Genomic DNA, 56,421 nt, shown 5'->3' with positions numbered 1-56,421 from the left:
TACGCGACCTCGCCGACCGGCTCCGCGCCGTCCACACCAACGCCTACGACTACGTGCGCGTGGCCGCCGCAGGCGACCCCGAGCGCAGCCGCCGCTACGCCGAGGTCTTCTCCTCGACGATCTTCGAGACCGAGCACCCCGTCGTACGCGTCCACCCTGAGACCGGCGAGCGCGCGATCCTGCTCGGCGACTTCGCCAAGCACCTGGTGGGGCTGCCCGGCAACACCTCGACCGCGGTCATCAAGCTGATCCAGGAACACGTCACGCAGGTGGAGAACACCGTGCGCTGGCGCTGGCACGCCGGTGACGTGGCGGTCTGGGACAACCGCGCGACCCAGCACCGGGTGGTGCACGACTTCGGCGACCGGCCCCGCCGGCTGCACCGGGTCACCGTCGCGGGCGACGTGCCGGTGGGCGTGGACGGACGGCGGAGCCGTGCGATCACCGGCGACGCCAGCCGCTACACCACCGCGGCGGCCTGAACGCGCCGGGCGGGCCCGGCCGGCGAAGTCCGTCCCCGCCGCCCGTTCACTCCACGTCATCGACGTGCATCGCGGCCTCCTCGGCGGTGAAACCGCCGCCGTCCGGGCCGACCTCCCTGGCGATCTCGTCCTTCTCGGTGTCGGCGCGCACCCCCTCGTCGGGCTCCACGAGCCGCCCCGCCGGACGCGGGGTGTCCCATACCGCGCCCGAGGGCTCCTCGGGCTGGGCGGGCCACTCGGGGTCGGGGCCTGCGTCCGGCTCGAAGGAGGTGTCCAGATCGGACCCGACCCCGAGGCCGCCGGTCTCGCTCAGCCCGTCGTCGGTCACCCCCGCGGGACGCTCGACGGGTTCGTCCCAGTCCGGGTCCGGCGGCGGCCCGGCCTCCCGGGCCTCCTCGGGAGGGGCGCCGGGCGGGACATCGCCGGGCGGGGCGACATCGTCGCCCTCCAGCTCCCGCTCCCCCGTGGTGCCGCCCTCCGGCGCGCCGCCCTGGAGCGGGCCGCCGAAGACCACCTGCTGCTCGGGGTCCTCCCGGTCCAGGCGGCCGTCGAGCGACTCGCCCGCACGCTGTTCCTCGCGCGTCGTACCGAAGTCGTCGACGGCCTCGGGGCGGTCGCCGGGCAGCGGGGCCTCCTGCGGGTCCACCGCCCACCGCGCCGCAGGCGTGCCGTCCTGGAGGTCGGGAATGCCCTCGTCCTCGGCGCGGGACCGAGGGTCCGGTTCGGGAATGTTCTTACTCACGGCGACCTCCCTGATGTGCTTCCCCGTCACCCGCCTGCTGCCCCGCCGCCCCGGGGCGTAACGGGGCGGCGGGAGGAGATCGCCCGGAGAGGCGGGAAGGTCAGTGCAGCGCCGCCTTGGCCGGCTCGGCGTCGGCCGCGGGCGCTCCGCGCAGCGGGACCTCCCTGACGAAGATCGCCAGGATCGGGACCAGGGCCGCGAACAGGATGGCCCACCAGAACACGCTGGAGATCGCCGAGGCCAGCGACTCCAGGAAGCCGGTGCGCACCCGCGGCGGCAGTTGCGCGAGCGCGTCCGGGGTCACCTGGCCGCCCTGCGCGGCCAGCCGTTCCGCCGAGGGCCCGAGGCGTTCGGTCAGACCGGCGACCAACTGGCCGTTGAACACCGCGCCGAACAGCGAGACGCCGAACGACCCGCCGATGGAACGGAAGAAGGTCGCCCCGCTGCTGGCCACCCCGAGGTCCTTCGGCTCGACGCTGTTCTGGGAGATCAGCATCGTGGTCTGCATCAGAAAGCCCATGCCGAGGCCGAGCACGGCGATGTAGACGCCGGTCAGCCAGGCCGGCGTGGCCACGCCCTGAGTGGACAGCAACGCCATGCCCACCACCATCACCACGCCGCCGGCCACCGGATAGATCTTGTACTTGCCCGTCCGGGTGATCGCCCGGCCCACGACCAGTGAGACGATCATGGCCGCGGCCATCATCGGCAGCAGGAGCAGCCCGGAGTTGGTCGCCGAGGCCCCCTGGACGGTCTGCTGGTAGAGCGGCAGGAACGTGATCGCCCCGAACATCGCGAAGCCGAGCAGGAAGCCGACCAGCGAGATCAGCGAGAAGTTGCGGATCTTGAACAGGCCCAGCGGCATGATCGGCTCGGCCGCCCGCAACTCGACGGGGACGAACGCGGCCAGCGCCGCGAGCGCGACCACGGCCAGTCCGATGATCTGCGGAGACGCCCATGCGTACTGGTGGCCGCCCCAGGTGGTGACCAGGACCAGTGCGGTGATGCCGATGGACAGCAGGATCGCGCCGATCCAGTCGATGCGGTGCTCGGTGCGGTACTTGGGCAGCTTGAGCCGCAGCGCGAGGAGCACCAGCGCCGCGCCGCCGAGGGGCAGGTTCACATAGAACGCCCAGCGCCAGTCCAGGTGGTCGGTGATGAACCCGCCGACCAGCGGCCCGGCGATCATCGCCAGGGACATGACACCGGCCATGATGCCCTGGTAGTGCCCGCGCTCGCGGGGTGGGACGAGGTCACCGATGATCGCCATCACGCTGACCATCAGCCCGCCCGCGCCGAGGCCCTGCAGCGCGCGGAAGGCGATCAGCTCCGCCATCCCGCCGCCCGGCCCGCCGAACAGCGTCGATCCGGCCATGCCGCAAAGGGCCGAGGCCACCATGAACACCGCGATCGAGATCAGGAAGATGTTCTTCCTGCCGTACAGGTCGCCGATCTTGCCCCAGATCGGGGTGGAGACCGTGGTGCCGAGAATGTAGGCGGTGAGCACCCAGGACAACTGGTCGAGCCCGCCGAGCTCCCCGACGATGCGCGGCATCGCGGTGCCCACGACCATGTTGTCCAGCATCGCCAGGACCATCGCCAGCATCAGCCCGGGCAGCACGATCATCACTTCCCGGCGCCGCCCGGGCGCGGCCTCGGGTTCTCGTGTGGCATCCTTCACCGGTTCACCCCCTGAAAGATCTTGCTTACTTGCCGACCGGCTAGCTTGAGGTACGCTGGACCCTAGAACGCTTACTTGCCGGCCGTCAAGTTAATAAGGTGGCAAAAACCCGATATGAGGGAAAGTTCCGACACTCGGCGCCGCATCCAGCAGGTCGCCCTCACGCTCTTCAACGAGAAGGGCTACGAGGCGACCTCACTGCGCGAGATCGCCGAGAAGCTGGGCGTGACCAAGGCCGCCCTGTACTACCACTTCAAGTCCAAGGGCGAGATCGTGGCCGGCATGGCGGAGACCCGCCTGGAGCGCCTGCGCGAGCTACTGGCTTGGGCGCGCTCGCAACCCGCCACCCGGGAGACCCGGTGCGAGATCGTCCGCCGCTACGCCGCCGACCTGCACGACCTGCGGCACTCCGACGTGATGCGCTTCTTCGAGCGCAACCAGACGGCCCTTCGCGACCACCCCATCATCCACAAGAACCGCGACACCATGATCGAACTCAGCAAGGCGCTGCACTCTCCGGGCGAGCCGCCCGCCAGACGGCTGAAGCGGACGATGGCGCTGTTCACCCTGCACGCCGGCCAGGTCTTCCAGATAGAGGAGGCGGGCGACCCGGAAGAGTACCGGAAGGCCGCCCTCGAGGTGGCCCTGGAACTGGTCTCCGACTGACCCGCCGGCCCCGCCGGGGCAGGTTTACCGAGGTTCCTACGGGCAGTTGCGATGACATGGAAGCGAGGATCGCGCTCCGGCTGCCGAGGGACGCTTCGAGCGTCCCCTTCATCAGGCAACTGGTGGACGCGGCCCTGCGGACGCTGGGCGTGGTGCCCCCCATCCGCGACGACATCCGGATCATCCTCTCCGAAGCCTGCTCCAACGTCATCAAGCACGCCGCCCCGAGCAAGGAGTACACCGTCAGCGCCGCGCTCGACGAGGAGCACTGCACCATCAAGATCTTGGACTACGGCCACGGCTTCGAACCCGGCACGATGAAGCACCGCGCCGTCCCTGCCATCTCCGAGCACGGACGGGGCCTGCAGATCATGCGCGCCCTCGCCGACGACATGCACATCTCCAGCCGTGGAGACGGCTCAGAGGTCAGCGTGGAGAAATCCCTGCGCTACGCCGAGGACGCCCCCGCCCGGACCCTGCACTACCCGCTGAACCACCATTGACCCGCTTGCCCGGACGCGCGGCCCGCGCACCGGGGGCCGGCCCCCGCCCGTTCCCGCCCGGGCGGGGCTCCCCTTCCGCCCGGCCGCCGGCCTTGGCGTCGTCACCGGGCTCTTCCGGGTCCGGCCCCTCGGGCCGCCGCGCCTCCGGGACGGACAGCGTGATCGGGAACGCGTCGCGCCTGATCCTGACCTCCCGGGTCGCCCCGGGATCATCGGCCGCCCGCGGCGCCCACGCCGCGGCGCGCGCGGCCCGGTCGCCGGAGCGGAACGGCCGGCGCAGGCCATGGAAGACCGAACGGAACATCAGCACGATGAGCGCGGGCTCGGGCGCCTGCGGGCGTTCGAGACCTCCGGTCCGTTTGGCCAGCACCGCCAGCACCGCCAGCGTGATCAACGAGATGACCCCCATCGCCAGCGGGACCATCAGGATGACCAGGGCAAGCGAGATGGCCACCCCCACAAATTGCCACATCATCGCCGGCATCCTCCCTCGCGCGCTCGAACGACGATGCTGCCCCTTTCAGACACCATTATTCGGCGAATGAACCCTATCAGCAGGTTGATATCGCCTACCGGATCGCGTGTCCCGATCCCCCGGCCATGGCGGCGAATCGGGCCGCGTCGCGCACCGCGGCACCGCCCGGGTCGTTGTTGAAGTAGACGTACACGGTGGCCTCCTGATCGGCCTCGTCGTTCCATGTCTCTCCAAGTCGCGATATCCACCGGGCGAGCGACGCGTCGCCGTACGACGGCCACGGGTCCGCCGACCCCTCGTGCAGACGCAGGTATCCCCACGACGCGGTGCGCCACAGCGGCGTCAGCGCGCGTTCCCGCCGGTCGGCCCAGCACAGCGTGGCCCCGTGGGCCGCCAGCGCGGCGCGGACCCGCTCCCCGGCCGCGCCCTCCCACCACGACGGGTGCCGCGGCTCGACGGCGACGCGCACGCCGGGCGGAAAGCAGGCCAGGCAGCCGGTGAGCAGCCCGAGATCGCAGCGCAGGGTCGGCGGGAGCTGGAGCAGGATCGGCCCGAGCCGGTCGCCGAGGCCCTCGGCCGCGCCGAGCAGCCGCTCCACCGGCTCGCGCGGCTCCTTCAGCCGCCTGGTGTGAGTGAGGTAGCGGCTGGCCTTCACGGCCATCACGAAACCCTCAGGGGTGCGCTCGCGCCAGCTCGTGAAGGTCTCCCTGGAGGGCAGCCGGTAGAAGGAGTTGTTGTTCTCCACCGTGCCGAAGGTCTGCGCGTACCGCTCCAGCCACAGCCGCGCGGGCATCCCTTCCGGGTAGAGGACCCCACGCCAGTCGGCGTACTGCCAGCCGGAGGTCCCCAGGAAGACGCGCACGAACGTGCTCCTACCCCGCTCCCGGTGTCCGTGACCGTCAGGTTGGCGTGACTTGACGGGAGCCGCCGAGGCCGACGCCTTTACAATGTAGATCACGATCTCATGGAGAACCCTGAATCGACCCTGACTTCCCCGGCGACCGCCCGCAGATCCCCGACAAGCCGCCTACGGTGGGACTCATGGGACGAATTCTGCTTGCCATCGCCGCCGTCATCGTCGGGTTCATCGTGCTGGGCTGGGTCATCGGGCTCTTCGGCACCCTGCTGAAGTGGGCCCTCATCATCGGCCTCGTCGCCGTCGTCGCCGGCGTCGTGATGCGGCTGGCGCGGAGCAGCCGCAGCGAGAACGCCTGAGGGCACCCGGTCAGGGCATGACGTCCAGGCGGCGCAATATCACGCCCTCGCGCAGCGCCCACGGGCACACGTCCAGCTCGGTGAGCTCGAACAGGTCCATCACGGCGTCGGCCACGATCGCCCCGGCCGCGAGCTGGGGCGCGCGGCCCTCCGAGACCCCGGGCAGCCGGGCGCGTTCGGCGGCGGGCATCCGCGCCAGCCGGTCGGCCAGCTCCGGCAGCGCCGATCGCTCCAGGGAGCGCCGGGCGTAGGGCCCGGCCCCGGAGTCGGCGGCCCCGGCGATCCGGGCGAGCTGCCGGAACGTCTTGGAGGTGGCCACCGCCCGATCCGGAGCGCCGTACCTGATCACGTCGCCGACCGCCCGCGCCACCTCGGTGCGGACGTGCCTGCGCAGCTCACGGACCTCCTCCGCGGACGGAGGGTCGCCGGACAGCCGGTCGCGGGTCAACCGGCCCGCCCCGAGCGGCAGCGAGACGGCCACGTCGGGCTCCTCGTCGATGCCGCCGGCGATCTCCAGTGAGCCGCCGCCGATGTCGAAGACCAGCAGCCGGCCCGATGACCAGCCGAACCATCTGCGCACCGCGAGGAAGGTCAGCCGCGCCTCGTCCTCACCGGTGAGGACCTGGACCGAGACGCCGGTCCGCTCCTTGATCGTGGCCAGCACGTCCTCGCCGTTGGGCGCCTCCCGGACCGCCGAGGTCGCGAAGGCCATGAAGTCCTCGACGCCCTTGTCCTCGGCCACCTGCCGGGACTCCTCGACGAACCCGCCCAGCCGCTCGGCCCCCCGCTCCGACAGCCGTCCGCCGTCCTCCAGGTGCTCGGCCAGGCGGAGTTCGAGCTTGTGGGAGAAGGCCGGCAGCGGCTTGGCCCCCCGGTGGGCGTCCACGACGAGCAGGTGCACCGTGTTGGAACCGATGTCGAGGACTCCGAGTCGCATGATCCGACGCTACCAATCCTTTGCCGCCGGTTTCCCGCGGCTTAGGATGCCTCCTCTTCACACCCGGAACCGCACCCCGCCCCGCACACCTCTGCCCGCGCACGCGCGGCCAGCAGCCGGCGCGGGCCCGGCCCCTCCTCGCCGAGCCGGTCGTGCGGATTGGCCAGCAGGCACCGGTCCAGTGACAGGCAGCCGCAGCCGATGCAGTCGGTGAGGTCGTCGCGAAGCTGGAGCAGCCGCTCGATCCGCAGGTCCAGCTCCGAACGCCAGGCGGCGGACAGGCTCGCCCAGTCCTCCCTGGTCGGCGTGCGGCCCGACGGCAGCCGGTCGAGCGCCGCCTTGATGTCGGTGAGCGGGATGCCCACCCGCTGCGACAGCCGGATGAACGACACCCTGCGCAGCGTGTCGCGCGTGTAGCGGCGCTGGTTGCCCGCGGTGCGACGGCTGGTGATCAGCCCCTTGGCCTCGTAGAAGTGCAGCGTGGACACGGCCACGCCGGTGCGCTCGGCAAGCTGGCCGACGGCGAGTTCACGGACATTGAGCGGTACCTGTGCCACGCTTTCACCCTATCCGTCACCGGCGGCGGACAGGCTGACCTCATCCGCCGAGTGTGGCGGTGACCAGGGCGCGCGCCTCCTCCTGCACCTGTGCCAGATGCGCGGTGCCCTTGAAGGACTCGGCATAGATCTTGTAGACGTCCTCGGTGCCGGAGGGGCGGGCGGCGAACCACGCGTTGCCGGTGCAGACCTTCACCCCGCCGAGCGCGGCGCCGTTGCCCGGCGCGGAGGTCAGCACGGCGGTGACCGGCTCGCCGGCGAGCCTTCCTGTCGTGACGTCGGCGGCGGACAGGGCGCCGAGCCTGGCCTTCTCCTCGCGGGTGGCGGGGGCGTCGATCCTGGCGTAGGCGGGGTCGCCGAACCTTCTGGTCAGCTCGCCGTACAGCTCGCTCGGGGTGCGCCCGGCCACGGCGGTGATCTCGGCCGCCAGCAGGGCCAGGATCAGGCCGTCCTTGTCGGTCGTCCACACCGAGCCGTCCCGGCGCAGGAACGACGCACCGGCGCTCTCCTCCCCGCCGAACCCCAGCGACCCGTCCAGCAGCCCCGGCACGAACCACTTGAACCCCACCGGGACCTCCACCAGCCGCCGCCCCAGGTCGCCGGCCACCCGGTCGATCATGCCGCTGCTCACCAGCGTCTTGCCCACCCCCGCGCCGCCCGGCCAGCCGGGCCTGTTGCGGTACAGGTAGGAGATCGCCACGGCCAGGTAGTGGTTGGGGTTCATCAGGCCGCCGTCGGGCGTGACGATCCCGTGCCGGTCGGCGTCGGCGTCGTTGCCGGTCGCGACCTGGTAGGCGTCGCGGGAGGCGATCAGCGAGGCCATCGCGTACGGCGAGCTGCAGTCCATCCTGATCTTGCCGTCCCAGTCCAGGGTCATGAAGCGCCAGGTGGGATCGACGTCCGGGTTGACCACCGTGAGGTCGAGCCGGTGCCGCTCGGCGATCTCCCCCCAGTACTCCACGCTCGCCCCGCCCAGCGGATCGGCCCCGACGCGCACCCCCGCCTCGCGGACGGCGTCCAGGTCGAGCACGGAGGGCAGGTCGTCGACGTAGGCGGCGAGGAAGTCGTGCCTGCCGGTGGTCTCGGCGGCCAGCGCCCGCTCGTAGGGGATCCGCCGGACCTCTTTCAGGCCGCCCGCGATCAGCGCGTTGGCGCGGTCCTGGATCCAGGAGGTGGCCTCGGAGCCCGCGGGGCCGCCGCTCGGCGGGTTGTACTTGAAGCCGCCGTCCGCGGGCGGGTTGTGCGAGGGGGTGACCACGACCCCGTCGGCCTGGTCCGCCCCGCGCCGGTTGTGGGTCAAGATGGCGTGGGACACGGCCGGGGTCGGGGTGTAGCCGTCCCTGGCGTCCATCAGCACCCGCACGCCGTTGGCGGCGAACACCTCGACGGCCGACACCCGCGCGGGCTCCGACAGCGCGTGGGTGTCGATGCCCAGGAACAGCGGCCCGGTCACCCCCTGGCCCGCCCGGTATTCGCAGATCGCCTGGCTGGTGGCCAGGATGTGGTCCTCGTTGAAGGCGGTGTCCAGCGAGGAGCCGCGGTGCCCCGAGGTGCCGAACGCCACCCGCTCCCCCGGCCGCACCGGGTCGGGGTGGCGCGCGTAGTAGGCCGTCACCAGCTTGGCCACGTCGACCAGGTCGGACGACGTGGCGGGCTCACCGGCGCGCTCGTGGACCATGACGACAACTCCCTGGGTCGCGATCGGGGATGCGTGGCTCCTCGTACCCACCGCCGGGGCGTCTCATCCGGCCCGCCCGGCGGCCTCGTGCAGCAACAGCAACGCGTAGCCGGCCAGCGAGCAGGCGTCGGCGACCTCGCCGCCGCGGACCATCGCCTCGAACTCGGCGCGCGGCACATGCCGCTGGATCATGTCCTGTTCGCCCGCCTCACGGTCCGGCGGGCCCGGGGTGAGGCCGGTGGCCAGGAAGACGTGGAAGCGCTGGGCCAAGGTGCCCTGGGCGTTGTCCAGCGTGCCGAGCCGGACCAGTTCGCGGGCCCGCAGCCCGGTCTCCTCCGCCAGTTCGGTGGCGGCCATGCCCTCGGGGCCGGCCGCCCCGGCGACCGTGCCCTGCGGGAAGCCCCAGGTACGCCGCCCGACCGGGTAGCGGTACTCCTGCACCAGGTGGAAGCCGTCCCGCTCGGCCGGGATGACCAGCGCGAAGTCGGGTTTGTCGACCACACCGTAGATGCCGCGCGACCCGTCGGGGCGCTCGATGGCGTCTTCTCTGACGCTCAGCCACGGGTTGGCGTAGACGACCTTGGTCGACACCTGCCTGACGATGCCGCCCGCTGAGTCCCCGGCCATGACCGAGGATCCTACCCGTCCCCTTCGCGCAGGGCCGCCCACGGGTCGTAGTCGGACTCCAGGGGCTCCTGGGCGGGCCGCTCGGGTTCGGGGACGTGCTGGAGGTTGACGCGGATACGATACCAGACGGAACTGCGCCCGCGCATGCCGTCCACCAGCACGTCGGCGGGGCGCAGCCGGGCCGCGACATTGGGGTGGCGGGCCTTCCAGCGGTCCAGGCCCGCCATCGCCTCGTCCTTGGTGCGGGCCCTGGCGATCTCGATGACCGGGATCTCGCCCTTCTGCGAGGGGTGCGGCGGGAGCGAGGCGGCGAAGTCCAGCAGTTCGGTGAGCGAGCCCGGCTCGCGGCCGATGTCCGCCCACGGGTCGCCGATCTCGGCGTACCGGGCCGGGACGGTGTCGATGGTGAACTCCCCGGGGTGCCGCTCGTGCACCTCCTCCCAGGCGAGCGGGGTGGACACCCGCGCGTCTGGGGTGGGCCGCACGGAGTAGGCCGAGGCGACCGTGCGGTCGCGGGCGTTCTGGTTGTAGTCGACGAACACCCCGTGGCGCTCCTCTTTCCACCAGCGGCTGGTGGCGAGGTCCGGGGCGCGGTTCTCGACCTCCCTGGCCACGGCCTCGGCCGCCTGGCGCACCTGCGGGAAGGTCCAGTGGGGCGCGATGCGGGCGTACACGTGAAAGCCGCGCGAGCCGGAGGTCTTGGGCCAGGCCGGCAGGCCGAAGTCGGTGAGCACCCGCCGCACCACCAGGGCCACCCGCACGATCTGCGGCCACTCCACGCCGGGCACCGGGTCGAGGTCGATGCGCAGTTCGTCGGGATGGTCGAGGTCTTCGGCCGGCACCGGGTGCGGGTTGAGGTCCACGCAGCCCAGGTTGACCACCCAGGCGAGCTGGGCGGCGTCGCGCACCACGACCTCCTCGGCCGAACGCCCCGACGGGTAGCGCAGCTCGGCGACCTCGATCCAGTCGGGCCGCTTGTCCGGCGCGCGCTTCTGGAAGAACGCCTCGGCGGTCACGCCGCGCACGAACCGCTTGAGGATCATCGGCCGCCCGGCCACGCCGCGCAGCGCGCCATCGGCCACGTCGAGGTAGTAGCGCACCAGGTCGAGCTTGGTGTGCCCGGTCGCGGGGAACACCACCTTATCGGGGTTGGTGATCCGTACCTGCCGGCCGGCCGCCGCCACCACCTGCGCATTCGCCATAGAGTCACGATACGTCGGGCGCTTTTCCCGCCATCGGCAGCAGCGCGCCCACCGGCCCGCCGCCGGCGATCGCCTCCGCCAGCGACACCACGTCGGCCCGCCCGCCGTCCCAGCCCACGAGCACCCGCTGGCGCAGCGGATCGGCGTAGCCGTAGCCGGCCTCGCGCAGCGTCCGGTGGATCGCCGGGATCAGCGCGCACACCGCCGGCACGGCGTGCGGGCACGCCCAGTCGCACGGCGGGTCCCCCGCCGTCCAGCCGGTCGTCCACCCGGTCGCCACGGCCTCGGCCACGCGGCGCGCCGGGGTGTCGCCGGGCATGCCGAGCAGCCGCCGCACACCGTCCAGGCGTTCCTCCAGGTGAGCGTCCCACACCTGCTCGGGAACCCCGTGCAGCGAACCGGCGTTGGGCAGCCGGTACCGGTCCGACAGCCACCACCGCAGGTGGTGGCGGGCCAGCCGGGCCTCGGCCCGCTCGGGCAGCCCGTCCCGCAGGCCGGGCAGGCCGGGCGCGCGGGGCGGTGGCCGCTCGGTCAGTGCGGCGGGGTCGCCGTCCAGCGCACGCAGCCGCCGGAGCGTGAGCGGCGAGCGGGCGAGCCGGTCGCGGGTGCGGTGCCAGCCGCGTTCCACCAGCAGGTCCTCGCGGATCTTCCAGCGCCAGGCGGCGTACAGGTCGAGCGGGAAGCCGTCCAGGGCGATGGCGGCGGGCGTGCCGTACCGGTCGGTGAACCACAGGAAGCTCTGCTTGAGCGCCTGCGCGCGGATGAGGGCCATGGCCGCGGTCTGCGGGCCGGCCACCCGCGCGGCGGCGGCGTCGGCCGCACCCAGCAGCGCCGCGGCCACCGTCTCGGCCTCCGGCGGCGGCTCGCGTTCCTCGATCCACAGCGCGTACATCGCGTCGGCGGTCCGCGAGCGCCGCCCGCGCAGCAGCGCCAGTTCGTGGGCCACCAGGCAGCGCAGTTCGGCGCGGCTCAGCTCGGTCAGGTACGGCAGGCCGATCCACAGCTCGCGCCGCCCCGGCGCCGGGCGGACGGCCATGGCGTCGGCGCAGGCCCAGGCGTAGAGCCTGCGCGGCGGGCGTACGCCGAGTTCGGCCGCCACCTCGGCGACCAGCGCGTGCAGGCCGGCGTGCTCGCGCCCGAGGCGGTGCAGCGCCCCTGGCGGCCTGCGGACGATCTCGAAGCCCAGCGCGGCCAGCGCGATCAGGGCCATGGCGAGGGCCACCAGGCCGGTCGCGAGCAGCCAGGCGGGCGAGCCGGGCGGCGGTAGCGCGCCGGGCCACAGGCACGCGAGCAGGAGCATGCCGGCCAGGGCGGCGACCCCGCCCACGGCGACCTCGCGCACCGGCGAGGCCCAGGCGGGCAGCAGCCGCAGCGGCGCGCGACGCAGGATCACCGAAAGCGCCCGCCGCCTCGATAAGCCGCCGGGCAGAGCGCCCATCCGACCCCTTTCCCGCCGCCTTCCAGGCGACCGTGCCAAAGGGCCGCCTCTCAAGGCGGCCCTTTTCTAGGCGGCCGTGCCCCACAGGTAGAGGCCGAGCCCGGCCAGGAGCAGGCAGGCCACGCCGGCCACCGTCCTGATCGTGTTCCATCGCGTCCAGCGCGGGGAGTAGCCGGCCCACAGGGCGGCGGCCCCGCCGGCGTCGTCCGGCACGCTCGCGCGGGCCAGCGCCTCGTTCATGGGAACGTTGATCACGACGGTCGGCAGGAACGTTCCGAACGCGTAGACCGCCGCCGCGGCGAAGAAGGCGATCGCCGCGTCGGTGCGGTCCAGTGTGAGCAGCAGGCCGCCGGTCGCCGCCGCCAGCACCGGCGCGCCCATGAAGGGCCCCAGGAAGAGCGGGTTGAGGATCTTGCGGTTGATGCTCCGCATCGCCCTGGCCGCCTCCCGCGGGTCGATCGCGTCGAGCCCGCGCATGACGGACACGGAGAAAGCGTAGAAGACCCCTGCCACCGCGCCGGCCACCGCCAGGGTGAGGTATGCCAGCAATGTTGTGAGTATCGCCATTTCGGCCTCCTAGCGGTATTTCGCCTCCCGGCGAAGGTACCGGGAAAACCGGGGGCCGCCGCACAGTCGGCCCCCGGTTCGGGATATGTCCCTCCGGGACGGACCCGGCATCCCCCCGTCAGCCGGGGCCGTACACGTCCCAGAGGTTGCCCGCGAAGAATCGTGCGAAGCGATCCAGCGCGGCCATCCCGTCAGGGCCCTCGGTACGGAACGAGGTGAGCTGGCGGATGAAGTCCCCCAGCTCGATGTGGAGCGTCCCCGCGCCGGCGACCGGCGCGGTGTCGTCGTGCCCGTCGGGCACATGGCCTTCGAGCAGCCGGAAGTACATCGTCGTGGTGGCCGGCCAGATGTCGGTCGGCGGTCCGTGGAAGACGTTCTTCCAGCCGGAGAGGGTGCGGGGCCGGTCCATGCCGTCGGTGAAGTGCAGCCGATAGCGCATCAGCCGCCGGTCGGGCGCACCACCGGGCGCGAACAGATTGAACCAACCCCGCTCGACCAGACGCCGGCCCCCGCAAGCGGCAGCGTCTATCCATCCCTCGGCCCTGGCCAGATGATCCTGGTCGGACAGGAAGCGATCCACGTCGTCCACGGTGATCGTGAGCCGGAAGGCGAAGCGGTCGCCGGGCACGCCCGGGTTGCGCACGCCCTCGCGGTAGAAGCCCTTCATCTCCTCGGTGAACGACAGCGACGTGCGACCGTCCAGGCTCGCGCGGCCCGCACTGCCGCCCGAGCCCGACAGGTCGCACGTCGCGCCGTCCCCTCCCCCGCCCGCCGGGCCGGCGCTCGTCGGCGCCCGCCCGCTCCCCCGCGGCACGCCCGCATCCCCCGTTTCGAGCAGGCGTGTGCACATGCGGTCCGACATGGCCGCGATGGTCAGCGAAGGGTTGGGGCCCACCGGCCCCGGCATCGCCGAACCGTCGGCGATGTAGAGGCCGGGAAACCCGAATACCTCACCGTAGGAGTCACAGACGCCCTCCCCCGCGTGCCGTCCCATGGGGGCGCCGCCCACCGGATGCACGGTGATGACCCGCTTGCGGAACCACGTCGGGTTGTCGGCGTACTCCGCGCCCAGCACGTCGGCGATCCGCTGCATGGTCTTGCGCACCCGCTCGAAGTACGCCTCGCTGGTGCGGGTGGTCCAGGCGGTCTCCAGGCGCTCGCCGTTCAGCCGCAGCGTGCCGTCGGGCACGTCGCGGCCCATGCCGAGCAGCGGCAGCGAGCTGACCGACAGCGCGCCCGAGCCGACCAGCTCCGAGAGTTCCGCCGACAGGTTGGTGTCGGGGGCCTTGTCGAAGAAGGTCAGGAACCGCTCGTACAGGAACCGGACCGCGCGCGCGATGGCGGCGGACGTGTCGGCCCCCTCCACCATCCAGTCCACGAAACCGGGGTAGCCGCCGTCCTCGATGTAGGCGCCGCGGCCGGAGCCGGGCACCCCGTCGAGGTCGTCGGGCAGCCGGATGGCGCTGGTGATGACCGGGCCCTTGCTGGCGTCCAGCGGCCGGACCCGGCCCCTGTCGGTGGCCCGCAGCAGGAACGTGAGCAGGTCGCCGTTGCCGCAGAAGCGGGTGCCGAGCGCGTCGCTCAGCCCGGGGAACGCCTCCCGGGCGCGCAGCAGCAGGAACGCGGTGCCGTAGGTGCCCGCGGCCAGGACGAGCCGGTCGCAGCTCATGGTGATGACCGGGCGGGCCCGGCGGGGCCGCCGCTCCCCCTCCGGCTCGTCGGGGTCGTGGACGAGGTAGTCCACCTCGTAGCCGCCGCCCGCCCTGGGCCGGATCGCCCTGACCTCGTGGAGGACCCGCAGGTCGGCCCCGTGGTGGGCGGCGGCGGCCAGGTAGGTGTGGTCGAGGGTGTTCTTGGCGCCGTCGTTGCACCCGATGTTGCACTCCCCGCACAGCCGGCACGTACGGCGCGGGGCGTCGTGCAGGCTCGGGTAGGGGCCCGGCTCGATCGGCAGACCGATGCCCGGCTCCGCGCCCGGCGCGGGCGCGAAGCTGACCGCCAGCGGGGTGAGCCGCCAGGACAGCCCCAGCTCGGCCGCGGCGTCCTGCATGGCGTGGGTCTTCTCGGTGCCCGCGTAGGCGGGCCGGTCCAGCGGGTACGGCGTGGCGCCCAGCATGCGCTCCACCACGTCGTAGTGCGGGTCGAGGTCGGCGCGGGTGAGCGGCCAGTGCTCGTGCCCGCCGCCGGGCAGCGGCTCATCGCGTACGAACCACGCCTCGTCCTTGCGCAGCAGCACGTTGGCGTAGATCAGCGAGCCGCCGCCGAGGCCGCTGGCCACCACCGAGTCGAAGCCGCGAAAGCCCCACACGTCGAACATGCCGTAGAGGTTCTCGCCCGGGTCCCAGAAGGCGCGGCTCATCTCCGAGGGGCTGCGGGCGAAGGTGCCCGGAGGGTAGCTGCGCCCGCGCTCCAGCACGACGACCGACCGGCCGGCGGCGGCCAGCCGGTAGGCGGCCACCGCCCCGCCGAAGCCGGAGCCGACCACGATCACGTCCGCATGCTCGCCCGCTGCCATGGCTCGCTCACCCCCGCCTGGCGCTTGATGAAGTCGACCATGCGGGGGAACACGTCGATGTGGGCGTTCTTGCCGATGATCGGGTCGATGTGCCCGTAGCCGGGGAGGAGCTGCAGCTCGTGGCGGCCGGGGGCGGCCCGGTCGAGGATGCGGTGGCAGACGATGTTGGAGTCGGTGAACACGTTGTTGCGGTCACCGGTGAGGAACAGGATCGGCGTGCTGACCTCGGCCGCCCGCTCCAGGTAGTCGTCGGGCAGCGCGGCGTGCCGGAGGTCTTCGGGGTCGCACTTCACCGCCCGGCCGGCCCGCACCATCTTGTTGACGTGCCGGTAGTACTGCACGCCGGTCGCGCCGTTGAGGTCGGCCAGGCGTTCGTGCGTGTGCGTCTCGCGCGCGAGGTTGCGGTGCACGTACATGGCCGGCCGGCCGCTGCCCCACATGAAGCTCTGCATGTGGCAGGCGGGCTCGCGGCACTCGGGGTGGAAGGCCGAGACCGCCTTGGCCAGCAGCCACCTGCGGCTGAACGGCGGGGCGTCGGAGAAGCGCGGGTCGATGTACGGCAGGCCGAACACGTACTCGAACGCGGTCGCCGCGAACGCCAGCTTGGCCTTGGACCAGGCCGGCACCCGCGGGGTGAGCGCCACGCTGTTGCACACCAGGCTCGTGATCCCGTCCACGGCCCCGCCGAACAGGCTCATGCAGAACGACACCGAGCCCAGGCAGTGCGCGATCACGTGGATCCGCCGCTCCCCCACGTGGCGGCGGATCTCCGCGAGCGCGGGCGGGTAGTCGTAGTGCGCGATGTCATCGAGGGTCGACCCGCGTGTCTCGATGTCGTACGGAAAGTGGCTGCTCATCCTGAAATCGAGCGTCCAGACATCGTCGAACCCGTTGCGGTGCAGGAACGTCACCAGGTTGGTGATCTCCGGCATCACGAAGATGTCGCTGGATGAGGTCAGCCCGTGCAGCAGCAGCACGACGTCGCCGTCGCCCCGCTCGTCCCCCTCGTCGCTTCCCCCGGCGCCGTGACCCCCGTCACCGCCGTGGTCGTGCTGGAACCTGGTGAGCTTCAGCCCCAGGTCGTCCTCGGTGGCGAAGGGGTACACGGTGATCTCCGCATCAGGTACCCCGTCGAGTGTGAAGCGTGGGATTCGGTGCTCCATTTCCCCGTCCCTCCCGAAACTTCCCGTCCCACGATGTCAAGCCGCACAGGGCGCGCGGCATCGTGGAAAACTCGTACATTGGAGGGCCGGGAACCCGGAAAAGTTCGGCCACGACGCGGAATCGCATCGGCGGAACGGTCAAATGACCGCCTATGGGCGGTCTGGGGATGTCATAGGGCCGCCATGCACAGCATGAGCCCCACCACGCCGCCCGTCCAGAGCCACCCGCCACAAAACCCCACCCTCGGCCCCCACGAACACAAAGCCGCCGTGCCGCCGTAACGCGGTGATCATGGCTGGTGGTCACGAACTGACGGAGGTACGGGGCGAAGCCCGGCGGGGGTTGGAGGCGGTCAGAAGGTGTAGCTACGGGTGACCGCGGTCAGGTCGCCGCCCTCACGGGTCGCCGCCCCCAAGCCAGAAGGACACAGCCGAAACCCGACAAGCCCCGGTGCCCTCAAAAGGCGTACATGCCGCCGACCACGACCAAATCACCGCCCTCACGGGTCGCCGCCCCCAACCCGGAACGACACAGCCGAAACCCGACGAGGGCGGGGGCGGTCAGAAGGTGTAGGTGCGGGTGACCGCGGTGAGGTCGCCGTCCTCACGGGTGGCCGTTACGAGGCCGGGAGGGCGGGGCTGGAAGCCCGGGACGGTGGTGAGGCCGTCGGTCTCGGCGATGGCGGTGAGGCGGACCGGGCCCGTGCCGGCGACGCGCACGGTGAGGCGGGCGCCCCGGGCGGGGATGCCGCGGAAGCGGATCTCGGCGGGCCAGGTGGCGGTACGCGTGCCGGTCACCGGGACGGCGGCCGAACCGAAGCCGGCGGCGGACGCGGTGACCCGGGTGATCGGGCGGTCGAGCCGGATCGTCACCGAGCGGGCGCCCTTCCCCGCGCTCACCTGCAGTGTGAGCGTGTCGCCGTGGCGCTCCAGCAGGGTGACACGCGGCCCGTCGGCGGTGATCGCGGGGGCCGGACCGGTCCACAGGGTGCCGCGCGCGTAGCCGGGGGGCAGCCCCGAGGTGTCGTGGCCGGAGACGTATCGCCGGGTCCACTCGGCGGGGTCGGCGTCGGCGCTGACCCAGTGCGCGGCGCGGGTGCCGGCGTCCATGACGTACGCCAGGTGGGTACGCCCCGGGTGATCGGCGTCGAAGCGGTCCGCCGCCAGGCCCGTGCCGGCCAGGACGAGCGCGAGGACGGCGGCGGCCACAGGAACGGCGGCGGTGAGGCCGCGCCTGGCACGGACGCCGGGATCGCCCTTGAACAGCTCCGCGACCGGGAGCACGGTCAGCCCGAACAGCGCGAGGACCAGCGCGCTCGCCCCGCCGAGCGCCAGCCCCATCCCGTCGAAGACGTTGCGGGCCAGCGAGGGCAGCAGCATGGCGGCCACGGCGGGGCCGGCCGTCGCGGCCCCCACCCGCGCCCAGGCGGGCCCGCGCAGCAGCACGGCCACCGCCGCGCCGAGCGCGCACACCAGCGCCGGGAGGGTGAGCAGATACGCCGCTCCCGGGACGAACCAGGCGCACGCGAGGCCCAGCCCGGCCGGCCAGACCAGCGCGCCGGCCACCATCGCGGCAGGGCCCAGCGCGCGGCGCAGCGAGAGGTACCAGCCGAGCACCGCCGCCGCGGCCAGGCAGGCCACCGCCGCCTGGAACGGCAGCGGGCGGTGCAGCAGCCCGCCCATCATGTCGTAGGCGGGCCGCCAGGCCACCAGCAGCGACCACAGCCCCTGCGCCAGGGCGGCCGAGGCCAGCAGCGGGACGACGGCCGAGACCGCCGCCAGAGCCAGCCGGGGCAGGCTCAGCGACCGCCTGACCCGGCACAGCGCCACCAGGCCCGCGACCGCGAGGACCGCCAGGACCGCCAGCGGCAGCACCGCCCCGCCGGGATAGGCGATCACGGCGCCGAGGGCCCGGAAGTAGGTGAGGTCGTGGCCGGTCGCCAGCGCCCGCAGGTCGGCCCCGCCCAGGCCGCGGGTCAGCGCGAGCATGTTGACGCCGTGGTGTTGCAGGCTGCCGCGGTCCAGGTTGGCGATGGAGTCGGCGGCGGTGTGGTAGTGCGCCGAACGCTGGATGTAGGCGAAGTTGAGGCCGCTGAAGCCGGCCGCGGTCAGCGGGGTGAAGTCGGTGTTGTTGGGCAGCAGCCGGTAGAGCGCGGCCATGGAGGAGTCGCCGCGCGGCGCCGGGACGGCGTCGAGGAACGCCTTGACCAGCCCGGCGTTGTTGGTGGAGGTCTCGAACATCAGGGAGGGCCCGCTCACGCCCCTGGCCTCCCAGTTCAGCAGCACCCCTCCGGCCCGGCCGAGCGGGTGCAGGCGGGCGAACGCCTCGGCGCCGAGCACGCCGTCCTCCTCGCCGTCGGACATCAGCAGCACGAGGTCGTTGCGCAGGGTGCCCCCGGCGCGGAGCGCGCGGACCGTCTCGACCATAGCGGCCACCGCCGCGCCGTCGTCGGACGCGCCCGGCCCCATGGACGCCGAGTCGTAGTGGGCGGCCAGGAGCACCGTGCCGGTGGGGTCGGTGCCGGGCAGCCGCGCGATGATGTTGTCGACCTGGCCGAACGATGCCAGCCCGGCCGCCGGCGCGGCCCCGACGGCCCGCTGGACCTCGACCTGCAGGCCCGCGGCCCGCAGCCGCCCGGTCAGGTAGTCTCGGGCCCGGTCGCCCGCCGGGCCGCCCAGCGGGCGCGGCCGGTCGGCGAACTTCCGCAGGTGGACCAGCGCCCGTTCGGCGCTGAACTCTCCGGCGGGCGCCGAAGCGGGCAGGGGTTGCATGATGCTGTCGGTCATCGCGGCCAACATGATCACCGCGGCCAGGGTGACGAGCGCCGCCGGCCCCGCGAGCCCCCTCCTCGGAATGTCGAACATCTTCGCGGTCATGACCGGCAACGCTAGATCGGCCCGGCGGCCCACGGTATGGGGTACATCTCCGGGTCCACCTGTGGTTTTCCGCACCCCCGGGGTGGGCGGCGAATGCCCACCCTGTTGGGAACCGTCCGGTTTGCTGGAGTTCTTCCAGGAGGTGTCCGGCCGGGGAGAGGAATCTTAAGTTTGGGCCTGGCGCGGGACCGAAACGCGAGTTACGTTCATCTCGCTGCGGCCGTCACCCCCCGTAAGAAGCCGGCGACAAGGCCGCGTGGCCTGGGCGTACGGCTTCCGCCCGGCCGCGCGGCTCCGGGGGCGACTCCGTCCCGCCCGCCGTGGGAGCACGGGGCGCACCCGGAGTCATGCCCGCCGGTTGAGCACGGTCACCACGCCGACCCTGGAGCTCACGCCCAGCTTGGTGAACACCCGCGACAGGTGCGTCTCGACCGTGCGAACGCTGAGGTAGAGCTTCTCGGCGATCTGCTGGTTGGTCTGCCCCTGGGCGACCAGTTCGGCGATCTCCATCTCGCGCGGCGACAGGCCGAGGTCGGTGCTGCGGCCGGACGGCCGCGGGGCGGCGCCCACGCGGACGCCGAGACGGCGCTGTTCGCGCAGCGTCTGGGCGTACAGGTTGCGCGCGCCGCAGGCCTCGAAGACCTCGGCGGCGGATCGCAGCCGCGCGCGGGCCGGCTTGCGCTCGCCCGCCTCGCCGTGCGCCACGCCCGCGACGAGCAGCGCGCGGCCCGCGTCGATCCGGCGCTCGGTGCCGAGCAGCGCGGCCGCCTCGCCGGCGAGCACGGCCGCCGCCGCGGGATCGCCAGGGCGTACGGCGTGCGCCCGCGCCAGCCTGGCCAGCCCCGCGAACGTGGGCAGCTCCGGCCGCGCCAGGTTGTCCGCCCGCCCGGCCCACACCGCGGCCTCGTCCGCCCTGCCGTCCCCGGCCATCGCCTGCGCCAGCGTCTCACAGCACCAAAGGAGCGTGCCGCGGTCCAGGCGCGGGGACCTGAACCGGTCGCACGCCTCCAGCGTGACCGCGGCCCCCTCCTCGACCCGGCCCGCGTTGATCAGGGCCAGGCCCCTGGCGTGGGCGGCCATCGCGCCCCACACCTCGCCGCCGCCGACCCCGGCGCTCACCGCCTCGTCGGCCGCGCGCAGCGCCTCGTCGTCCTCGCCCGCCCAGGACGCCGCCAGGCACTGCTGGGTGAGCGCGAAAACGAGCTGCTGCCCCGAACCGAGCAGGCGGGCGTCCTCGACGGACTCCTCGGCGGTCGTGCGCGCCTCGGCCAGGCGGCCCACCATGGCGAGGGTCCTGGCCTGCCCGGCGAGCAGGTTGGTCAGGATGTACGCCTGCCCGGTGGCGCGGGCGATGGCGGCGGCGCGGTCGAAGTGGCGCAGCGCCCCGGCGTAGCGGCCCATGCTCCACTGCGTCCAGCACAGCCAGGCGACGGCGTCGAGCCATTCGGCCAGGTGCTCGTCGGGTGCGATCTCCAGCCGGCTCTCGGCGATCTCGATGTACTTGACGGCCTCGGTGATCCGGCCCGCCGCGTAGGCGGGCATCGGCCGCATCGCGGCCACGCCGGTGGCCAGGCCGGGCTCCCAGTCCTCGGCGGCGTCGGGCATCAGGTCCAGCACCGCCTGGGCGGCCCGGAAGTCGACCCGCATCAGGCTCTCGGCCACCAGCCGCATCCGCAGCGGCACCGCCTCGGCCGCCTGCGGGTTGGGCATCTGGCGCAGCTCGTCGAGCAACAGCGCGCGCGCCTCGTGCGGCCGGTCGAGCTGGCGTTCCATCAGCGCGCACAGCCGGGCCGCGCGGGCCCTTCTGGCGTAGTCGTCGGCCGGGAGCAGCCGGAGCAGCTCGCGGGCGGTGTCGCGGCCCTCCGCCAGCCGTCCGCTGACGCTTTGCACGTGGGCCAGTTCGAGCAGCAGCTCCAGCCGTTCGGGGGTCTCGGGCAGCAGCCGCAGGGCCGCCTGTAACCAGTGCGCGGCCGTCAGCGGCGCTCGGGCCGCGACCGTGCGGGCCGCCTCCACGAGGGTGTCCACCGCCCGCCGGTCGCCGAACGTGCCCGAGCGCTGCACGTGGTGGGCCCTGGCGACGGCGGGCGCGCCCAGGGCGGCGAGGTGGTCGGCGAGCCGCGCGTGCGCGGCGTAGCGCCAGCCGGGCGCGGCCGAGGCGTAGGCGGCGCTGCGCACGAGCGGGTGGCGGAAACGGAACCTGGCCGCGTCGGCCGGGCGCGCCACGTCGCGGGCGACCATCTCGTTGAGCGCCCGCAGGACGTCCGGCTCGGGCATTTCCGCGGCCACCGCCACCAGGGCCGGCTCGAACTCGTCGGCGGTCACCGCGGCGGCCTGGGCGACCCGCAGCGCGGCCGGGGCGAGCCCGCTCAGCTCGACGTCCAGGGCGGCGCCCGCGGCGGGCGGCAGCTCGGCCTTGCCATCCTCGATCGCGATCGGGCCGCCGCTCAGCCTGGCCAGCGTGTCCAGGTAGAACGGGTTGCCCCCGCTGGCCTCGTGCAACAGGCGCCGCACCGGCAGGCTCACCTCGGGCCCGAGCAGCTCGTCGGTCTGTTCCCGCGACAGCGGGCCGATCTCGACGCGCTCGCCCTTCCCGGCGACCGCGGCCAGCCGGGGCGCCGCCTGCGCGGGCCGGAACGCCACGGCCAGCAGCACGCCGCCGCGCGGCGGGTGGCGCACCAGGTGGTCCAGCAGCTCGACGGTGGTGGCGTCGGCCCAGTGCACGTCGTCGAGGATCAGGGCCAGGCCGTCGGGCCCGGTCAGCTCCTCCAGCAGCAGCCGGACCGCGCGGTAGAGCCGGTAGCGCCCGAGACCGCTCAGGTCGTCGGCCATCGGATGCCCGGGACCGCCGGGGGCGGCGTCGGCGAACGCCGGCAGCGCGGCTGCCAGGAGGTCCATCTGGGTGGCGGGCAGCCGCTCGGCCAGGGCGGCTGCCTGGGGCTCCAGGTGGTCGTCCAGGGCGTCGATGAGCGGGCTGAGCGGGAACTCCTGCTCGAACTCCGAGGCCCGGCCGGCGAGGGTGGTCAGGCCGCGCCGCCTGGCGAGGTCGGCGAGCACGCCGAGCAGGCGGCTCTTGCCCACGCCGGGGTCGCCCACCACCGCCACGAAGCGGAACCCGCCCTCGGAGGTCTCCTCCACGACGCGCGCCAGGGTGCGCAGCGCGTCTTCCCGCCCTACCAAGGCGGCACCGACGCGTGGCTGCATGGGGGGCGTCCTTTCCGTGGGCGCGTGGACCGCGGCCGACGCTTCATCATCGCGCGTCTTAGGGGTTTTCGTCAGCCCATTGCTCAGCGGTGGTGAGCAGGTATATTTGCTCCTTATTAAGTAGGTTTTACGGGTTATCCTCTGAGGACGGCCGATGCCCCTGCCCGACTTCCTCATCGCCGGCGCCCCCAAGGCCGGTACGACGGCGCTGCACTCCGCACTGGCGAGGCACCCCTCGCTGCACATGTCCGCGGTCAAGGAACCGAAGTACTTCCTCACCGACGGCCCGCCCCCGAGCCGGGGCGGCCCCGGCGACGTCCGCACCTACCGCGAGCACGTCTGGCGCAGACAGGACTACCTGGCCCTGTTCGAGGGCGCCCCGCCGGGCGCGCTGACCGGCGAGTCCACGCCGTTCTACCTCTACGACCGCGAGGCGCAGCGCCGCATCCACGCCGCGATCCCGCACGCCCGGCTGATCGTGGTGCTGCGCGACCCGGTCGAGCGGGCCCACTCCAACTGGACCCACCTGTGGTCGGCGGGCCTCGAACCGCTCGGCGACGTGGTCCGGGCCTGCGCCAGGGAGCCCCAGCGGATCGCCGCGGGCTGGGCCCCGTTCTGGCACTACGTCTCCCTGGGCAAGTACGGCGAGCAGCTACGCGATCTCTACACGCTGTTCCCCCGCGAGCAGGTGCACGTCTTCCGCTACCGCGACCTGGTGGACACGCCCGCCGCCACCCTCGACCGGATCTGCGCCTTCCTGGGCGTGGAGCCGGGGATCATCTCCGAGGTGCCCCGCGAGAACGTCACCGCCCACCCCGAGGCCACCTTCACCCATCGGCTGCTGTCGGGGTCGCTGCGCGCGTGGTCGGCGCTGCCCGGGCGGCTCGGCGGGACGCTGGCCGAGTCGCTGGAGGACCGGCTCCAGCAGCGGGCGCGCGCCCGCCGTCCGCTCACCTGGGACCAGCGGAGCGCGCTCATCCCGTTCTTCGCCGCGGACATCGAACTGCTCCAGCAGGTCGCGGGTGAGGACTTCGGGGACTGGGTGCGCCCGCGCGAGCGGTCCGGCGGGCTGGTGGGGGCCCGGCCGCAGGGCCAGCGCCAGGCCCGCAACGGCCGGCCGCGCGACCCCGGCCCCGGCTGAACGGCGAGCCCCCGGCGGGATCGGCGCCCCTCAGCGCAACTCGGTGCGCAACTCGTGCGCCCCGTCCGCGCGCGCGTACTCGTAGTACAGCCGCCGGTGCCCGTCGGGGAGGTCGACGACGTCCAGGTAACGCAGGCCGCCCGCGCCGTGCGGGGAGGCGGCGGCCGGACCGGCCTCCAGCGGGACGAGACCGGCCGGGTCGGTGCCGACGGCCAGGCCGGTGCGCTCCTCGTAGTTCTCCGCCGCCGAGGCGCGCCCGTCGTAGGCCGCGACCAGGGCGTCACCGGCGAAGGTGACCGCGGTGACCCGCGCGCCGCGCGCGTCCCACTCGCCGCGGACGCCGGTCAGCGCGGTGCCGTGCCAGGTCCACTCCAGCCCGTCGGCGCTGGTGGCGTAGTCGGTGACCATGCGGTCGGCCTCGTCGGGGTCGGTGAGCGGGTGACAGGAGGCCCACAGGTGCCAGATGCCGCCCCGCCGCATGATCACCGGGTCCTTCACGCCGGTCTTGGCGTCGCCGGGCAGCACGACCCGGCGGGTCCGCGGGTCGAAGCCCGCGGGGTCGGCGGCCTCCAGCATCTCCACGCGCCAGTGCTTGGTGCCGTGCGTGGCGCAGCTCAGGTAGATCCGCCAGCCGCCGCCGGGCAGCCGGACCAGCGCGGGCCGTTCCAGGGACTCCGCGTCCATCTCCTCGCTGGGGATGGTGAGCAGGGTCTCGAAGCGCACGCCGTCTCGCGACCTGGCGATGGCGACGGCGTGGCCGCGCCCGTGGCCGAGCGGGCGGCGCAGCCGGTAGGCCAGATGGATCAGGCCGTCGCTCGCGACCGCGCTGGCGGCTCCGGCCCAGTATCCCGGCTCCCGCCGCTCGGGCTCGACGGCCACGACCGAGCGGCGCGGATCCGGGACCATGGCGAGGACCCTCGGGTCGTTCTCTCCGATCAACACGGCCCCGACGATAGACGGAGCCAGGTGTTCGCTCATGCGGGATGCACCAATCATGGTCTCGGCTTCGACCGACCTTGGTCCACATACCCTACTTGAAAAGTCGGTTGGATCGGAAATTGACCCGCTCTGTCAGAACGCCTCCGCCCGAAGCCGCGCGCGGCTCAGGCGCGCGAGGCGGGCAGCGCGATGGCGGGGAACGGATTGTCCGGCAGCAGCACCAGGCGAGGCGTCTCGCCCGGGGAGTCGGCGGCGTGCAGGTGGAGCAGCGCCGAGCCGATCCCGGCCGCGCCGACCATGTAGCCGGTGTCGGCGGTGACCTCCCAGGGCCGCAGCCGCCGGTATGCCTGGTACCAGCGGAAGCCGACGCCGTCGTGGCCGGTGGCCGCGTCGATCAGGTGCTCGGCCACGTCGCGGGCGAAGGAGAGGTACGTCTCGCGCCCGGTCGCGGTCCACAACCCGGCGAACAGCTCCAGCAGCCCCGCCGCGCCGCAGCACTGACAGGTGACGTTCCAGTAGCCGGGCGACTGGCGGTACGGCGCGCCGCTCTGCACGATGCCACCGGCCAGCCGCTCGACCCAGTCGAGGTCGCCCTGGTCGCCGGTGACGCGGTACAGCTCGTAGAACATCCGCGCCACGCCCGCCGAGCCCGAGCAGAAGCCCAGGTAGTGCAAGGTCCGTCCGTGCGGCACGTGGTGCGGCACGAGCGCGAAGCGCCCCGACACGGTGCTCACCGCGCGGACGAACTCCGCTCCCCTGCGGGCCGCCTTGAGGAATGCGGCCTGCCCGGTCACGCCGTACATGCGGGCCATCAGGAAGGCGGTGCCCGCGGTGCCGGACAGGAAGCCCGGGGTGACCGCGTCGGCCGGGAGCCCCGCGCAGCCCTCCTCACCGAACCGGTGGCCGGGCACGACCAGGTCGGCGATCCGGGCCGCCGCCTCCACGGCGGCCTCTTCGTACCGGGGCACACCGTGGATGCCCGCCGCGTGCAGCAGCGCGAGCACGATGCCGCCGTCACCGCTCTGGGCGGGATCGCCGGTCCAGCCGGGGCCGCCGCGGAAGGAGCGGACGCCGGCCACGATGCGGTCGGCCGCCGCCCGTGAGGCGTCCTCGAACGACTCGTCGCCCGTCACCCAGCCCGCCTCGGCCAGGGCGAAGGCGATGCCGGCCAGGCCGTGGTAGAGGGTCAGGTCGTGGCCGGAGGCGGCGGCGCGCTCGGTGGCGAGCGCGGCCAGGCCCCTGGCACCCGCCCGGGCGTCGTCCAGATAGGACTCATCGCCCGTGGCGGCGGCCAGCTCCAGAAGGAACAGCACGATGCCGGCCGCCCCCGCGTACAGCGAGTGCGAGGGACCCGCCGCGGCGGACCGGCCGCCCGGGTCAGGGTTGGCGCGCCAGGAGAGCACCCGCGGCTCGGCGGCGCGATGGGAGGACTCCTCCACCGCCGCGGAGCGGATCCACCGCCCGGCGAGCACGGCGGCCTCAAGCGGGGTGCTCCCGCGCGGCCACGTCGGCCCGTCCGCAGTCATGTCCCTCCCGCCGCCGAATACCTACTTATAATGTAGGTAATACATGGTTTGACGTCAACGCCCAACGGAGAACGACGTACGCGTCCACCTTACGCCCGGCGCACACCCGGCCAGGGCGTCACTCCACGATGCCCTGGATCGTTATCATCCCGGTGAATCCAGAGCGTCCCGTCTCCCGTATTACACCTGCACACAGGATCGGTCATATGGGTCTATAACGGGAGACCGCCCATGGATGTGGACTACCTGGTGATCGGAGCGGGACCGGCCGGGCTGCAGCTCGGCTACTTCCTGGGGAAGGCAGGGCGCGAGTACGTCATCCTGGAGGCCGGAGCGACCCCGGGGACCTTCTACCGGACCTACCCCCGCCACCGCCGGATGATCTCGATCAACAAGCCGCACACCGGCTGGAGCGACCCGGAACTGGCGCTGCGCATGGACTGGAACTCCTTGCTCAGCGACGACCCGGAGCTGCTCTTCACCCGCTACACCGAACGCTACTTCCCCGACGCGGGCGACTACGTCCGCTACCTCATCGACTTCGCCAAGGCCCACCGCCTCCCGGTCGTCCACGACTGCCCGGTGGAGCGGATCGAGCGCGAGGACGACGGCTTCGCCGTCCACGCCTCGGGCGGCCGGGTCTTCCGCGCCAGGCGCGTCGTGGTGGCCACCGGCTTCGGCCGGCCGTACCTGCCGCCCATCCCGGGCATAGAGACCACCGAGCCGTACGGAGAGGTCTCCGTCGACCCCGACGACTTCACCGACCAGCGGGTACTGATCATCGGCAAGGGCAACTCCGCCTTCGAGACCGCCGACAACCTGGTGGAGAAGGCCGCCGTGATCCACCTGGCCGGCCCGGAGTCGATCAAGTTCGCCTGGCGCACGCACTTCATCGGCCACCTGCGCGCCGTCAACAACAACTTCCTGGACACCTACCAGCTCAAGACCCAGAACATGGTCTTGGACGCGACGATCCAGGACATCGAGCAACGAGATGGCGAATATCTGGTCACCATGGCGTACGCGCGCAGGGACAAGGTCGTGCGGCTGGCCTACGACCGGGTGATCACCTGCACCGGCTTCGCCATGGACGGCTCCATCTTCGGCCGGACCTGCCGCCCGCAGACCGCGATCCACGGCAGGTTCCCCGCGCTCACCCACGAGTGGGAGTCGGTGAACGTCCCCGGGCTCTACTTCGCCGGGACGCTCACCCAGGTCCGCGACTTCAAGAAGTACACCAGCGCCTTCATCCACGGGTTCAGGCACGGCATCCTCGCGCTGACCCGCGTCCTGGACCAGAAGTACGAGGGCGTCCCGTGGCCCGCCGCGCAGTTGCCCGCCGAGGCCGGCGCGGTGACCGACGCCGTGCTCGCCCGGCTCAACCGCTCCTCCGCGCTGTGGAGCCAGTACACCTTCCTGTGCGACCTGATCGTCCCCGGGCCCGGCGGGACGGTCGGCTACCTGGAGGAGGTGCCGGTGGACTACGCGCGGGCCAGGGGCGACCGGTCCTGTTTCGCGGTGACGCTGGAGTACGGGGCGGGCCACGACGCGATCGACCCCTTCGACGTGGCCGTGGGCCGCGCCTGGGAGGCCGATCCCGGCCACGAGGACCGGTACATGCACCCGGTCATCCGTCACTACCGCAACGGCGAGCAGGTCGCCGCCCTGCACCTCGCCGAGGACATCTACAACGACTGGACCAGCGAGGACGAGCACCGCGCCCCGCTGCGCTCCTTCCTCGACCACTTCCTGGTCAAGGCGACGGCCTGCCGCCCGGCCAAGGCGGCGCGGACATGACGGCTCCGAGCCTGCCGCACGGCGCGCCGGTCAACGTCCGCGAGTTCGAGCAGGCGGCCCGCATGGTGCTCGACCCGGTGCACGACGACTACGTGCGCGGCGGCGCCCAGGACGAGGTGACCGTGCGCGCCAACGAGGCGGCCTTCGCCGGGCTGTGCCTGGTCCCCCGGGTGCTGCGCGGCGCGGGCGAGCCCGTGCTGCGCACGGCCGTGCTCGGGCACGAGGCGTCGATGCCGGTGGTGATCGCGCCCACCGCCTTCCACCGGCTCGTCCACCCCGACGCCGAGCGCGCCACGGCCAGGGCCGCCGCCGCCGAGGGCGTCATCATGATCGCGGCGATGCTGTCCACGGTGGCGATCGAGGACGTCGCCGCGGAGGCCCGCAAGGCCGCCACGGACCCCTGCCTGTGGTTCCAGCTCTACCCGCAGCCCGACCTGGGGTTCACCCGGGCCATCGTCCAGCGGGCCGAGGCGGCCGGGTGCCGCGCGCTCGTCGTCACCGCCGACTCCCCCGCGCTCGGCCGCGCCGAGCGCAACGACCGCAACGACTTCCACGACCTGCCGCCGGGCCTGCGCTGTGAGAACCTGCGCGAACTTCGCGGCGGGGAGCCGGGGTCGGTCCGCCAGGTGGTGCTCTCCCCGGAGATCTCCTGGCGGCACGTGGAGTGGCTGCGGGAGACGACGGACCTGCCGATCCTGGTCAAGGGCGTGCTGCATCCCGCGGACGCCGCCCTGGCGGCCGATCTCGGCGTGGACGGGATCATGGTGTCCAACCACGGCGGCCGGCAGCTCGACACCACCCCGCCGACCATCGCGCAGTTGCCGCGGATCGCCGAGGCGGTGGCGGGCCGGGTGCCGCTGCTGCTGGACGGCGGAGTACGGCGGGGCACCGACGTGATCAAGGCCCTCGCGCTGGGCGCGGCGGCCGTGGGGATCGGCCGCCCGGTCATGTGGGGCCTGGCCGTGGCCGGCGAGGACGGGGTGAGCGCGGTCCTTTCGATGCTGCGGCGGGAGCTGGCCAACGCGCTCGCCCTGTGCGGCTGCGCCGGCCCCGCGGACGTCCCCCGCGACCTGGTGATGGACATCTCGGCGAAGGAAGGATGCGCGCGGTGAAGGTGATCGGGGCGGGGATCGGCCGGACGGGGACGCTGTCGCTGAAGGCCGCGCTGGAACGTCTGGGCTATGCCCCCTGCTTCCACGGCAGGCACGTCCTGGACCACCCGGAACGGCTCGCCGCCTGGCAGGCCGCCGCCGACGGCGAGCGGGTGGACCTGCCCGCGCTGTTCGACGGTTACGCCGCGAGCGTCGACTGGCCGGGCGCGGCGTTCTGGCGCGAGCTGGTGGCGGCCTATCCGCAGGCCAAGGTGATCCTCACCGTCCGTGACTCGCAGAGCTGGTACGACAGCGTGGCCAAGACGATCTACCCGATGTTCGGCAGTTCGGCCGACCCCCGCGCGGCCGAGGCGCTGCGCGTGGTGCCCGGCCTGGACGTGATGACCGACTTCACCCGGCGGCTGATCTGGGACGGGCCGTTCTTCGGCGGTCGCTTCGAGGACCGCGACCACGCGATCGCCGTCTTCGAGGAGCACAACGCCGCGGTGCGCCGGGAGGTGCCCGCCGAGCGGCTGCTGGTCATCGAGCCGGGCTCGGGGTGGGAGCCGCTGTGCTCCTTCCTGGGCGTCGATCCGCCGGACGAGCCGTACCCGCACCTGAACGACCCCGGCCGCTTCTGGGGGCGGGTGGCCGCGCGGATGGCGGAGTCGCAGGCGAAGGCGGGCGGGCGATGATCTTCCGGGCGGCCGCCGCCGCGGGGATCCTCAGCCTGCCGTACTGGCTGCCCAGGGCGGTGGTCGCGCTGCGAGTGCGGATCTTCACCGCGGTCAACGGGCGGCAGGGCGTGCCGATCCCGGGCGACGTGGTCCCGGTGTCGCGGTTTCGCGAGGTGTACTCCCACCCGGCGGCGGACGGGCGCAGCCGGGGCGCGGCCCTTTCCGACCTGTTCTGGTACTGGCTCGCCCCCGGTTCCCACGTCCACCAGGAGCACCTGGAGCCGGGCGAGCGGTACGACGAGGTGGCGCGTACGACCCGCGGAATCATGTCCATGCCGACCGCCGAGGCGGAGGAACTGGCGGCGCGCTGCGTGGCGCGGGCCGTCGCCCGGCTGCGCCGCCCCTCGACCGTGCGGCTGCGCGACCTGATGATGCCGGTCTGGGCGGAGTTCTTCTACGAGGTCGTCTTCGGCGAACGCTGCCCGCCGGAGGCCCGCGACCTCATCGTGGCGCACGCCGACGACGTGGTGACCTCGCTGAAGTGCTGCGGCCTGCGGCACATGCGCGTCCGCGACCGGCTGACCTGCTACCTGCTGGGCGCCCTGGACCGGGTGCCGCACCGGCTGCCGAGCCGGCTGACCCGCCGCGAGCAGGCGTACTATCTGCAGGGCGCGTTCTTCAACACCGGCGTCGTGCAGCAGGCGGAGGCCACCGCCCACCTGATGATGGTGCTCGCCGCCCACCCGGGCGTCCAGGCGGAGCTGGCCGAGGCCGACGACCGGCGGTTCGACCACGTGATCGCCGAGACCATGCGGCTCTACCCGCTGTTCGGCGTCGCGCACCGGATCACCTCGGCGGACATCGAGGTGGACGAGGCCACCACGTTGCCCGCGGGCTCGGTGCTGTGCTTCAACTACCCCGAGTTCCACCGCACCGGGTACGCCGAGCCCGACCGGTTCGACCCCGGCCGCTGGGAGGCCCTGACGGCCAGGCACGCCAACCACATCCCCTTCGGGATGGCCGCCAACCGGCCCTGCCCGGCCTGGCACCTGGCCCCGGCCGCGCTCCGGGGCGCCGCCCGCGAACTGCTGCGCACGCTGTCCTTCCACACCACGGCCCAGCACACCCGCTCGCTGCCCAACCGGGGGCCGTGCCTGGTGACGGCGCGCGGCGCCCGCCCCCGGGCCGGTGAGCTGACCTGGATGCGGATCAAGGACAGGTGGGAGGACGTTTGGCGCAGCCCGCTCCAGCTCGTCCTCGGCACCTATATGGTGCTGGACGCCCGGCGCAAGGGGCTGTGCCGCCGGTACTTCGCCCGGACGGCTGATCCGGTGAAGGGCCCGGCGGAAAATGAGGCGACGGGGCGATGCCCGCGCCCGTAGGGTCGGGACGTGATCCACGAGTTCTCCCCGCGCCCGGCATGACGGAAGCCGATGGTGAGACCAGGCGCGTCCTCGGCCTGCTGTCCCAGCCCGACACCCTGCGGGTGCTGTCGGCGCTGGTGCTGACCGGGCGGGCCGCCGACGCCGGTCTCCCGCCCGCCCGGACCGACCGGGCGCTGCGCCGCCTGGCGCGCGGCGGGCTGGCTGAGCCGTCCGGCGACGGCTGGCGGCCCATCCCCGGGCGGTTCGCCGAGCTGCTGCGCACCACCGCCGCTCCCGCCGCCCCGGCCGATCCGGCAGAGCGGGTGCTGCGCCACTTCCTGGTCGAGGGCAGGCTGCGCGAGATCCCCGCGCGGCGGGAGAAGCGCCTGGTGGTGCTCCGGCACATCGTCACGCTCTTCGAGCCGGGCGTGCGCTACCCGGAAAAGGACGTCAACGTCGTGCTGCGCGCCTTCCACCACGACTTCGCCGCGCTGCGCCGCTACCTGATCGACGAGTGCCTGCTCAGCAGGGCCGGCGACCTCTACTGGCGCAGCGGCGGCCCGGTGGAGGTCTGAGCGCGGCCCCGCTCAGGAGTCGCGGCGGGCGAGGAACTCGCTGAACGCGCCGACGGTGCCGGTGCGGTGGTCGTCCAGCCGCCGCACCAGGGCGTCGGCGTCACGGGCGCGCACCGCCTCGATGATCCCCCGGTGCTCGCGGTCCACCCGCTCGCGGTTGCTCTCCTGGCCGTAGTACAGCGAGCGGTAGACGTCGGTGGCGTCCCACAGGATGTTGAGGAACTTGCACAGCCTGGCCATCCCCGCCGCGTCGATCAGGGTGAAGTGGAAGCGCCGGTTGGCCGCGGCCATGGCGATGATCTCCCCGGACTTGGCGGCGGCGACCACGTCCTCGTGCGCCTCCTCCAGCCGCTCGATGTCCTCGTCGGTCATCTTGTCGATGGCCCGGCGGACGGCCTCCTCCTCCAGGATCTGGCGCAGCCGGTAGACCTCCAGGAAGTCTTCGAGGGCCAGTTCGGCCACCATGTATCCGCGCCGGGGCCGGTAGATCACCTGGCCCTCGCCCTCAAGGATCTTCAGGGCCTCGCGGAGCGGCACGCGGCTGACCCCGAGCTGCTCGGCGAGGGCGTCCTGCCTGATCGGGCTGCCGGGCGCGAGCCTGCCGGTGAGGATGGCCCGCCGCAGGTGGTCCAGCACGTACTGCTGAGTGGTCTGGGGTGGTCCTGACGTGAAGCTCATCGGGGTGCGTCTCCCCCTTCGGGTCAGGCGTGATCATACCGTGGGCGGTGAGCCGAGGAGGCTATTGCGCTAGGATTTTGGATCCAATATAAATTCTAGCAAGCCGCGGCGACTTGCCCGCCGCGACCCAATGACCGAATCTTATTCTGGATGATCAGGGACGATCCGGGAGGTAGCCATCAGCCGACCATCCGACAACGGTGACCGTCCCGCGCAGGCGGCCCCGCCGCTCGCCGGAGTGCGGGTGGCGGACTTCTCCCGCGTGCTGGCCGGGCCGTACGCGACCATGCTGCTGGCCGAACTGGGCGCCGACGTGATCAAGGTCGAGCACCCCGTACACGGCGACGAGACCCGCTCGTGGGGCCCGCCGGAGGCCGGCGGCGAGGCCGCCTACTACCTCGCGGTCAACCGCAACAAGCAGAACATCGCGCTGGACCTGAAGCACCCGGACGGCCGCGCGGTCGCGCGGCGGCTGTGCGACGGCGCCGACGTGATCATCGAGAACTTCCGGCCCGGCGTGGCCGACCGGCTGGGCATCGGGTACGAGACGGTACGGCGGAGCAACCCCGGCGTCGTCTACTGCTCGATCACCGGATTCGGCGGCGCGGACCGGCCCGGATTCGACGCCGTCGTCCAGGCCGAGAGCGGCCTGATGCACATCACCGGCGAGACCCCGACCAAGGTCGGCGTGGCCATCGCCGACGTGCTGGCCGGGCTCAACGCCGCCGTGGCCATCCTCGGGCCGCTGCACCGGCGGGCGCTGACCGGGACCGGCTGCCGGGTCGAGGTCTCCCTGCTGCACTCGGCGCTTTCCGGACTGGTCAACGTGGCGCAGAGCGCCCTGGTCACCGGCGAGGAGGCCGGGCGCTACGGCAACGCGCACCCCACCGTCGTGCCGTACCAGACCTTCAGGACCGCCGACGGGGAGATCACCGTCGCGGCCGGGAACGACGGCCTCTACCGCGCGCTGTGCCACGCCATGGGCCGCCCCGACCTGGCCGAGGACCCGCGCTTCGACAGCAACCCCGGACGGATCGTCAACCGCGACGCGCTCATCACCGAGCTTGAGGCCGCGTTCGGTACCCGCACCGCCGGGGAGTGGACGAGTGTGCTCACCGAGGCCGGGGTGCCGGTCGGCAAGATCCGCGGGGTGCTGGAGGCCATCCGCGCCGCGGACGAGCCGGCCACCGTCACCGTCGCCCACCCGACCGCCGGGCCGCTCGAACTCATGCGCACCGGCTTCGCGGTCGGCGGCTACACGCCCAGGACGGACCCGCCGCCGCTGCACGGCCAGCACACCAGGCGGCTACTGGCCGAACTCGGCCTGACCGAGGCGGAGATCAGCCGCCTGGAGCAGGCCGGGGTCGTCCGCCAGGCCGCCGATCCGCCCCTGCCACACTCGACACCGCCCGACCCGTCCGTGCCCAAGGAGAGCAGATGAACACGCCCGACCCACACGACTTCCTCGCCGTGGACCGCGACCTTTCCGAAGAGGAACGGGCGATCCGCGACACCGTCCGCGACTACTCGCGGACCGAACTGCTGCCCCACGTCGCCGACTGGTTCGATGAGGGCACCATCGCCGACCCGCGCGGCGTCGCCAAGGGGTTCGGCGCGCTCGGGGTGTTCGGCATGCACCTGTCCGGGTACGGCTGCGCCGGCACCAACGCGGTCAGCTACGGCCTGGCCTGCCGGGAGCTGGAAGCGGTGGACAGCGGGCTGCGCAGCTTCGTCTCGGTGCAGGGGTCGCTGGCCATGACCGCGATCCACCGCTACGGCAGCGAGGAGCAGCGCCAGGAGTGGCTGCCCCCGATGGCGGGCGGCGACGCCATCGGCTGCTTCGGGCTCACCGAGCCCGACTCGGGCAGCGACCCCGGTTCGATGCGGACCCGGGCCAGGCGCGACGGCTCGGACTGGGTGCTCAGCGGCACCAAGATGTGGATCACCAATGGGTCGATCGCCGACGTGGCGATCGTGTGGGCGGCCACCGACGAGGGCATCCGCGGCTTCCTCGTGCCGCGCGGCACGCCGGGCTTCTCCGCCAACGTGATCCACAAGAAGCTCTCGCTGCGCGCGTCGATCACCTCGGAGCTGGCCTTGGACGAGGTCCGGCTGCCGGACGCGGCCCGGCTGCCCGCCGCCGAAGGGCTGCGCGCCCCGCTGTCGTGCCTCAGCGAGGCGCGGTACGGCATCGTGTGGGGCGCGGCGGGCGCGGCGCGGGCGTGCCTTGAGGCCACCCTGGACTACACGGGCAGCCGGGTGCAGTTCGGCCGGCCGATCAGCGGCTTCCAGCTCACCCAGCGCAAGCTCGCCGACATGCTGGTGGACGTCAACCAGTCGATGCTCACCGCCCTTCAGATCGGCCGGCTCAAGGACGCGGGGCAGGCCCACCACTCCCACATCAGCTTCGGGAAGATGGCGAACGTCCGCGCCGCCCAGCGGGTGGCCGCGCTCGCCCGGGGCCTGCACGGAGCCAACGGCGTCACGCTGGAGTACCCCGTCATGCGGCACATGGCCAACCTGGAGTCGGTCGCCACCTACGAGGGCACCGAGGAGGTCCACGCCCTCACCCTCGGCCAGACGCTCACCGGCGTCCCGGCCTTCCGCTGACGCCCGGCGGGGGCGTCCCGGTACACCGGGACGCCCCCCAGGTCAGCGGCCGGGCTTGTAGAGCACGCGCTCGGGCCGGATCCGCACGTTGACCCGGCGGTCGCCCTCCTGCCTGGCGGGATAGGCGTCGACGCCGAGGTACTTCTTGGCGAGCAGGTCGAGGGTCTCCTCGGCGCCCTCCTCCTCCAGCAGGGCCGTGGCGGACACGCTCACCGCGTGATAGGGGTCGTCCGGGTCGAGCACACTGAGCGAGACCCGCGGGTCCTGGCGCAGGTGACGCTCCTTGGCCCGGCCGACGAGCGTGCTGACGAGGATGTCGTCACCGTCGAGGTAGGTCCACACGACGGTGCTGTGCAGCGACCCGTCGGGCCGTATGGTGGTCAGCCAGCCGCAGACCGGCCGGTCGATCAGCGCCTTCTCCGCGTCGCCGAGTTCGGCCACCGCTGCCTCCTTGCGATTCGGGGGTTTCTTGATCGGCCGAAACATATCGGCGCGTGCATCCATTCCGCACTCTGCCCACGATCGGGGCCGTCGGTTAAGGTGGCGTGCGATGGCCAAGCACACGATCACTGTCACCTGGGACGAGATCCCCGCCGACGCCGATCCGGACGCCCTGGTCGGCGGCGCGTTCCGCGGTTACCGCTGCGATTGCGGCCTGCCGCTGGACCGCCGGGTGACCGCCGAATTGCACGCGATGGAGAACGACATGTGCTCCACCTGCCTCGGCGCCGCCGAGGAGGTGGTGGTGCCCGGCTTCGCGCGTCCGTGTACGGCGTGCGCGAGCACCGGCAGGCGCGGCCCGCAACTCGTCTGGCAGGCCGCCTACGGCGAGGCCGAGCAAGTGATCACGATCGGCCTGCTGCGCCGGGTGGTGCGCGGCCTGCCCGAGCCGTTCGCGCTGTCGCGGGCGGCCGACGAGGTACGGGCGCTGCTCGGCCTGCCCCCGGGCCGGCTGCCGGTCGGCCCGCGGGTCCGTGACCTGCTCCAGCGGCTCGCCGAGGAGGGCGAGATCGCGCTGGCCTCGGCCCCCGACGAGCTGCTGCACGGCACGGAGGTGGTCCTGTACCGCGACCCGCTGTGGCGGCGGGTGCCGCCGCCGCTCAACGGGGCATCGTGAGCAGGCCGAGCGCGTCCTGCTCGCCGCGGCCCCTGATCACCTCGTTGATCGCCTCGGTCAGCTCCGGGCGCGTATAGGGGCCCATCGGGAGCTCGTTGAGGTGGGCCAGGATGGCGGCGGGCACGTGCAGATGCTCCGACGCCCTGCCGTACACCTCGCGGCGCGTCACCCGGTCGTGGTCGCGGAAGACCTCGTCCAGGACCCGCTGTAGTTCCTCCACCCCGGCGTGTCCCTGTTCGGTCATGTGATCCCCTCCGTAGGGCCGCGTACCCGGGAGGGCCCGCCCTATCCGCCCTCGCCCGGGTTTTTGGCCGCCACTTGGGTTTGACCCCGGCCTGCACGGAAAGCCGGACCGCAGGATCCGAGAGGAGGGGCATGCCGTGCTTGCACTCACCGACACGGCGGTGACCGCGATACGGGACCTGATGGTCGGCGAGGACCTGCCCGCGGACGCCGGGCTGCGCATCACCCTGAAATCGGGCGATGACGCGTCCTTGGAGCTGTCCCTGGCCAGCGCGCCCCGTCCGGGCGACCAGGTGATCGAGAAGTCGCAGGCCCGGGTCTTCCTCGACCCCGCGGCCGCCGAACTGCTGAGCGACCGTTCGCTGGACGCCGACGTGCCGCCGACCGGCCATCCCGTCTTCCGCCTCCCCCGCAGGTCCAGGGCCGGGTGAACCGGGGCGGCCGGGTCGCCCGAGGTCAGAGGTCGCGGTCGAGGGTCTCCGGGAGCGCCAGTACGCAGGCCAGGCTGAGCGCGGCCATCGCGGCCACGTAGATGCCGACGCCCGTGGTGCCGAGACCGCCCCGCTGCATGGCGGTCGCGACCAGCGGCGGCACCGCCCCGCCGAGCACGCCGCCGAGGCTGTAGGCGACCGACGCGCCGCTGTAGCGGAACTCGGTACGGAACAGCTCCGGCAAGAACGCGCCCATCGGCCCGAACGCCAGGCCCATCAGCCCGAGCGCGCCGGCCAGCGCGACCCCCGCCAGGACCACCGAACGGGTCTCCAGCAGCGGGAACATCACCAGCCCCCACACCACCGACAGGCCGGCGGCGCAGATGAGCACGCGCCGCCGCCCCAGCCGGTCCGACAGCGACGAGGAGACGATCGTCCCCGCGGCCATGAAGACCACGCCCAGCATGGTCAGCGCCAGCATCGTGGTGCGCGGGATGCCGAGGGTGGCGGTCGCGTACGACAGGCAGTAGGTGGTGGCGGTGTAGAACAGCGTGTAGGAGATCACCATGGCGCCCGCGCCGAGCAGGACCCGCCGCCACTGGTGGCGGATGAGCCCGGCGAACGGCACGCGGGCGATCCTGCGCTGGTCCATCGCGGCCTGGAACACGGGCGTCTCGGAGATCTTGAGCCGGACGTACAGGCCGATGAGGACCAGCAGCAGGCTGGCCACGAACGGCAGCCGCCAGCCCCAGCCCGCGAACTGCCCCTCGGTCAGCGTCGCGCCGAGGACGAGGAACAGGCCGTTGGCGGCGATGAACCCGACCGGCGGGCCGAGCTGGGGGAACATCGCGTACAGGCCGCGCCTGCCGGGCGGGGCGTGCTCGGTGGCCAGCAGCGCCGCGCCGCCCCACTCCCCGCCCAGCCCGACGCCCTGCATGAAGCGCAGCAGCACCAGCAGTGTGGGCGCGGCCACACCGATCGCCGCGTAGCCGGGCAGCAGGCCGATCGCCACCGTGGAAAGGCCCATCAGCAGCAGCGAGACGACCAGCATGGACTTTCGCCCGATCCGGTCGCCCCAGTGCCCGAAGACCGCCGAGCCGAGCGGCCGGGACAGGAAGGCCACCGCGAAGGTGGAGAACGCGGCCAGCGTGCCCGCCAGCGGGTCGAGCTGCGGGAAGAAGGCGGTGTTCAGCACCAGCGCGGCGGCGGTGCCGTAGATGTAGAAGTCGTAGAACTCGATCGCGGTGCCGATCAGGCTGGCGGCCGCGACCCTGGAACGGGCGGGCCGTCCGGCGAGGGGAAGGGTCATCCGTGTCTCACGAGAGCGTGCTGGGTCTGGGCTGTGAGCACGCTAGCACCCGTTGACAGGTGCTCTGACACCCTCTGACGGCTCTTGTCGTCATGTGGACACCGCGGCCCGATGCGGGCACCGCGGCCCGCGTCCGCTCAGGGGATCAGCACGACCTTGCCCATGGTCTGGCGGGTCTCCAGGGCGGCGTGCGCCTGCGCGGCGTCCTTCAGGGCGAACTCCTGCACGGACGGCGTCAGCGCGCCGGACCCGGCGGCGGCGAGCGCGCGCTCCTCCAGTTCCCGGATGCCGCCGGGGCGCTTCAGCAGCCGCGGGCCGATCGGGACGGCGGCGGTCAGGCCGCGCTCGTAGAGGGCCGTCGTGGTGATCTCCACCGGGCCGCCCGCCGTGTCGGACCAGCCGAACAGCATCAGCCTGCCACCGGGGGCGAGCAGGTCCATCGCGAACCGCCCGGCCTCGCCGCCGACGCCGTCGAGGGCCACGGTCGCGGCCAGGCCCGCGAGGGCCTGCCGTACGGTGTCCTGCCAGCCGGGGAGGGTGTAGTCGAAGGCGTGGTCCGCGCCCAGCTCCTTGGCCCTGGCCACCTTGGCGGGGCCGCCGGCGAGGGCCACGACGGTCGCGCCCGCGTTGCGGCCGGCCTGGACCAGCAGGCCGCCGATGCCGCCCGCGGCAGCCGTCACCACGGCGACGTCGCCCGCGGCCAGGGCTGCCGCCTCCAAGATGCCCATGGTGGTGCGCCCGGTGCCGATCATGGCCACCGCCCCGGCGAAGTCCACGCCGTCAGGCACCTCGTGTACGGCGGCCACGTCGCGTACCGCGAGTTCGGCGTACCCGCCGGGGACCATGCCCAGGTGGGCGACGACGCGGCGGCCGAGCCAGGACTCCGCGACGCCTTCACCGAGGGCGTCCACGACCCCCGCGACCTCCCGGCCCGGGATGGTCGGCAGTTCGGGCGCGGCCATCGGCCCATTGGCGGTGCCCGCCCTGATCATCGTGTCCACCAGGTGCACCCCCGCCGCCCGCACCGCGATACGCACCTGGCCGGGGCCGGGCACCGGGTCGGCGGCCTCCTCGTAGGTCAGGTTCTCCGCCGGTCCGAAGGCGTGCAGCCGGATCGCGCGCATGTCTTTCCACCCCTTTTGTCGTTGACCAGAGCCCACGATGCAACCTCAAGTCAGGTCGAGGTCAACCGCGCCGGGAAAACCGGTTGCCCCGGCGGGCCGGCGTAGCGGACGATGGGCGGCATGTTCCGGCACGCGCTGTTCCCGACGACGCCCGCACCCGCGGGCGCGCCGGCGCGTGCCTCGATGCCCTGCACCGCGGCGCTCCCCGGCGGCGTCGAGCGCTGACCCTTTCCCGGTCGTCCTTGGTGACCCGGCGGGGAAGGGTCGAGCGAGCGTGCGGGTCGCCATCTCAAGGCACCACCGGGCATCGAAGGAAGAACCATGGCCAAGCGGGCCTACACGCGCACCAAGCCGCATCTCAACATCGGCACGATGGGGCACGTGGACCACGGCAAGACCACGCTCACCGCGGCGATCACGAAGGTGCTCGCCGAGCGCGGCGGGGCGAAGTACGTGCCGTTCGAGCGGATCGACCGCACGCCGGAGGAGGCGGTGCGGGGCATCACCATCAACATCTCCCACGTCGAGTACGAGACGGCCGACCGGCACTACGCCCACGTGGACATGCCCGGCCACGCCGACTACGTGAAGAACATGATCACGGGGGCGGCGCAGCTCGACGGGGCGATCTTGGTCGTGTCCGGGCAGGACGGGATCATGCCGCAGACCCGCGAGCACGTGCTGCTCGCCCGCAGGGTCGGCGTCGAGCACGTCGTGGTCGCGCTCAACAAGGCCGACGGGGCCGACCCTGAGCTGCTCGACCTCGTCGAGCTGGAGCTGGGCGAGCTGCTGGCCGAGCACGGGTACCACGACGTGCCCATGGTCCGGGTCTCCGGGCTGCGGGCGCTGGCCGGGGACCCGGACTGGACGGCCTCGATCGAGTCGCTGCTGCGCGCGGTGGACGAGCACGTGCCGGTGCCGGTGCGCTACACCGACGCGCCGTTCCTGCTGCCGGTGGAGAACGTGCTCACCGTCACCGGGCGCGGCACGGTGGTGACCGGCGCCATCGAGCGCGGCACGGTCCGGGTGGGCGACACCGTCGAGGCGGTCGGCCTGGCCGACGGCTTCACCGCGGTGGTGACCGGGGTGGAGACGTTCGGCAAGACGATGGAGCGCGGCGAGGCGGGCGACAACGCGGCGGTGCTGCTGCGCGGGGTGCGCAGGGACCAGGTACGGCGCGGGCAGGTGCTCGCCGCGCCGGGGTCGCTGCGCGCGCACAGCCGGTTCAGGGCCAGGATCTACCTTCTGACGACCGCCGAGGGCGGACGCAGCACACCGATCGCGTCCGGCTACCGCCCGCAGTTCTACCTGCGCACCACCGACGTACCCGGCCGAGTGGAACTCGACGCGGACGGCCCCGCTCTCCCCGGCGACACGATCGAGGCCACCGTCGACCTCGCCAAGCCCGTGGCCCTGGAGACGGGCCTCACCTTCGCCGTACGCGAGGGCGGCCTCACCGTCGCCGCCGGCACGATCCTCACCCCCCTCGCCTGACCACATCCCGGGTGCCTGGAAAGTCCCGGGAAACCGGGTATGTGAGGCGTCCGGGATGGCCGGCATGTCCGCCTACGGGCCACGTGGCCCGTAGGCGGACATCGTCGGTTCAGGAGGGCAGGGTGGATGTTCGGTGATCCAGGTCGACGTCGGTGTGCTCTCCCGTCGGTGACAGGCAGATCACCTGGGTGCCCGGCCGCAAGCCTGCGTCGGTGGCGTAGCGGCGGGCCGGCTCGGACTCGGCGGCCGTGTCGCCCGCGTCGGCGGCCAGCAGCAGCGCGGCGATCTCGTCAATCGGCCCGGGGCCGCCCGGCATGTCCGGGCCCGTCATCCCCCAGGCGTCCCACAGCAGCAGTTCGTCGCCCTTGCGGTGCGCCAGTTCGTGGACGACCTGGTCGCGGACGAACCACTCACCGCCCATCGGCAGCGAGGGGTCCACGCCGCAGGTGCCCGCGTCCAGTTCGCCCGCGCGACAGGCCGTCCACGCCCGCGCGGCGGTCATGAAGCGCCACTCCTCGCCGGGGCCGAGCCCGCCGGGGACGTCGGCCGGGTCGAAGGGCCGGTCGGCCGCCGGATCGAGCTGGGCGTCGATCAGCACCCAGCGCTCCCCGTTCCAGTACTCGGCGACGACATGGTCGCAGTTCCATCTGGGGATCAGGTAGCTCGCCAGCCCCACCCGGCTGCGCGCCGGGACCCCCTGGTGCCGCAGCGCCGCCACCATGAGCAGGGTGAAGTCGCGGCAGCAGCCCGCCACCCGGTCCTCCGGGGCGCGCGGAGCGGTCAGCGGCCCCGGGTTGCGGCTCTGGTCGGCGGCCAGGATACGGTCCAGCCACCTGCCGTCGATCTCGGCCAGCCGGTCGGGGGCGAAGGACAGTCCGCTCGCCCGGTAGTGCACGAGGACGTTGCGTACCACGGCGGACAGTTCCGCGGGGTCGGTAGGCAGGCCGTCGAGCAGCGCCGCGTACGGGCCGGGATCGCTGTAGCGGGACTGCCGGGTGAACGGGTCGGACATGGCCTGGGCTCCCTTCTGCCGGGTCACCCGTGATCCTCGCTCACCGCGCCGGTCGGCGCACGGACGATTTCGCGGCCCCCGGGGCTCAGCCGGGCCAGCCTGACCAGTGGTCCACGGTGATCAGTACGGCGGGTCCGCGTGGAGGGTGGTCGCGGTACTGCGGGTACTTCTCGGCGAGCCATTCGGTCTCCGGGGCGCCGTCGTGGGCCACCCGGGCGTGTCCGTCGGCGCGCGCCCACCAAAGGCGGGTCCAGTCGCCGTCGTCGTAGTGGTCGGCCAGCAGGCACACCCGTGGGCGCGCCTCGATGTCGGTCAGCCTGCGCAGTGCCGTCGTGGTCTTGGGCTTGTGATCGACGGCGGTCACCACGAGGTCGCCGCGTACCGCGAACGTCACGGGGACCAGGCGCGGCGAGCCGTCCGGCCGGACGGTGGCCAGCCGTGCCACTCTGGCCGCGGCGAACAGCTCACGGGCGCGCCCCGGGTCCACGCTCAGCCCCCGGCGGGGCGTGGGGTGAGACCGAGGGCGGGGGCGAGTTCGGCGAGCTGCCCGCTCGCCTGGGCCAGGTCGGCGGACAGCGCCTGGACGGCGACGTGGTCGGCCCCGGCGTCGAGATGCGCGCGGACGCGGGCGGCCACGGTCTCGGCGTCGCCCCAGGCGACGATCGCGTCCACCAGGCGGTCGCTGCCGCCGCCCGCGAAGTCGTCGTCGCCGAAGCCGAGCCCGCGCAGGTTGTTCACGTAGTTGGGCAGGCCGAGGTAGAACGACACGTGGGCGCGCGCGGTGGCCCTGGCGGTGGCCGGGTCGGTTTCGAGCACCACCGCCTGCTCGGGGGCGAGCAGCCTGCCGGAGCCGAGCGCCGCGCGGGCCAGCGCCGTGTGCTCCACCGGCACGAAGTAGGGGTGGGCGCCCGCCGTACGCTCCCTGGCCAGCTCCAGCATCCGGGGACGCAGCGCGGCCAGCACGGTGGGCACCGGCGGGTCGGCGTGGAACTCCAGGTTCTCCCTGGCGGTCTCCATCGCCGAAAGGTAGCCGGCCGTGGCGGCCAGGGGATTCGCGTAGTCGTGGCCGCGGACGCTGACTTGGGGCTTGTGGCTGACGCCGACGCCCAGCAGGAACCGGCCGGGGTACGCCTCACCGAGCGCTTCCGCCCCGGCGGCCATGGTGGTGGCGTCGCGGACCCACAGGTTGGCGATACCGGTAGCGACCGGGACGCTCTCGGTGGCGGCGAGCAGGATCGCCGCGGAGGTGAACACCTCCCGGCTGCCCAGCGACTCGCCGAACCACAGCGCGCCGTACCCGAGCCGCTCGATCACAGTGGCGGCCTGCCGTACGGCGGGCAACGGGGCCCGCCCGAAGAGCTGCCAGACGCCGACACGCCCGATGTCCATGATCCTCCTCGCAGGGAACACGTGTTTGAGATCGAATGTACTCGCCGGACCTCTCTCGCCCCAGGAGGTTCCAGGAGCGGCGGGGAATCATCCGGGGAGGCCAGTGGCGGAAAACCCATCGACATGCGGCCGCCCGGCTCGGATCATTGACCCATGCCAGTCGTCAAGGAGGTCCGATTCACCCCGCCGCTCGAACGCGGCGGACCGCAGGAGGGGGCCACCGGCCTGCCGATGACCGTATGGCTGGATGACGGCGACTCGGCGCTCGATGTCATCGACGCGCTCGCTCTGTCGCCGTTCGCCACGGGGGCCCAGCCATGGTCGCGCTCTGCGACGGTGGAGCGCGTGCTGCCGGACGCGCCGCTGATGCCGTCCGGCGGGGCGGTGGTGCGCGCGGCGCACGAGGAGGACGGCCGCGACTCCCGCCTCATCGAGGGCGAGGGCTGGACGCTACGGGTGATCAGGTGGAAGGACCGCTCGGCGACCGTCCACGTCTCGGCGGTCAGCGAGGAGCTGGCCACGAGCGTGATCGCGGAGGCCGTACGCGACGCCGCGGCCGCCGCGCCCGAGGCGGCCCATGTGGAGATCGGCTTCTGGTGGCGCACCGAGCGCGGGGGGCGGCGCAGGGAGCGGCCGATCACCGCGATGCCGTGGGGGCGGATCAAGGACAACTACTCCCGCGCCGCGGGCGGCCGGCTGGACCGGCTGATGCGGCTCACCCGCGACGACGTGAACGGCCGGCTGCTCCTGCTGCACGGCGCGCCGGGCACCGGCAAGACCACGCTGCTGCGCAGCCTGGCCCGCGAGTGGCGGGACTGGTGCCAGGTCGACTGCGTGCTCGATCCGGAGCGGCTGTTCCACGACCCCGGGTACCTGATGGAGGTCGCCATCGGCTTCGGCGAGCCGGGTGACGGGCCCTCGGGCGAGGAGACCAAGTGGCGGCTGCTCGTCCTGGAAGACTGCGACGAGCTGATCAGGGCGGGCGCCAAGGCGGCGAGCGGGCAGGGGTTGTCGCGCCTGCTCAATCTGACCGACGGGCTGCTCGGCCAGGGCCGTGACGTGCTGGTCGCGATCACCACTAACGAAGACCTGTCCCGGCTGCACCCGGCCGTGGTCCGCCCGGGGCGCTGCCTGGCCCGCATCGAGGTCGGCCCGTTGCCCCGCGAGGAGGCGGCGGCCTGGCTCGGCACCGACCAGGGCATCGGCCCGGACGGCGCCACCCTCGCCGAGCTCTACGCCCTGCGCTCGGGCCAGACCATGCCGTCCCCCACCCCCCAGGAATCCACCGGCCTCTACCTGTAACCCCGCACCGACGAGCCGACCGGACCGCCCGCGATCCCGGCGCCGCGGCGGAGCGTGGCCTCCCGCGCCGGAGGTGGGTGGGGGTGCCACCATGCGACCCGCGCCATCCGGCGGCCCCGGGGTCGGATGGGCACAGGTCGCATGGTGGCTGAGGCTGGAAGATCGGCGGGGTGCATACCCTCGCATGTGTCTTGGTCCTCACATAGCCTTTCAAGGGTGGTGAACCCGTGGCCGTTCGCCGGCCGTACCGAGGTGGTGGCGCGGATCGGGTCGGTGGAGGGCGGGCTGGTGGTGGCCGGGCCGCCGGGCGTGGGTAAGAGCCGGCTCATCGCGCGGGCCGTGCGCGGGCTGCCCGGGGTGGCCTGGGTGCGCGGCAGCGAGGCGGTGCGGCGGATCCCGCTGGGGGCCTTCGCCCCGCTTCTGCCCGCCGCGCAGCCGCCCGCCGACGGCCCGCTCCGCTGGGCCGCCGCCACGATCACCGCGCCCGTGCTGGTGGCCGACGACGCGCACCTGCTCGACCCGGCCTCGGCCGCGCTGGTCCATCGGATCGCGGCGAACGGCAGGACCCGTGTGATCGCGACCGTCCGCGCCGATGTCGAGCCCCCCGACCCCGTCCTCGCACTGTGGAAGGACGACCTGCTGCCGCGCATGGACCTCGCCCCGCTGTCCCCCCGCGAGAGCGCGGACCTGCTCGCGGCCGGGCTGGACGGGCCGGTCGAGCCGGCCACCGCCGCCCTGCTGTGCCGCGCCGCCCAGGGCAATCCGCTCCACCTGACCGAGCTGACCTTGTCCCGGCGGCTCGCCCGCGTTCGCGGCGAGTGGCGCTGGCACGGCCCCGAGCCCGTGCCCGGCGCGCTCGGCGAGCTCGTCGCCGAGCGGATCGCCGGGCTGCGGGAGGCCGAACGGACCGCACTGGAGCTCGTCGCGTACGGCGAGCCGGTGGGCGCCGGGCTGCTGGCCGGGATGACCGGCGGCCGGGTGGCCCTTGAGCGGTTGATCGAGCGGCGGCTGGTCGTCGTGCGCCGTGAGGGCCGCAGGATCCAGGTCCGCCTGGCCCATCCGCTGTACGGGGAGGTCGCGCGCGCCCGGTGCGCCGCCCCGCTCGCCCGGCAGCGGGCCGGCGCGCTGGCCGAGGCCGTCACGGCGCTCGGCTCCAAACGGCGCGAGGACGTGCTGAAGGTCGCCCTCTGGCGGCTGGACGGCGGGGTGCCCGGCGATCCGGCGCTGCTGCTGGCCGCCTGCGACCTCGCCAGGTCCATGCGCGATCTGGACCTCGCCGAGCGCCTGGCCAGGGCGGCGGTGGACGCCGGCGCGGTACGCGCGCTGCCCAAGCTGGGCGCGGTGCTGGCCGGCCGCGACCGCCACCAGGAGGCCGAGGAGATCTACGCCGCCGCGTGGGAGCGCGACCTGGACGATTCCACCAGGGCCGACTGCGGCCTGATGCGGGCGCTGAACCTCGTCTGGGGCATCGGCCGGATCGACCAGGCCCGCGCCCTGCTGCGCGAGATCCCGCTCCCGGCCGGTGACGTGGCCACCCACCAGAGCGTGATGGCGATGCGCGCGTCGCTGGAGAGCGCCGCGGGCGACGTACGCGCCGCACGCGCGCTGCTGGCCCGGGCGCGTGAGCTGGGCCCGCTGGGGCCACGGGCGCTGCGCGGCAACGGCACCACCGAGGCGGCCATCCTGCTCGGCGAGGGCCGGGCCACCGCGTGCCTGGCGATGGTGGACGCCACGCTCGCGGTGCTGGCCGAGGAACCCGACGCGCGGCCGGGCCTGAGTTCGGCGCTGGCGGACACGGCGGTACAGGCCGCGCTGCTCACCGGCGACCTGGACGCCGCCGAACGCCTCACCCGCGAGGGAGCCGAGCCGGGCGCCGGCTTCGGGCCCTGGCAGCGGCCCCCGCCGCAGTTCGGCTCGCGCCGGGCGCAGATCCTGCGGCTGCGCGGCCGGGTGGCCGACGCGGTGGACGCCTCCGCCGATGCCGTGTCCAACCTGCCCCCGCGCGGCCTGCTGGCCGGGCAGTGCCTGAGCGAGCTGGCGCATGCGCACGCGTTGCTCGGTGACGCCCGCGCGGCCACCGACACGCTGGAGCTGGCCGAGCGGATCACCCTGCCCATCGGCCCGCACGTGGTGTTCCCGCTGCGCGCGGCCCGGGTGTGGACGCTCGCCGCGCGCGGCGACGTACCGGGGGCGATCGCGGCGGCGCTCCGGCTCGCCGAATCGACCCTGCGGTGTTACGCGCCGTTCGCGCTGCACGACGTGGTCCGGCTGGGCCACGGCGAGCTGGTCGCCGAACGGCTGGCGGCCCTGGAGGTGGACGGCCCGCTGGCCGCGCTGTTCGTCCGGCACGCCGCGGCCACCACCGGCCGCGACCTCGACGCGGTGTCCGCCGCGTTCGAGGAGCTCGGCATGCTGCTGCACGCGGCCGAGGCGGCGGCGCAGGCGGCGGCCCGCCACCGCGACGCGGGCGCGCGCCGCGCCGCGCGTACCTCGGCCACCAGGGCGGGCGCCCTGGCCCGGCGCTGCCAGGGAGCCCGCACCCCCGCGCTCGCCGGCCTGGAACTCCCCGAGCTGACCCCGCGGCAGCGGCAGATCGCCGAACTCGCCGCCCAGGGCCTGACCAACAGGGAGATCGCCGAACGCCTGGTGGTGTCGGTCCGGACGGTCGCCAACACGCTGTGCGCGGTCTACGACCGCACGGGCGTCAACGACCGCACCGCCCTTGCCGAACTCCTCGGCACGGCGGCGGGGGCGACCGCCCGCCCCCCGCTCGCCACCTGACAAGCCCGCCGGGCCACCTCACCGCGAGAGCGATCGGCAGGTACGGCACCGCGCCCCCCTCAGCACGGCGGCAGGAGCGGCCACGCGCCACCTGACCACCTCACCGCGAAGCCCGCCGCAAACCCGAGAGCGATCAGCAGGTACAGCACCGCCGCCACCACGAACCCCTCGGCACGGCGGCGGCGACCGCGCCCCGCTCGCCTCACCGCGGGATCCGCCGCAGCCCGAGGGCGATCAGCAGGTACGGCACCGCCGCCGCCGCGAAGATCTGCCACGGCGGGGCCCATGCCGATCCCGCGCCGTAGGCGGCGAAGAGCAGTACCGCCACCACCTCCGAGCCGAATCCCGCCGCCGAGGTGATCGTCGCGCGGTAGCGGTCGCCGACCTGCTCCTGCAACCGGGCGTCGGCCGCCGCCATGGCCCACCGGAACCCGCCGAAGGCCACGCCGACCAGCGCGAATCCGGCCGGTCCCGTGGCCGCGCCGACCGCCAGGCAGACGGCGGCCAGGGCCAGCACGGGTGTCAGCCATCGGGTGCCGCGCCCGGCCAGCCAGCCCCCGGCCACCGCCCCGACGTCGGTCACCAGCACCAGCAGGGGCACTGCGGCGAGCGCCACCCCGGTTCCGGCGGCGAGCATCGGCAGGTACTCGTCGATGGCGGTGACGCCGGTGAGCAGGGAGGCGAGCAGGAGGGTGAGGCGCAGCGCGGGGGCCCGCCGTACCGCGGCGAGGGCGTCGCGCAGCAACGCACGGGCGCCGCCCTGCCCGCCTGCGGAATCCGCAGGGTCCGCAGAATCGGCAGTGTCCGCGTCCTGGCCCGGTGAGGCCCTGGTCTCGGGGAGCGCCATGCCCGCGACCGCGCCCAGCAGGCACACCGCGATGCTCGCCGCCCCCAGCGCCGGATGGCCGCCCCAGGCGAGGACCGGCGCGGCCAGCGCGCTCGCCGCGAGCATCGCGGTGGACCCCATGGCGCGGGCACGCCCGATCACCCTGGCGTAGGAGCCCGCACGGCCGATGCGCGCCAGCTCCTCATAGACCAGGGCCTCCCAGGCACCCGAGGTCAGCGCGGTGCCCGCGCCCCACAGCACGAAGCCCGCCGCGAACGACGGATAGCCGGGCAGGAAGGTCCACAGCGCGTAACCCGCGCCGGTGACGATCGGCGAGATGACCAGCAGCAGCCTGCGTGAGAAGAGGTCGGCCAGCAGCCCGGACGGAACCTCGAACGCGAAGGAGGCGACGGACCAGATCACGAACAGCGTGGAGATCTGGGCGGCCGACAAACCGGTCTCGGCGAACAGCAGCGCATAGACCGGATAGAGCAGGATGAAGTCATCAAGAAACGCGTAGGCGTAGAGCCGACGCGTCAGCCGGTGTTCAGGTGAAGATCAATGTCGCCAGGTCATGCCCGGCACCTTACACCATCCAGGCGCGGCCAAGGGACGGCAAGGAGAGCCCCGGGGGCGGTGTGGGACCGCCGTCGCCCGTGCCGGTGATCTCTACCGTCACCGCGCGTGAAACACTCCAGAGCGCTTGCCGCAACCGCGTCCGCGATCACGTTCGTCCTGCTCGGCGCCCTTCCCGCCGCCGCCTCTCCGCCTCCGCCACCGCCGGTCACCGCCGCCCTGACCAACCTGGAGGCGCTGCCCATCGCCCCGCCCGGCAGCAGCGCCGGCTATGACCGGGAGCTGTTCCCGCACTGGACCACGGTGTCGGGGACCTGCGACACCCGCGAGACGGTACTGCGGCGGGACGGCGATCAGGTGACCACCGACGCCGCCTGCCGCGCCGTCTCCGGGAGCTGGTTCTCCCCCTATGACGGGATCACCTGGACGCGCGCCTCCGACATCGACATCGACCACATGGTGCCGCTGTCGGAGGCGTGGAAGTCCGGCGCGTCCCAGTGGACCACCGAGCGCCGCAGGGCGTTCGCCAACGACCTCGCCTCCAGCCAGCTCTGGGCCGTCACCGACAACGTCAACCAGGCCAAGGGCGACAAGGACCCGGCGCTCTGGCGCCCGCCGCTGGCGAGCTTCCAGTGCACCTACGCCCGCTCATGGGTGGACGTGAAGTTCAGGTGGGGGCTCGCGGTGGACGACGCGGAGAAGACCGCGCTGGCCGAGATGCTCGCGACCTGCTGACCGTCACCCCCGCCGTAGCCGGAGCGTGACGATCTCGAACGGCCGCAGCCGCAGCTCATCGTCGGGCGCGGCCGGGCGGCGCCCGCCCGCGAGCGGCCGTTCGAGCAGGTCGGTCTCGATCGTCTCGGCCACCGGTACGGCGCAGCTCAGCCGTACCGACGCGCGCCCGCCCAGGCACTCGTACAGGCGCACCACCAGGTCGCCGGAGCGGTCGTCGGCGAGCTTGACCGCCTCCACGACCACGCCCTCGCCCTCCAGGGACACCAGCGGGCGCACGCCGTGCGCCCCCCGCACGGTGCGCGGCGGCAGGTTGAGGTCGTAGCCCTCGCGCACCGCGTCTCCGATGGCCGCGCCGGGCGCGATGGCGTACCGGAACCGGTGCATGCCCTGGTCGGTCTGCGGATCGGGGAAACGGGGGGCGCGCAGCAGCGAAAGCCGTACCGTGGTGGCGGTGCCGCCGCCCGGCGTGGGCCGGCGGGTGACGTCGTGGCCGTAGGTGGAGTCGTTGACCACGGCGACGCCGTAGCCCGGCTCGCCGACGTGCAGCCAGCGGTGCGCGCAGATCTCGAACTTCGCGGCGTCCCAGGAGGTGTTGGCGTGCGCGGGCCGGTACACGTGCCCGTACTGGATCTCCGCGGCCGAGCGGTCGGCCCGCACGTCGATCGGGAAGGCCGCCTTGAGGATGCGCTCGCGCTCCCCCCAGTCGACCTCGGTCTCGATGTCGAGGCGGCGCGCGCCGGGCAGCAGGCGCAGCGTCTGGCGCACCCGGGAGGAGCCGAAGGCGCGCACCACGCGCACGGCGGTGGCGTCGTCGGCGGCGACCTCCTCGGCCGCCACCAGGTCGGTCACCGTGTTGCGGTAGTAGCCCTCCACGTCCCAGGCGTCCCAGCTGATGGGCAGGTCCTTGTGGAGCTGGAGCAGGTTGCCCCGGGCGCCGGGGGGCAGCACCTCGCGGCCGGCGGTGAGGTCGCGCAGCGAGGTGATCAGCCCGTCGCCGTCCACGGTGACCCGCAGCAGCCCGTTGTCCATGACGAACTCGCCGTCGGCGATGGTCATGACGGTCGTGCTCGCGTCGGCCTCGGGGGCGCGGGTGGCGCCGAACGCGGGCACCCCGCCCCGAGCGTACGGCGAGCCGTTGAACACCACGGGCCGCTCGCCCCGGCCCGCCAGCGCCTGCTGCGCCTGCTGGATGATCTCCTCCAGCTCGGCGCCGATCTCGGCGTAGGCCGCCTCGGCCTCGCGGTGGACCCAGGCGATCGAACTGCCCGGCAGGATGTCGTGGAACTGGTTGAGCAGCACCCTTTTCCAGAGCCGGTCCAGCTCGTCGTAGGGGTAGCCGGCGAGCCCGGCGACGGCGGCGGTGGCCGACCACAGCTCGGCCTCGCGCAGCAGGTGCTCGCTGCGCCGGTTGCCCTGTTTGGTACGGGCCTGGCTGGTGTAGGTGCCGCGGTGCAGCTCAAGGTACAACTCCCCTACCCACACCGGCGGGTCGGGGTATTCGGCGGCGGCGGCCTCGAAGAACTCCACCGGCGTCTCCATCCGCACCTGCGGGGAGCCCTCCAGGTCCGCCGTACGGCGGGCGCGCGCCACCATCTCCCTGGTCGGCCCGCCGCCCCCGTCGCCCCACCCGAACGGCACCAGCGAGCGGGTGCCGCGCCCCTTCTCCGCGTAGTTGCGCGAGGCGTGGGCCAGTTCCTCGGCGGACAGCTCGGCGTTGTAGGTGTCGACCGGCGGGAAGTGGGTGAAGATCCGCGTGCCGTCGATGCCCTCCCACCAGAAGGTGTGGTGCGGGAACCGGTTGGTCTGGTTCCAGGAGATCTTCTGGGTGAGGAACCACCGCGACCCGGACAGCTTGATGATCTGCGGGAGCGCCGCCGAGTAGCCGAAGGAGTCGGGCAGCCACACGTCCACGGTCTCGATGCCGAACTCCTCGGCGTAGAACCGCTTGCCGTGCACGAACTGGCGGGCCATCGCCTCGCCGCCGGGCATGTTGGTGTCAGGTTCCACCCACATGCCGCCGGTCGGGACGAACTGCCCGCCGGCGACGAACCGTTTGACCCGTTCGTAGACGGCGGGGTGGTGCTCCTTGAGCCAGGCGAGCTGCTGGGCCTGCGACATGGCGAAGCGGAAGCCGGGCTCGGCGTCCATCAGGTGGGTGACGTTGGCCGTGGTCCTGGCGACCTTGCGTACGGTCTCGCGCAGCGGCCACAGCCAGGCCGAGTCGATGTGGGCATGCCCGACGGCGGAGATCCGGTGCGCGCTGGCCTGGGCGGGGGCGGCGAGCACGCCGGCCAGGCGGGCGCGGGCCTCCGCCGCCGTGCTCCCGACGTCGAGCGGGTCGAGGACGTCCAGCGCGCGCTCCAGGGCGCGCAGGATCTCGTGGCGGCGCGGCTCGTGCGCGCCGAGCTGGTGCATGAGCTGGTCAAGGACCTCCATGTCCTGGACCAGCTCCCAGACCTCGCGGTCGAGGACCGCGAGGTCCATCCGCAGGAGCCGGTAGAGCGGGGCGGTGCCCGCGGTCTCCTTGTCGCCGAGCGGCGTCGGCACGCCGATCGGGTGGATGATCGGGTTGGCCGCCGCCTCGACCCAGAAGAAGACGTCCTCGCCGCCCGCCGCGGGGGCGGCCACGGGCAGCCAGGCGTTGCGCGGGTTGATGCCCTTCACCGGGCGGCCGTCGGCGGTGTAGGCCAGCGCCTCGCACAGGAACCCGGTGCGCTCGATGACGAAGCCGATGTCGATGACCGCCTCGACCGTCTCCCCCGCCCACTCCGGCGGCACCCGGCCCGACAGCCGGAACCAGCTCGTGCCCCAGGGCGGGCCCCACGCCTCGCCGATTCGCGCCGGGCGGTAGTCCTGCCGGACGGCGTACTCGAAGGGGACCGGCTCGCCTGGAGCGTGCCACACCTGGACGTCGAGCGGGACGGCGCGCCCGTAAACCGCCGGGCGAACGCGTTCGCGCAGCACGCGGTCCAAACGCGCCTCGGCGAGCTGGCGGTCATCATGCATGCGAGGTCTCCTTCGCAGGGGGGCTGATCAGGTGGCGAGGCGTTCGCACAGCCAGGCCAGGGCGAGCGGGTAGCGGTACTCGATGCCGGCGTGCCCGGCGTCGAACAACTCGAAGTGGACGCGTTCGCCGGGCACACCGGCCGCCTGCACGGCGCGGCGGAAGGCCACCGCGCCGAAGTCGAGGTAGTACTCGTCGCCGTCGCCGGCGTCGATCCAGATCGCGCGCATCGACCGCAGCGCCTCGGCGTGCGCGGGCCGGGCGGCCATCAGCACCGGGTCGTGGGCCAGCCAGCGCTCCCACACAGCGGGCACGACCGCGCCGGTGTCGTCGAAGGGGATGCGCACGGTGCCGTCGCCGTCGGCGGAGTAGGCCGCCGCGTAGGCGTAGATCTCCATCAGCTCCAGGTCGCCCGGCCTGGTGCCGGCGATCCTGCTCCTGAAGTCGGCCAGGAAGCCGGGGTAGGACCCGTCGTGGTGGTCGCGCAGCAGCCGGGCGCGGGCCGGGAACGCGGGCCGGTAGGCGACCTCGAAGAGCGCGTCGCCCGCGTGGGTGGCGAGCGCGCCGAACACGCCGGGGCGCAGCATGGGGGTGACCATGGCCGCGTAGCCGCCGCTGGACTTGCCGGTGATGGCCCGGTGGTCGCGGCTCGCCAGGGTGCGGTACCTGGCGTCCACCCACGGCACGATCTCGTCGCACAGGTAGGAGTGGTAGCGCCCGGTGGCGGGCGAGTCGAGGTACTGGCTGCCGCCGTAGGAGGTCCACGCGTCGAGGTAGACCACGATCGCGGGCGGGGCCCGCCTCTCGGCGAACACGGCGTCGGCCAGCTCGGGATAGGAGCGGCGGAACGGCACGTGGTTCAGCCACATGCCGACCTGGCCCGTGTAGCCCTGGGTGACGTAGACGGCCGGATAGCGCCGCCGCGGCTCGTCGTCGTAGCCGGGCGGCACGTAGACGAGCAGCGGCCTGCGGTGCGGGTCGCCGAGCGGGTTGCCGCGCAGCAGCGCGCTGTCGATGACGTGGTGGTCGAGGCGACCCGCGAGTTCGGCGGACCAGGGCGGCATGGCGCTTGCTCTCCAATCGGGGGCCGGACGGCGGGCGACGAAGGCGATGTACCCTCATGGCCGGCCCGTCCCCCGCACGCGGAGGGAAGGAGTCGCTACCCCTGGCTCCTCATCGACCTCACCGGTCGTCTAGCGCCTCACCACTCCTCGACCGGCAGCTCGACCTCGTTGCCCGGGTCGAAGACCACGACGCCGTCGCCGAGCCGCACCACGTGCACGTTGCGCGCCATGCCGCGGCCGTACGCGCGGCGGGCGGCCTCTCGCGCCCAGTCGGCGAAGTGGTAGCCATCGCTCTCCACTCCGCCGCCGGGAAGCTCCCAGCGCACCTCGAAGCGGTTCGGCGGCCACGCCGGAGCCAGTGGCGGGTGCTGTGGCATGAGTTCCATCCCCCTGTGCTGCTCTCTCTCCTCCCGCCCGCCCGCGCTTTGCCAGGACGCGGGCACCGGCTGGAGCCCCGATGACGAAAGTCGAGGCTAGCCTCCCCGGTTACGGCTGACCAGAACCACCCCTCCCCTTAGGCCACTCCAGCAGCACCTGACAAACGGTCAGATCCTGTCCTATAGGGGGCGTCACCAGGATTTAACCGGCCCGTTCATGCGCCGTCAGTTTCCCCTGAAGGTCTCCTCCACTTGCACCTGCACGGTTGTAGTCAGCCAAAACGACAAAAGCTGATAACAACCCCCAAACCCCCGCAAAGTACACCGAGCACGTATCGGAGCCTGAACATGTCACGTCGCGCGCTGTGCGCCGCGTCACTGGGTGTCGCCGTCGCCGCCGCCCTGTCCGCCTGCTCCTCGTCCACCGCAGGGGCCGAGAGCGGCGAGGAGCTGACGTTCGCCGCCATCCCCGCCGAGCAGAACGCCGACCCGGTCGTCGACTACGCCAACGTCATCAAGCTGATCGAGAAGAACACCGGCAGGAAGGTGAAGTTCGTCCGCTCCACCGACTACAACGCGGTGATCGAGGGCACCGTCTCCGGCAAGATCGACATCGCGGAGTTCGGCCCGCTCTCCTACGTGCTCGCCCGGAACAACGGCGCCAAGATCACCCCGATCGCGTCCACGGTCACCGAGGGGCAGCCGCCCACCTATGTGAGCTACGCGGTCGTCAAGGCCGGCAGCCCGATCAAGGGCCTGGCCGGGCTCAAGGGCAAGAAGGTGTGCTTCGTCGATCCCGGCTCCACGTCGGGCTACCTGTTCCCCGCCGCCGCGCTGGTGGGCGCGGGCATCGACCCCAAGACCGGCGTCTCCCCCGTGATGGCGGGCGGCCACGACAACAGCGTCACCTCCGTGACCGGGGGCACCTGCGACGCGGGCTTCGCCTACGACCAGATGGTGGACAAGCTGCTGGTGGAGAAGGGCAAGATCAAGCAGGGCGACGTGAAGGTCGTCTGGAAGTCCGAGCCCATCCCCAACTCCCCGATCGCCATCAGCGACGCGCTGCCCGCCGACATCAAGACCAAGCTGGCCGACACCTTCGTCAAGGACGCCAACAAGGACCGCATGGTCGCGCTCGGCATCTGCGCCGACGCCGGTGCCTGCAAGGTCACCTCCGACGGCGAGGTGTGGGGCTTCGGCGCGGTGAACGACGCCACCTTCGACCCGATTCGCACGGTCTGCGCGGCGACCAAGCATGACAAGTGCTCGGAGGCGTAGCGGCATGAACCACGGCACGGACCACATCGTGGAAGTCGGCTCGCTGGTCAAGACGTACGGTGAGACGCGCGCCTGCGACGGCGTCGGCCTGACCGTGACCGCGGGCGAACTGGTCGCCCTGGTCGGGCCCTCGGGGTCGGGCAAGTCCACCCTGCTGCGCCACCTCAACGGGCTCGCCCGGCCGGACTCGGGGACCGTACGCGTGCTCGGGGTGGACGTCGTCACCGCGCGCGGGCGCGCCCTGCGCGCGCTGCGCCGCCGGGTCGGCATGGTCTTCCAGCAGTTCAACCTGATCGGGCGGCTCACGGTACTGGAGAACGTGCTGACCGGCGCGCTCGGCCGCGACCCGCTGCCCCGGTACGGCATCGTCACCTGGCCGAAGACCGACCGCGCGGCGGCCATCGAGCACCTGGACCGGGTCGGCCTCGCCGACCGCGCCTACCAGCGCGCCGACAGCCTGTCCGGCGGTCAGCAGCAGCGGGTGGCCATCGCCAGGATGCTCATGCAGCGCCCGGAACTGGTGCTCGCCGACGAGCCGGTGGCCTCGCTGGACCCCGAGTCCGCCGCCCAGGTGATGGACCTGCTGTTCCGGATCTGCCTGGAGGACCGGCTCACCGTGGTGTGCAGCCTGCACCAGATCGACCTCGCGCTGGCCTGGACCCGCAGGGTCGTCGGCCTGCGCGACGGCCGTGTGGTGCTCGACCAGCCGACCGGCGCGCTCGACCATGAGCGGCTGCGGCAGGTCTACGTGCCGGCGGCGCCGGTCGCCGTGGGCGCCGGCGCATGACGCATGGATCGGCCACCCGTGCCCGCGGCCTCGGGCCGGCCGCGGGCGCGGTCCCGCTGACGCCGCCGCCGAGCGCGCGCAGGATCGCCGCGTGGGCCTACCCCGTCGTGTTCGCCGGGCTCGGCCTGCTCGCGGTGCAGCACGTCGGGATCGGCCTCGCCGCCCTGGCCGAGGGCGGCGACGCGATGGGGGCGCTGCTCGCGCGGGCCTGGACTCCCACGCTGGCCGCGCCCGCGACCACCTTCGCCCACGTCCTGGACACCCTGTCGATGACGATCGCGGGCACGGCGCTCGCGGTCGCCGCGGCCACGGTGCTGGCCGTGCTGGCGGCGCGCAACACCACGCCCGGCCCGGCCGTGCGGTCCCTGGCGCTCGCGATGATCGTCGGCTGCCGGGCGATCCCCGACATCGTGTTCGCCATCTTCTTCGTGGCGGCGCTCGGCATCGGCCCGCTGCCCGGCGTGCTCGCGCTCGGCCTGCACTCCATCGGCATGCTGGGCAAGCTGTTCACCGAGGCGGTGGAGGCGGCCGACGACGGGATCGGAGAGGCGGTGGCGGCCACGGGGGCCGGTCCGGTACGGCGGCTGCTGGCCGGGATCTTCCCGCAGGCGGTGCCGTCCATGGTGGCGGTCACGCTGTACCGGATCG

At 73.2% G+C, this 56,421-nt stretch carries 50 protein-coding genes (2 of these 50 cut by a window edge); 21 read left to right on the top strand and 29 right to left on the bottom strand.

Annotated features, from left to right (window positions below; translation table 11 throughout):
- A protein-coding gene (locus ACH34R_RS16520; RefSeq protein ID WP_397562299.1) for a TauD/TfdA dioxygenase family protein crosses the window boundary here: on the top strand, positions 1-482 show its 3' portion. Its footprint begins 469 nt before the window's first position; 482 of the gene's 951 nt are visible here — the last part of the coding sequence; the start codon falls outside the window, past its left edge; its stop codon occupies positions 480-482.
- 46 nt (positions 483-528) lie between these two features.
- Here the strand turns inward: ACH34R_RS16520 and ACH34R_RS16515 are convergent, their stop codons facing one another.
- Complete coding sequence (locus ACH34R_RS16515; RefSeq protein ID WP_397562298.1) at positions 529-1,224, bottom strand: DUF5709 domain-containing protein; 696 nt, start codon at positions 1,222-1,224, stop codon at positions 529-531.
- Between the two features lie 100 nt (positions 1,225-1,324).
- Positions 1,325-2,905, bottom strand: coding sequence for an MDR family MFS transporter (locus tag ACH34R_RS16510; protein WP_397562297.1), 1,581 nt, complete (start codon positions 2,903-2,905; stop codon positions 1,325-1,327).
- A 114-nt stretch (positions 2,906-3,019) separates the two neighbouring features.
- Here ACH34R_RS16510 and ACH34R_RS16505 point away from each other — a divergent pair, with 114 nt between their 5' ends.
- Complete coding sequence (locus ACH34R_RS16505) at positions 3,020-3,571, top strand: TetR/AcrR family transcriptional regulator (protein ID WP_397562296.1); 552 nt, start codon at positions 3,020-3,022, stop codon at positions 3,569-3,571.
- Positions 3,572-3,627: 56 nt separating this feature from the next.
- On the top strand, positions 3,628-4,074 hold the full coding sequence (locus tag ACH34R_RS16500) for an ATP-binding protein (protein WP_397562295.1): 447 nt from the start codon (positions 3,628-3,630) through the stop codon (positions 4,072-4,074).
- Here ACH34R_RS16500 and ACH34R_RS16495 read toward each other — a convergent pair.
- Positions 3,998-4,549 (bottom strand): hypothetical protein, encoded by a 552-nt coding sequence (locus ACH34R_RS16495; protein WP_397562294.1) that lies wholly within the window; start codon positions 4,547-4,549, stop codon positions 3,998-4,000. The two genes, ACH34R_RS16500 and ACH34R_RS16495, sit on opposite strands and share 77 nt — an antisense overlap.
- 94 nt (positions 4,550-4,643) lie before the next feature.
- Positions 4,644-5,411, bottom strand: coding sequence for a DUF72 domain-containing protein (locus ACH34R_RS16490; protein ID WP_397562293.1), 768 nt, complete (start codon positions 5,409-5,411; stop codon positions 4,644-4,646).
- 179 nt (positions 5,412-5,590) lie between these two features.
- Here ACH34R_RS16490 and ACH34R_RS16485 point away from each other — a divergent pair, with 179 nt between their 5' ends.
- Positions 5,591-5,764: a hypothetical protein gene (locus ACH34R_RS16485; RefSeq protein ID WP_397562292.1), complete on the top strand. Its 174-nt coding sequence runs from the start codon at positions 5,591-5,593 to the stop codon at positions 5,762-5,764.
- 10 nt (positions 5,765-5,774) lie between these two features.
- Here the strand turns inward: ACH34R_RS16485 and ACH34R_RS16480 are convergent, their stop codons facing one another.
- The 11 genes from ACH34R_RS16480 to ACH34R_RS16430 form a co-directional block, all read right to left on the bottom strand.
- On the bottom strand, positions 5,775-6,701 hold the full coding sequence (locus tag ACH34R_RS16480; RefSeq protein WP_397562291.1) for a Ppx/GppA family phosphatase: 927 nt from the start codon (positions 6,699-6,701) through the stop codon (positions 5,775-5,777).
- A gap of 41 nt (positions 6,702-6,742) precedes the next feature.
- Complete coding sequence (gene soxR / locus ACH34R_RS16475; protein WP_397562290.1) at positions 6,743-7,258, bottom strand: redox-sensitive transcriptional activator SoxR; 516 nt, start codon at positions 7,256-7,258, stop codon at positions 6,743-6,745.
- A gap of 40 nt (positions 7,259-7,298) precedes the next feature.
- Positions 7,299-8,936, bottom strand: a complete 1,638-nt coding sequence (gene pgm, locus ACH34R_RS16470; protein WP_397562289.1) for a phosphoglucomutase (alpha-D-glucose-1,6-bisphosphate-dependent) — start codon at positions 8,934-8,936, stop codon at positions 7,299-7,301.
- Between the two features lie 63 nt (positions 8,937-8,999).
- The gene (locus tag ACH34R_RS16465) at positions 9,000-9,563 is read right to left on the bottom strand and encodes an NUDIX domain-containing protein (RefSeq protein WP_397562288.1); all 564 of its coding nucleotides are present in this window, start codon (positions 9,561-9,563) and stop codon (positions 9,000-9,002) included.
- A gap of 11 nt (positions 9,564-9,574) precedes the next feature.
- Entirely contained in the window at positions 9,575-10,765 is a 1,191-nt protein-coding gene (ligD, locus tag ACH34R_RS16460) for a non-homologous end-joining DNA ligase (RefSeq protein WP_397562287.1), read from the bottom strand.
- 4 nt (positions 10,766-10,769) lie between these two features.
- A complete protein-coding gene (locus ACH34R_RS16455) occupies positions 10,770-12,158 on the bottom strand; it encodes a hypothetical protein (RefSeq protein ID WP_397562286.1) in 1,389 nt (462 codons plus the stop codon).
- Between the two features lie 111 nt (positions 12,159-12,269).
- Positions 12,270-12,770 carry a DUF1772 domain-containing protein gene (locus tag ACH34R_RS16450; RefSeq protein ID WP_397562285.1) on the bottom strand — a complete coding sequence of 167 codons (501 nt, stop codon included), beginning with the start codon at positions 12,768-12,770 and terminating at the stop codon, positions 12,270-12,272.
- Positions 12,771-12,888: 118 nt separating this feature from the next.
- Positions 12,889-15,285: an FAD-dependent oxidoreductase gene (locus ACH34R_RS16445; protein ID WP_397562284.1), complete on the bottom strand. Its 2,397-nt coding sequence runs from the start codon at positions 15,283-15,285 to the stop codon at positions 12,889-12,891.
- Positions 15,258-16,448 carry an alpha/beta fold hydrolase gene (locus tag ACH34R_RS16440; RefSeq protein ID WP_397562283.1) on the bottom strand — a complete coding sequence of 397 codons (1,191 nt, stop codon included), beginning with the start codon at positions 16,446-16,448 and terminating at the stop codon, positions 15,258-15,260. Before ACH34R_RS16440 ends, ACH34R_RS16445 begins: the two co-directional genes overlap by 28 nt.
- Before the next feature lie 561 nt (positions 16,449-17,009).
- Positions 17,010-19,325 (bottom strand): M28 family peptidase, encoded by a 2,316-nt coding sequence (locus ACH34R_RS16435; RefSeq protein WP_397562282.1) that lies wholly within the window; start codon positions 19,323-19,325, stop codon positions 17,010-17,012.
- A gap of 345 nt (positions 19,326-19,670) precedes the next feature.
- Entirely contained in the window at positions 19,671-22,526 is a 2,856-nt protein-coding gene (locus tag ACH34R_RS16430; protein ID WP_397562281.1) for an AAA family ATPase, read from the bottom strand.
- Positions 22,527-22,680: 154 nt separating this feature from the next.
- On the opposite strand from ACH34R_RS16430, the gene ACH34R_RS16425 reads away from it, so the two are divergent.
- Positions 22,681-23,667: a sulfotransferase family protein gene (locus tag ACH34R_RS16425; protein ID WP_397562280.1), complete on the top strand. Its 987-nt coding sequence runs from the start codon at positions 22,681-22,683 to the stop codon at positions 23,665-23,667.
- 30 nt (positions 23,668-23,697) lie between these two features.
- Here ACH34R_RS16425 and ACH34R_RS16420 read toward each other — a convergent pair whose 3' ends face one another.
- Positions 23,698-24,609, bottom strand: a complete 912-nt coding sequence (locus ACH34R_RS16420; protein WP_397562279.1) for a hypothetical protein — start codon at positions 24,607-24,609, stop codon at positions 23,698-23,700.
- A 161-nt stretch (positions 24,610-24,770) separates the two neighbouring features.
- A complete protein-coding gene (locus ACH34R_RS16415; RefSeq protein ID WP_397562278.1) occupies positions 24,771-26,132 on the bottom strand; it encodes a lanthionine synthetase LanC family protein in 1,362 nt (453 codons plus the stop codon).
- 231 nt (positions 26,133-26,363) lie between these two features.
- Between ACH34R_RS16415 and ACH34R_RS16410 the strand changes: the two genes are divergently transcribed.
- The 5 genes from ACH34R_RS16410 to ACH34R_RS16390 are packed head-to-tail and all read left to right on the top strand — an operon-like array spanning position 26,364 to position 31,636.
- A complete protein-coding gene (locus ACH34R_RS16410; protein WP_397562277.1) occupies positions 26,364-27,929 on the top strand; it encodes an NAD(P)-binding domain-containing protein in 1,566 nt (521 codons plus the stop codon).
- A complete protein-coding gene (locus ACH34R_RS16405) occupies positions 27,926-29,041 on the top strand; it encodes an alpha-hydroxy acid oxidase (RefSeq protein ID WP_397562276.1) in 1,116 nt (371 codons plus the stop codon). Before ACH34R_RS16410 ends, ACH34R_RS16405 begins: the two co-directional genes overlap by 4 nt.
- Positions 29,038-29,715 carry a sulfotransferase family protein gene (locus tag ACH34R_RS16400; protein ID WP_397562275.1) on the top strand — a complete coding sequence of 226 codons (678 nt, stop codon included), beginning with the start codon at positions 29,038-29,040 and terminating at the stop codon, positions 29,713-29,715. Before ACH34R_RS16405 ends, ACH34R_RS16400 begins: the two co-directional genes overlap by 4 nt.
- Complete coding sequence (locus ACH34R_RS16395; protein ID WP_397562274.1) at positions 29,712-31,079, top strand: cytochrome P450; 1,368 nt, start codon at positions 29,712-29,714, stop codon at positions 31,077-31,079. Before ACH34R_RS16400 ends, ACH34R_RS16395 begins: the two co-directional genes overlap by 4 nt.
- A 38-nt stretch (positions 31,080-31,117) precedes the next feature.
- Positions 31,118-31,636 (top strand): DUF2087 domain-containing protein, encoded by a 519-nt coding sequence (locus ACH34R_RS16390; RefSeq protein WP_397562273.1) that lies wholly within the window; start codon positions 31,118-31,120, stop codon positions 31,634-31,636.
- Between the two features lie 12 nt (positions 31,637-31,648).
- Here ACH34R_RS16390 and ACH34R_RS16385 read toward each other — a convergent pair whose 3' ends face one another.
- Entirely contained in the window at positions 31,649-32,314 is a 666-nt protein-coding gene (locus ACH34R_RS16385; RefSeq protein WP_397562272.1) for a GntR family transcriptional regulator, read from the bottom strand.
- Between the two features lie 178 nt (positions 32,315-32,492).
- On the opposite strand from ACH34R_RS16385, the gene ACH34R_RS16380 reads away from it, so the two are divergent.
- Together ACH34R_RS16380 and ACH34R_RS16375 are read left to right on the top strand one after the other, a co-directional pair.
- A complete protein-coding gene (locus tag ACH34R_RS16380) occupies positions 32,493-33,755 on the top strand; it encodes a CaiB/BaiF CoA transferase family protein (RefSeq protein WP_397562457.1) in 1,263 nt (420 codons plus the stop codon).
- On the top strand, positions 33,752-34,924 hold the full coding sequence (locus tag ACH34R_RS16375) for an acyl-CoA dehydrogenase family protein (RefSeq protein WP_397562271.1): 1,173 nt from the start codon (positions 33,752-33,754) through the stop codon (positions 34,922-34,924). Before ACH34R_RS16380 ends, ACH34R_RS16375 begins: the two co-directional genes overlap by 4 nt.
- 42 nt (positions 34,925-34,966) lie before the next feature.
- Here ACH34R_RS16375 and ACH34R_RS16370 read toward each other — a convergent pair whose 3' ends face one another.
- Entirely contained in the window at positions 34,967-35,365 is a 399-nt protein-coding gene (locus ACH34R_RS16370) for a PPOX class F420-dependent oxidoreductase (protein WP_397562270.1), read from the bottom strand.
- 109 nt (positions 35,366-35,474) lie between these two features.
- On the opposite strand from ACH34R_RS16370, the gene ACH34R_RS16365 reads away from it, so the two are divergent.
- Positions 35,475-36,041 carry a hypothetical protein gene (locus ACH34R_RS16365; protein WP_111167477.1) on the top strand — a complete coding sequence of 189 codons (567 nt, stop codon included), beginning with the start codon at positions 35,475-35,477 and terminating at the stop codon, positions 36,039-36,041.
- On the opposite strand, the gene ACH34R_RS16360 is transcribed toward ACH34R_RS16365, so the two are convergent.
- Positions 36,025-36,285 carry a hypothetical protein gene (locus ACH34R_RS16360; protein WP_397562269.1) on the bottom strand — a complete coding sequence of 87 codons (261 nt, stop codon included), beginning with the start codon at positions 36,283-36,285 and terminating at the stop codon, positions 36,025-36,027. The genes ACH34R_RS16365 and ACH34R_RS16360 overlap by 17 nt on opposite strands.
- A 136-nt stretch (positions 36,286-36,421) precedes the next feature.
- On the opposite strand from ACH34R_RS16360, the gene ACH34R_RS16355 reads away from it, so the two are divergent.
- Entirely contained in the window at positions 36,422-36,715 is a 294-nt protein-coding gene (locus ACH34R_RS16355) for a HesB/IscA family protein (RefSeq protein ID WP_397562268.1), read from the top strand.
- A 25-nt stretch (positions 36,716-36,740) separates the two neighbouring features.
- Here ACH34R_RS16355 and ACH34R_RS16350 read toward each other — a convergent pair whose 3' ends face one another.
- Both ACH34R_RS16350 and ACH34R_RS16345 read right to left on the bottom strand, forming a co-directional pair.
- Entirely contained in the window at positions 36,741-38,024 is a 1,284-nt protein-coding gene (locus tag ACH34R_RS16350; RefSeq protein ID WP_397562267.1) for an MFS transporter, read from the bottom strand.
- A gap of 137 nt (positions 38,025-38,161) precedes the next feature.
- A complete protein-coding gene (locus tag ACH34R_RS16345; protein ID WP_397562266.1) occupies positions 38,162-39,148 on the bottom strand; it encodes a zinc-binding dehydrogenase in 987 nt (328 codons plus the stop codon).
- Positions 39,149-39,469: 321 nt separating this feature from the next.
- Here ACH34R_RS16345 and tuf point away from each other — a divergent pair, with 321 nt between their 5' ends.
- Complete coding sequence (tuf, locus tag ACH34R_RS16340) at positions 39,470-40,642, top strand: elongation factor Tu (protein ID WP_397562265.1); 1,173 nt, start codon at positions 39,470-39,472, stop codon at positions 40,640-40,642.
- Positions 40,643-40,751: 109 nt separating this feature from the next.
- Here tuf and ACH34R_RS16335 read toward each other — a convergent pair whose 3' ends face one another.
- The 3 genes from ACH34R_RS16335 to ACH34R_RS16325 are packed head-to-tail and all read right to left on the bottom strand — an operon-like array spanning position 40,752 to position 43,043.
- A complete protein-coding gene (locus ACH34R_RS16335; protein WP_397562264.1) occupies positions 40,752-41,681 on the bottom strand; it encodes a transglutaminase-like domain-containing protein in 930 nt (309 codons plus the stop codon).
- Between the two features lie 58 nt (positions 41,682-41,739).
- A complete protein-coding gene (locus tag ACH34R_RS16330) occupies positions 41,740-42,141 on the bottom strand; it encodes a TIGR03668 family PPOX class F420-dependent oxidoreductase (RefSeq protein ID WP_397562263.1) in 402 nt (133 codons plus the stop codon).
- Positions 42,142-42,143: 2 nt separating this feature from the next.
- Positions 42,144-43,043 carry a TIGR03620 family F420-dependent LLM class oxidoreductase gene (locus tag ACH34R_RS16325; RefSeq protein ID WP_397562262.1) on the bottom strand — a complete coding sequence of 300 codons (900 nt, stop codon included), beginning with the start codon at positions 43,041-43,043 and terminating at the stop codon, positions 42,144-42,146.
- Between the two features lie 153 nt (positions 43,044-43,196).
- Here ACH34R_RS16325 and ACH34R_RS16320 point away from each other — a divergent pair, with 153 nt between their 5' ends.
- Positions 43,197-44,345 carry a DUF5925 domain-containing protein gene (locus ACH34R_RS16320; RefSeq protein ID WP_397562261.1) on the top strand — a complete coding sequence of 383 codons (1,149 nt, stop codon included), beginning with the start codon at positions 43,197-43,199 and terminating at the stop codon, positions 44,343-44,345.
- 216 nt (positions 44,346-44,561) lie between these two features.
- Positions 44,562-47,126 carry a LuxR C-terminal-related transcriptional regulator gene (locus ACH34R_RS16315; RefSeq protein ID WP_397562260.1) on the top strand — a complete coding sequence of 855 codons (2,565 nt, stop codon included), beginning with the start codon at positions 44,562-44,564 and terminating at the stop codon, positions 47,124-47,126.
- Between the two features lie 202 nt (positions 47,127-47,328).
- Here ACH34R_RS16315 and ACH34R_RS16310 read toward each other — a convergent pair whose 3' ends face one another.
- Entirely contained in the window at positions 47,329-48,492 is a 1,164-nt protein-coding gene (locus ACH34R_RS16310; RefSeq protein ID WP_397562456.1) for an MFS transporter, read from the bottom strand.
- Positions 48,493-48,636: 144 nt separating this feature from the next.
- On the opposite strand from ACH34R_RS16310, the gene ACH34R_RS16305 reads away from it, so the two are divergent.
- Positions 48,637-49,263, top strand: coding sequence for an HNH endonuclease family protein (locus ACH34R_RS16305; protein ID WP_397562259.1), 627 nt, complete (start codon positions 48,637-48,639; stop codon positions 49,261-49,263).
- Positions 49,264-49,266: 3 nt separating this feature from the next.
- Here ACH34R_RS16305 and ACH34R_RS16300 read toward each other — a convergent pair whose 3' ends face one another.
- The 3 genes from ACH34R_RS16300 to ACH34R_RS16290 all read right to left on the bottom strand — a co-directional run bounded on the left by ACH34R_RS16300 (position 49,267) and on the right by ACH34R_RS16290 (position 53,708).
- Positions 49,267-52,269 carry an alpha-mannosidase gene (locus ACH34R_RS16300; protein ID WP_397562258.1) on the bottom strand — a complete coding sequence of 1,001 codons (3,003 nt, stop codon included), beginning with the start codon at positions 52,267-52,269 and terminating at the stop codon, positions 49,267-49,269.
- Positions 52,270-52,296: 27 nt separating this feature from the next.
- Positions 52,297-53,331 carry an alpha/beta hydrolase-fold protein gene (locus ACH34R_RS16295; protein WP_397562257.1) on the bottom strand — a complete coding sequence of 345 codons (1,035 nt, stop codon included), beginning with the start codon at positions 53,329-53,331 and terminating at the stop codon, positions 52,297-52,299.
- Positions 53,332-53,468: 137 nt separating this feature from the next.
- Positions 53,469-53,708 carry a hypothetical protein gene (locus ACH34R_RS16290; protein ID WP_146607333.1) on the bottom strand — a complete coding sequence of 80 codons (240 nt, stop codon included), beginning with the start codon at positions 53,706-53,708 and terminating at the stop codon, positions 53,469-53,471.
- A gap of 348 nt (positions 53,709-54,056) precedes the next feature.
- Between ACH34R_RS16290 and ACH34R_RS16285 the strand changes: the two genes are divergently transcribed.
- The 3 genes in view from ACH34R_RS16285 to phnE are tightly spaced (at most 4 nt apart) and all read left to right on the top strand, a layout consistent with a single transcriptional unit that may run on beyond the window.
- Entirely contained in the window at positions 54,057-54,986 is a 930-nt protein-coding gene (locus ACH34R_RS16285) for a phosphate/phosphite/phosphonate ABC transporter substrate-binding protein (RefSeq protein ID WP_397562256.1), read from the top strand.
- 4 nt (positions 54,987-54,990) lie between these two features.
- Complete coding sequence (phnC, locus tag ACH34R_RS16280) at positions 54,991-55,773, top strand: phosphonate ABC transporter ATP-binding protein (RefSeq protein WP_397562255.1); 783 nt, start codon at positions 54,991-54,993, stop codon at positions 55,771-55,773.
- Positions 55,770-56,421: the 5' portion of a phosphonate ABC transporter, permease protein PhnE gene (gene phnE, locus ACH34R_RS16275; protein ID WP_397562254.1), read on the top strand. 1,001 nt of this gene lie beyond the right edge of the window; only the first 652 of its 1,653 coding nucleotides appear in the window; the start codon lies at positions 55,770-55,772; its stop codon lies beyond the right edge, outside the window. The genes phnC and phnE overlap by 4 nt, the downstream gene beginning before the upstream one ends.

The sequence above is a fragment of the Spongiactinospora sp. 9N601 genome (assembly GCF_044326295.1).
GTDB lineage: Bacteria > Actinomycetota > Actinomycetes > Streptosporangiales > Streptosporangiaceae > Spongiactinospora > Spongiactinospora gelatinilytica.
This window is presented reverse-complemented; position numbering and strand designations above follow the sequence as displayed.

Excerpts from the sequence above, each read along its gene's own strand:
- ACH34R_RS16505 (WP_397562296.1), top strand. The coding sequence starts at position 3,020 with ATGAGGGAAAGTTCCGACACTCGGCGCCGCATCCAGCAGGTCGCCCTC.
- ACH34R_RS16500 (WP_397562295.1), top strand. The coding sequence starts at position 3,628 with ATGGAAGCGAGGATCGCGCTCCGGCTGCCGAGGGACGCTTCGAGCGTC.
- ACH34R_RS16495 (WP_397562294.1), bottom strand. The coding sequence starts at position 4,549 with ATGATGTGGCAATTTGTGGGGGTGGCCATCTCGCTTGCCCTGGTCATC.
- ACH34R_RS16485 (WP_397562292.1), top strand. The coding sequence starts at position 5,591 with ATGGGACGAATTCTGCTTGCCATCGCCGCCGTCATCGTCGGGTTCATC.
- ACH34R_RS16480 (WP_397562291.1), bottom strand. The coding sequence starts at position 6,701 with ATGCGACTCGGAGTCCTCGACATCGGTTCCAACACGGTGCACCTGCTC.
- pgm (WP_397562289.1), bottom strand. The coding sequence starts at position 8,936 with ATGGTCCACGAGCGCGCCGGTGAGCCCGCCACGTCGTCCGACCTGGTC.
- ACH34R_RS16465 (WP_397562288.1), bottom strand. The coding sequence starts at position 9,563 with ATGGCCGGGGACTCAGCGGGCGGCATCGTCAGGCAGGTGTCGACCAAG.
- ligD (WP_397562287.1), bottom strand. The coding sequence starts at position 10,765 with ATGGCGAATGCGCAGGTGGTGGCGGCGGCCGGCCGGCAGGTACGGATC.
- ACH34R_RS16450 (WP_397562285.1), bottom strand. The coding sequence starts at position 12,770 with ATGGCGATACTCACAACATTGCTGGCATACCTCACCCTGGCGGTGGCC.
- ACH34R_RS16445 (WP_397562284.1), bottom strand. The coding sequence starts at position 15,285 with ATGGCAGCGGGCGAGCATGCGGACGTGATCGTGGTCGGCTCCGGCTTC.
- ACH34R_RS16440 (WP_397562283.1), bottom strand. The coding sequence starts at position 16,448 with ATGGAGCACCGAATCCCACGCTTCACACTCGACGGGGTACCTGATGCG.
- ACH34R_RS16435 (WP_397562282.1), bottom strand. The coding sequence starts at position 19,325 with ATGACCGCGAAGATGTTCGACATTCCGAGGAGGGGGCTCGCGGGGCCG.
- ACH34R_RS16430 (WP_397562281.1), bottom strand. The coding sequence starts at position 22,526 with ATGCAGCCACGCGTCGGTGCCGCCTTGGTAGGGCGGGAAGACGCGCTG.
- ACH34R_RS16425 (WP_397562280.1), top strand. The coding sequence starts at position 22,681 with ATGCCCCTGCCCGACTTCCTCATCGCCGGCGCCCCCAAGGCCGGTACG.
- ACH34R_RS16415 (WP_397562278.1), bottom strand. The coding sequence starts at position 26,132 with ATGACTGCGGACGGGCCGACGTGGCCGCGCGGGAGCACCCCGCTTGAG.
- ACH34R_RS16410 (WP_397562277.1), top strand. The coding sequence starts at position 26,364 with ATGGATGTGGACTACCTGGTGATCGGAGCGGGACCGGCCGGGCTGCAG.
- ACH34R_RS16405 (WP_397562276.1), top strand. The coding sequence starts at position 27,926 with ATGACGGCTCCGAGCCTGCCGCACGGCGCGCCGGTCAACGTCCGCGAG.
- ACH34R_RS16395 (WP_397562274.1), top strand. The coding sequence starts at position 29,712 with ATGATCTTCCGGGCGGCCGCCGCCGCGGGGATCCTCAGCCTGCCGTAC.
- ACH34R_RS16390 (WP_397562273.1), top strand. The coding sequence starts at position 31,118 with ATGACGGAAGCCGATGGTGAGACCAGGCGCGTCCTCGGCCTGCTGTCC.
- ACH34R_RS16385 (WP_397562272.1), bottom strand. The coding sequence starts at position 32,314 with ATGAGCTTCACGTCAGGACCACCCCAGACCACTCAGCAGTACGTGCTG.
- ACH34R_RS16375 (WP_397562271.1), top strand. The coding sequence starts at position 33,752 with ATGAACACGCCCGACCCACACGACTTCCTCGCCGTGGACCGCGACCTT.
- ACH34R_RS16365 (WP_111167477.1), top strand. The coding sequence starts at position 35,475 with ATGGCCAAGCACACGATCACTGTCACCTGGGACGAGATCCCCGCCGAC.
- ACH34R_RS16360 (WP_397562269.1), bottom strand. The coding sequence starts at position 36,285 with ATGACCGAACAGGGACACGCCGGGGTGGAGGAACTACAGCGGGTCCTG.
- ACH34R_RS16350 (WP_397562267.1), bottom strand. The coding sequence starts at position 38,024 with ATGACCCTTCCCCTCGCCGGACGGCCCGCCCGTTCCAGGGTCGCGGCC.
- ACH34R_RS16345 (WP_397562266.1), bottom strand. The coding sequence starts at position 39,148 with ATGCGCGCGATCCGGCTGCACGCCTTCGGACCGGCGGAGAACCTGACC.
- tuf (WP_397562265.1), top strand. The coding sequence starts at position 39,470 with ATGGCCAAGCGGGCCTACACGCGCACCAAGCCGCATCTCAACATCGGC.
- ACH34R_RS16325 (WP_397562262.1), bottom strand. The coding sequence starts at position 43,043 with ATGGACATCGGGCGTGTCGGCGTCTGGCAGCTCTTCGGGCGGGCCCCG.
- ACH34R_RS16320 (WP_397562261.1), top strand. The coding sequence starts at position 43,197 with ATGCCAGTCGTCAAGGAGGTCCGATTCACCCCGCCGCTCGAACGCGGC.
- ACH34R_RS16300 (WP_397562258.1), bottom strand. The coding sequence starts at position 52,269 with ATGCATGATGACCGCCAGCTCGCCGAGGCGCGTTTGGACCGCGTGCTG.
- ACH34R_RS16295 (WP_397562257.1), bottom strand. The coding sequence starts at position 53,331 with ATGCCGCCCTGGTCCGCCGAACTCGCGGGTCGCCTCGACCACCACGTC.
- ACH34R_RS16290 (WP_146607333.1), bottom strand. The coding sequence starts at position 53,708 with ATGCCACAGCACCCGCCACTGGCTCCGGCGTGGCCGCCGAACCGCTTC.
- ACH34R_RS16285 (WP_397562256.1), top strand. The coding sequence starts at position 54,057 with ATGTCACGTCGCGCGCTGTGCGCCGCGTCACTGGGTGTCGCCGTCGCC.
- phnC (WP_397562255.1), top strand. The coding sequence starts at position 54,991 with ATGAACCACGGCACGGACCACATCGTGGAAGTCGGCTCGCTGGTCAAG.